At 72.2% G+C, this 42,389-nt stretch carries 31 protein-coding genes, 1 tRNA gene, 1 rRNA gene and 1 pseudogene; 13 read left to right on the forward strand and 21 right to left on the reverse strand.

From position 1 onward, the window contains the following. Positions 1–78: 78 nt before the first annotated feature. Positions 79–480, reverse strand: a pseudogene (locus AB0L74_RS31585) (MazG nucleotide pyrophosphohydrolase domain-containing protein); the annotation flags it as partial. 107 nt (positions 481–587) lie between these two features. Between AB0L74_RS31585 and AB0L74_RS31590 the strand changes: the two are divergent. Continuing rightward, positions 588–1,583, forward strand: coding sequence for a TAXI family TRAP transporter solute-binding subunit (locus AB0L74_RS31590; protein WP_365660016.1), 996 nt, complete (start codon positions 588–590; stop codon positions 1,581–1,583). A gap of 28 nt (positions 1,584–1,611) precedes the next feature. Here the strand turns inward: AB0L74_RS31590 and AB0L74_RS31595 are convergent, their stop codons facing one another. Both AB0L74_RS31595 and AB0L74_RS31600 read right to left on the reverse strand, forming a co-directional pair. Further along, complete coding sequence (locus tag AB0L74_RS31595; protein ID WP_365660019.1) at positions 1,612–3,018, reverse strand: HAMP domain-containing sensor histidine kinase; 1,407 nt, start codon at positions 3,016–3,018, stop codon at positions 1,612–1,614. A 9-nt stretch (positions 3,019–3,027) separates the two neighbouring features. Continuing rightward, complete coding sequence (locus AB0L74_RS31600) at positions 3,028–3,714, reverse strand: response regulator transcription factor (RefSeq protein WP_365660022.1); 687 nt, start codon at positions 3,712–3,714, stop codon at positions 3,028–3,030. A gap of 292 nt (positions 3,715–4,006) precedes the next feature. Between AB0L74_RS31600 and AB0L74_RS31605 the strand changes: the two genes are divergently transcribed. The 8 genes from AB0L74_RS31605 (at position 4,007) to AB0L74_RS31640 (ending at position 10,791) form a co-directional block, all read left to right on the forward strand. After that, entirely contained in the window at positions 4,007–4,783 is a 777-nt protein-coding gene (locus AB0L74_RS31605) for an amino acid ABC transporter ATP-binding protein (protein ID WP_365660025.1), read from the forward strand. 180 nt (positions 4,784–4,963) lie between these two features. After that, entirely contained in the window at positions 4,964–5,797 is an 834-nt protein-coding gene (locus tag AB0L74_RS31610; protein WP_365660028.1) for a glutamate ABC transporter substrate-binding protein, read from the forward strand. An 84-nt stretch (positions 5,798–5,881) separates the two neighbouring features. Next, on the forward strand, positions 5,882–6,547 hold the full coding sequence (locus AB0L74_RS31615; protein ID WP_365660031.1) for an amino acid ABC transporter permease: 666 nt from the start codon (positions 5,882–5,884) through the stop codon (positions 6,545–6,547). Then, positions 6,544–7,437, forward strand: a complete 894-nt coding sequence (locus tag AB0L74_RS31620) for an amino acid ABC transporter permease (protein ID WP_365660034.1) — start codon at positions 6,544–6,546, stop codon at positions 7,435–7,437. The genes AB0L74_RS31615 and AB0L74_RS31620 overlap by 4 nt, the downstream gene beginning before the upstream one ends. A 175-nt stretch (positions 7,438–7,612) precedes the next feature. After that, positions 7,613–9,289, forward strand: a complete 1,677-nt coding sequence (locus AB0L74_RS31625; RefSeq protein ID WP_365660037.1) for an FAD-dependent monooxygenase — start codon at positions 7,613–7,615, stop codon at positions 9,287–9,289. A 320-nt stretch (positions 9,290–9,609) separates the two neighbouring features. Continuing rightward, on the forward strand, positions 9,610–9,696 hold the full coding sequence (locus AB0L74_RS31630) for a putative leader peptide (protein ID WP_348772510.1): 87 nt from the start codon (positions 9,610–9,612) through the stop codon (positions 9,694–9,696). Positions 9,697–9,835: 139 nt separating this feature from the next. Then, on the forward strand, positions 9,836–10,363 hold the full coding sequence (locus AB0L74_RS31635; RefSeq protein WP_365660040.1) for a cysteine dioxygenase: 528 nt from the start codon (positions 9,836–9,838) through the stop codon (positions 10,361–10,363). Further along, entirely contained in the window at positions 10,360–10,791 is a 432-nt protein-coding gene (locus AB0L74_RS31640; protein ID WP_365660043.1) for a rhodanese-like domain-containing protein, read from the forward strand. The genes AB0L74_RS31635 and AB0L74_RS31640 overlap by 4 nt, the downstream gene beginning before the upstream one ends. A 117-nt stretch (positions 10,792–10,908) precedes the next feature. Here AB0L74_RS31640 and recX read toward each other — a convergent pair whose 3' ends face one another. From recX to AB0L74_RS31660, 4 genes are all read right to left on the reverse strand, one after another. Beyond that, positions 10,909–11,796, reverse strand: coding sequence for a recombination regulator RecX (recX, locus tag AB0L74_RS31645; protein WP_365660046.1), 888 nt, complete (start codon positions 11,794–11,796; stop codon positions 10,909–10,911). A 3-nt stretch (positions 11,797–11,799) separates the two neighbouring features. Then, a complete protein-coding gene (gene recA / locus AB0L74_RS31650) occupies positions 11,800–12,924 on the reverse strand; it encodes a recombinase RecA (protein ID WP_365660049.1) in 1,125 nt (374 codons plus the stop codon). A 313-nt stretch (positions 12,925–13,237) separates the two neighbouring features. Beyond that, the gene (locus tag AB0L74_RS31655; protein ID WP_365660093.1) at positions 13,238–14,413 is read right to left on the reverse strand and encodes an AI-2E family transporter; all 1,176 of its coding nucleotides are present in this window, start codon (positions 14,411–14,413) and stop codon (positions 13,238–13,240) included. Between the two features lie 129 nt (positions 14,414–14,542). After that, positions 14,543–14,737, reverse strand: a complete 195-nt coding sequence (locus AB0L74_RS31660; RefSeq protein WP_365660052.1) for a DUF3046 domain-containing protein — start codon at positions 14,735–14,737, stop codon at positions 14,543–14,545. Positions 14,738–14,817: 80 nt separating this feature from the next. Here AB0L74_RS31660 and AB0L74_RS31665 point away from each other — a divergent pair, with 80 nt between their 5' ends. The 3 genes from AB0L74_RS31665 (at position 14,818) to AB0L74_RS31675 (ending at position 22,155) form a co-directional block, all read left to right on the forward strand. Further along, positions 14,818–15,753: a hypothetical protein gene (locus AB0L74_RS31665; protein WP_365660055.1), complete on the forward strand. Its 936-nt coding sequence runs from the start codon at positions 14,818–14,820 to the stop codon at positions 15,751–15,753. A 404-nt stretch (positions 15,754–16,157) separates the two neighbouring features. Then, the gene (locus tag AB0L74_RS31670; protein WP_365660058.1) at positions 16,158–21,173 is read left to right on the forward strand and encodes an ATP-dependent helicase; all 5,016 of its coding nucleotides are present in this window, start codon (positions 16,158–16,160) and stop codon (positions 21,171–21,173) included. A gap of 151 nt (positions 21,174–21,324) precedes the next feature. Continuing rightward, a complete protein-coding gene (locus AB0L74_RS31675; RefSeq protein WP_365660061.1) occupies positions 21,325–22,155 on the forward strand; it encodes a DNA-formamidopyrimidine glycosylase family protein in 831 nt (276 codons plus the stop codon). A gap of 6 nt (positions 22,156–22,161) precedes the next feature. Here AB0L74_RS31675 and AB0L74_RS31680 read toward each other — a convergent pair whose 3' ends face one another. From AB0L74_RS31680 to AB0L74_RS31730, 11 genes are all read right to left on the reverse strand, one after another. Then, complete coding sequence (locus AB0L74_RS31680) at positions 22,162–22,647, reverse strand: SRPBCC domain-containing protein (protein WP_365660064.1); 486 nt, start codon at positions 22,645–22,647, stop codon at positions 22,162–22,164. Between the two features lie 186 nt (positions 22,648–22,833). After that, complete coding sequence (locus tag AB0L74_RS31685; RefSeq protein ID WP_365660067.1) at positions 22,834–23,109, reverse strand: hypothetical protein; 276 nt, start codon at positions 23,107–23,109, stop codon at positions 22,834–22,836. Between the two features lie 54 nt (positions 23,110–23,163). Beyond that, a complete protein-coding gene (locus AB0L74_RS31690) occupies positions 23,164–23,634 on the reverse strand; it encodes a DNA starvation/stationary phase protection protein (RefSeq protein ID WP_365660070.1) in 471 nt (156 codons plus the stop codon). Positions 23,635–23,936: 302 nt separating this feature from the next. Next, entirely contained in the window at positions 23,937–24,317 is a 381-nt protein-coding gene (locus AB0L74_RS31695; protein WP_029382732.1) for a helix-turn-helix transcriptional regulator, read from the reverse strand. Positions 24,318–24,426: 109 nt separating this feature from the next. After that, positions 24,427–24,972 carry a CinA family protein gene (locus AB0L74_RS31700; protein WP_365660073.1) on the reverse strand — a complete coding sequence of 182 codons (546 nt, stop codon included), beginning with the start codon at positions 24,970–24,972 and terminating at the stop codon, positions 24,427–24,429. Beyond that, on the reverse strand, positions 24,969–25,946 hold the full coding sequence (pgsA, locus tag AB0L74_RS31705; RefSeq protein ID WP_365660076.1) for a CDP-diacylglycerol--glycerol-3-phosphate 3-phosphatidyltransferase: 978 nt from the start codon (positions 25,944–25,946) through the stop codon (positions 24,969–24,971). The genes AB0L74_RS31700 and pgsA overlap by 4 nt, the downstream gene beginning before the upstream one ends. Next, positions 25,943–27,418, reverse strand: a complete 1,476-nt coding sequence (gene rimO / locus AB0L74_RS31710) for a 30S ribosomal protein S12 methylthiotransferase RimO (protein WP_365660079.1) — start codon at positions 27,416–27,418, stop codon at positions 25,943–25,945. Before rimO ends, pgsA begins: the two co-directional genes overlap by 4 nt. 92 nt (positions 27,419–27,510) lie before the next feature. Continuing rightward, positions 27,511–28,347, reverse strand: coding sequence for a helix-turn-helix domain-containing protein (locus tag AB0L74_RS31715; RefSeq protein ID WP_365660082.1), 837 nt, complete (start codon positions 28,345–28,347; stop codon positions 27,511–27,513). 263 nt (positions 28,348–28,610) lie between these two features. Further along, positions 28,611–31,394: a DNA translocase FtsK gene (locus AB0L74_RS31720; RefSeq protein WP_365660085.1), complete on the reverse strand. Its 2,784-nt coding sequence runs from the start codon at positions 31,392–31,394 to the stop codon at positions 28,611–28,613. Positions 31,395–31,672: 278 nt separating this feature from the next. Next, entirely contained in the window at positions 31,673–32,347 is a 675-nt protein-coding gene (locus AB0L74_RS31725) for a response regulator (protein WP_044384592.1), read from the reverse strand. 321 nt (positions 32,348–32,668) lie between these two features. Continuing rightward, positions 32,669–38,146 (reverse strand): HAMP domain-containing protein, encoded by a 5,478-nt coding sequence (locus AB0L74_RS31730; protein WP_365660088.1) that lies wholly within the window; start codon positions 38,144–38,146, stop codon positions 32,669–32,671. 391 nt (positions 38,147–38,537) lie between these two features. On the opposite strand from AB0L74_RS31730, the gene AB0L74_RS31735 reads away from it, so the two are divergent. Next, positions 38,538–41,288, forward strand: coding sequence for a SpoIIE family protein phosphatase (locus tag AB0L74_RS31735; protein WP_365660090.1), 2,751 nt, complete (start codon positions 38,538–38,540; stop codon positions 41,286–41,288). Between the two features lie 61 nt (positions 41,289–41,349). On the opposite strand, the gene AB0L74_RS31740 is transcribed toward AB0L74_RS31735, so the two are convergent. The 3 genes from AB0L74_RS31740 to rrf all read right to left on the reverse strand — a co-directional run. Next, positions 41,350–41,422 (reverse strand) — tRNA-Thr (locus AB0L74_RS31740). Positions 41,423–41,520: 98 nt separating this feature from the next. Then, entirely contained in the window at positions 41,521–42,183 is a 663-nt protein-coding gene (locus AB0L74_RS31745; protein ID WP_365660096.1) for a DegT/DnrJ/EryC1/StrS family aminotransferase, read from the reverse strand. Positions 42,184–42,297: 114 nt separating this feature from the next. Next, positions 42,298–42,389: ribosomal RNA gene (gene rrf, locus AB0L74_RS31750) — 5S ribosomal RNA — on the reverse strand; the annotation flags it as partial.

Genomic DNA, 42,389 nt, shown 5'->3' on the forward strand with positions numbered 1-42,389 from the left:
GGTGGTCGACGCCCAGCCGCAGGGCCGCCCGGAAGGAGTGGATCTTCTCGTCGACCAGGACCGTGGCGGCCGGCAGGCCCCGTCCGGCTCCCACCCCTGCCGCCGCAGCACGCCCGCCACATCCGGGGCCTGGTAGTGCCCGCCCTTGAGGACCTTGCCGTCGGACCGGCGGGCGACCTGGCCGTCGGGGCCGAGCTTGGTCATGTTGGAGCGGTGAATCTCGGCGATGACCGCGTCGAGGTCGATGCCGTGGACCAGGGCGGTGCCGTACGCCACGTACACGACGTCGGCCAGCTCGTGCGCGAGCCGGTCGAGCGGGCCGCGCACCGAGACCTCGGCCACCTCCGCGGCCTCCTCGGCGAGCAGCCGCCCCCGCTGGGCCGCCAGCTCGGGCGGGACCTCGCCCGGCGTGCTGCGGGCGTCGAGCCCGAAGGCGAGATGGAAGGCGCGGACGAGTTCGGCGGGCGAGGAGGAGCTCATACGCCGACTGTAACGGCCGCCGGTGACAGTCCCGGTGCCGGTCGCGTCCCGCCGGGCTGTGCGCCCCGCCCTGTTCAGCGGCGGTGCCGGCTGGCAGGATCTCGCCCATGTCCACGCTGTTCCGCCGTATCGGCAGGCGCCGGGCCCTGCGAGGGGCGGCCGCCGGTGCCGTCGCCCTCGGACTGCTGCTGTGGTGGCTGCTGCCGCTGGGCGAGGAGCCGCCGCGCGGGACGGTCGCGTTCAGCACCGGCACGCGCGCGGGGGTGTACCAGAAGTACGGCGAGCTGCTGCGGACCGCGCTCCACCAGGACATGCCGGACCTGAGGGTGCGGCTGCTGACCAGCGCGGGTTCCCAGGAGAACGTCGAGCGGGTGGCGACCGGGAAGGCCGACTTCACCATCGCCGCGGCCGACGCGGTGGAGACGTACAAGATCGACGGCCGGCCCGGCGCCGACGGGCTGCGCGGAGTCGCCCGCCTCTACGACGACTACGTGCAGCTCGTCGTCCCCGTCGACTCCGACATCCACTCCGTCGCCGACCTGCGGGGCAAGCGGGTGGCCATCGGCCTGCCCCACTCGGGCGTGCGGCTGATCGCCACCCGGCTGCTGCTGGCCGCGGGCATCGACCCCGAGAAGGACATCACGCCCCGCTCGGACGGCATCGACACCGGGCCAAGGCGGCTCGGGAAGGGGATCGACGCCTTCTTCTGGTCGGGCGGGCTGCCCACGGACGGTCTGCGGCGGATCGCCGAGAAGGCCGCGTTCCGGTTCATTCCCGTCGGGGAGGATCTCGTCGCCCGGCTGCACGAGGACGGCGGCGCGACCCGCTACTACCGCGCGACCACCCTGCCGGAGTCGGCCTATCCGACCGTCCAGAACGGCTCCAGCGTGCCGACGATGGCCGTGTCCAACCTGCTGATCACCCGCGAGGGCACGGACCCGCGGCTCACCGAGTGGCTGACCCGGAGCGTGATCGAGAGCCGGGACGGCATCGGCGCGCACGTCCACTCGGCCCAGCTGGTCGACCTGCGCACGGCGATCTACACCGACCCGCTGCCCCTGCACGAGGGCGCCCGCCGCTACTACCGGTCGGTCAAACCGTAGGGCCCGGGACCGGTGCCCCGGGTGCCGCTCAGGCCGCGGGCGCCGCCCTCGGCACCGTCACCGTCACCTTCAGCCCCCGCGGCGCGTGGTGCCCGAACGCGATGGAGCCGCCGCCCGCCTCCAGCAGGGCCCGGCAGATGGACAGGCCCAGCCCGGAGCCCTTGACGTTCTGGTGCCGGCCGCTGCGCCAGAAGCGGTCGCCGACGCGGGTGAGCTCCTCGTCGGTCAGGCCGGGACCGGTGTCGGTGACGACGACGGTGGCGGTGGTGCCGTTGGAGGCGACGGTGACCCGCACGGTCCCCTCCGGCGGCGTGAACTTGACCGCGTTGTCGACCACCGCGTCCAGCGCGCTGGACAGCGCCACCGGGTCGGCCCACCCCGTGGTCGCCGGGCACTGTCCGATCAGCCTGACGCCCTTGGCTTCGGCGGTGGGTGCCCAGGCCGCCACCCGTTCGGCGGCCAGGGCTCCGATGTCGGTGAGCTGAAGGTCCGGCTCGGCGTGCTCGGCCAGGGCCAGGCCGAGCAGGTCGTCCAGGACCCGGGCCAGGCGCTTGCCCTCGGCCTGGACGGAGGCGATCTCCTCGTTGCCCTCGGGCAGTTCCAGGGCGAGCAGCTCGATCCGCAGCAGCAGCGCCGCCAGCGGGTTGCGCAACTGGTGGGAGGCGTCGGCGACGAAGGCGCGCTGCCGCACCAGCACGTCCTCGAGATTGTCCGCCATCTCGTTGAACGACTTGGCCAGCCGCCTGAGTTCCGGCGGCCCCCCGGCGGGCGCCACCCGGGACTTCAGCCGTCCGGTGGCGATGTCGTGGGTGGTGGCGTCGAGGACCCGTACGGGTCTGAGGACCCAGCCGGTCAGCCGCAGCGCGGCGCCGACGGCCAGCAGCATCGCGGCGGCCTCGCCCGCGCCGATGACCAGCCAGCCGTGCAGGGTGCGCGACCGCATCGGCCCGGTGGGCGAGTCGGTGACCACGACCGCGACGACATCGCCGTCCCGGATGACCGGCGAGGCGACCACGAGCCGGCCGCGTTCCCAGGGCCACACCTGCTCCGGGTCGTGGCTGCGGCGGCTCAGCAGCGCCTCGTCGAAGGCGGAGCGCACCTCGCCCGTCTGGGGGAGGAACCAGGTCGTCGGCGCGTTGGCCATGGGAATGTGATTGCGGTAGAAGACACCGGCCCGGATGTCGTAGACCTCGTAGTAGCTGGTGAGTTCCCGCTGCAACGTCGCCAGCCGCTCGTCCGTGGAGACGGGGCGGGACCCGTAGGGCGCGTCGGTGACGAACTGGGCGAGTGCGGCGAAGCGGGCCGTGTCGTCGATGCGGTCGACGACCACCCGCTGCTGCTGGGCCGCGGCGACGCTGATGGCGAGCGGGACGCCGAGCGCGAGCAGCACGGCCGCCATCAGGACGATCAGCAGGGGGAGAAGACGCGCGCGCACCCGGCCTCGCTAGGAGCCGGGGGCGACGAGGCGGTAGCCGACGCCGCGTACGGTCTCGATGAGCGCCGGCATGCGCAGCTTGGCGCGCAGGGAGGCGACGTGCACCTCCAGTGTGCGGCCGGTCCCCTCCCAGCTGGTGCGCCACACCTCGCTGATGATCTGCTCCCGGCGGAAGACCACCCCGGGGCGCTGCGCCAGCAGGGCGAGCAGGTCGAACTCCTTGCGGGTGAGCTGGACGGCCGTGCCGTCCACGCTGACCCGGCGCGTCGGCAGTTCGATCCGGACCGAGCCGAGCCTGAGCGCGTTCTCGCCGCCCGGGGCGGCCTCCTCATGGACGGTGCGCCGGCTGACGGCGTGGATCCGGGCGAGGAGTTCCCCGGTGTCGTAGGGCTTGACCACGTAGTCGTCGGCCCCGAGGTTCAGGCCGTGGATGCGGGAGCGGACGTCGGAGCGGGCGGTGACCATGATCACCGGGATGCTGGTGCGCTTGCGGATCTTGCCGCACACCTCGTAACCGTCCTGGTCGGGCAGGCCGAGGTCGAGCAGGACGACGCCGAAGCCGTTGCCGTCGGGGACGAGCGCCTGGAGGGCCTCCTCGCCGTTGCGCGCGTGGGTGACCTCGAAACCGTGCCGGGCGAGCACGGCGGACAGGGCCGCGGCGACGTGGTTGTCGTCCTCGACGAGCAACAGCCTCATCCGGGCCCCCTTCGGTTCATCAGCCGTACGTCCGATGCGTGTAGATCAGCGTGTGCACGCGCGCGCGTGCGCCGTGTGCAGTCACGCTGATGGAGGCCGACGGCGTCAAGGGGGTTCCGGTTGTGGACCGCCCGAAGTTATCCGGACGATATGCACCCAGGTGACAAGTGCTACGACACGTGTCCGATTGCTATCGGATCGTGATGCTCAGATTCCCCTCAGATGTAATGACGCAGGTCGCGCGGGGTCACTACTGTCCTCCGGAAACCGAGGAGGACGGAGCCTGAAAGCGATGACCGAAGTATCGGTGGCCAAGGAAGGCGTGGCCGCGACCGACGAGCTGGTCGTCCTGAAGAGCGTCAACAAGCACTTCGGCGCGTTGCACGTACTCCAGGACATCGATCTGACGATCGCCCGCGGCGAGGTCGTCGTGGTCATCGGGCCCTCCGGGTCCGGCAAGTCCACGCTGTGCCGCACCATCAACCGCCTGGAGACGATCGACTCCGGCACGATCTCGATCGACGGCAAGCCACTGCCCCAGGAGGGCAAGGCGCTGGCCCGGCTGCGGGCCGATGTCGGCATGGTCTTCCAGTCCTTCAACCTCTTCGCGCACAAGACCGTGCTGGAGAACGTGACCCTGGGCCAGATCAAGGTCCGCAAGGCGGACAAGAAGCAGGCCGAGGAGAAGGCCCGTACCCTGCTGGACCGGGTCGGGGTGGCCGCCCAGGCGGACAAGTACCCCGCGCAGCTCTCCGGCGGCCAGCAGCAGCGCGTCGCCATCGCGCGGGCGCTCGCGATGGACCCGAAGGTCATGCTCTTCGACGAGCCGACCTCGGCCCTCGACCCGGAGATGATCAACGAGGTGCTGGAGGTCATGCAGCAGCTCGCCCGCGACGGCATGACCATGATCGTCGTCACGCACGAGATGGGCTTCGCCCGTTCGGCCGCCAATCGCGTGGTGTTCATGGCGGACGGCCGGATCGTCGAACAGGCTGCGCCGGAGCAGTTCTTCAGCAATCCGCGCAGCGACCGCGCCAAGGACTTCCTGTCGAAGATCCTGCACCACTGACGCCGCGCGGGCACCCGGCGACCGGCCCGGCCCGATCCCCCGGCCCTCTCGCAGCCGGCGGCTCAGGCCCCGTTTAGCCCCCGCGTCCCGGGGGCTCGACGGCCGCGTCACCCGTCCTCGACGACCCGCATCCGATCTCCGTCCGAGCACAGCTCTGATCACAGCCAAAGGATGTTCACCATGAAGCTCCGCAAGGTCTCCGCCGCCTCGGCCGCCGTGCTGGCCCTCGCCCTGACCGCCACCGCGTGCGGCGGCGACAGCGACGACAACGGCTCCTCCGGCGGCGGCAAGAAGATCACCATCGGTATCAAGTTCGACCAGCCGGGCCTCGGCCAGAAGACCCCGCAGGGCTACGACGGCTTCGACGTCGACGTCGCCACATACGTCGCCAAGAAGCTCGGCTACAGCGAGGACCAGATCGAGTGGCGGGAGTCGAAGAGCGCCGACCGCGAGACCATGCTCCAGCGCGGCGACGTCGACTTCATCGTGGCGACCTACTCGATCACCCCGCAGCGCCAGGAGAAGGTCGACTTCGCCGGCCCGTACCTGCTCGCCCACCAGGACGTGCTGATCCGCGCCGACGACGACTCGATCAAGTCGCCGGAGGACCTCAACAACAAGAAGCTGTGCTCGGTCACCGGCTCCACCTCGGCGCAGAACGTCAAGGAGAAGCTGGCGCCCAAGGCCCAGCTCCAGAACTACACGACGTACTCGGCCTGCCTGGGCGGCCTCCAGAACGGCGCCATCGACGCGCTCACCACGGACGACTCGATCCTCGCCGGATACGCCGCGCAGTCCCAGTTCAAGGGCAAGTTCAAGCTCGGCGGCTTCAAGATGACCAACGAGAACTACGGCATCGGCGTCAAGAAGGGCAGCGACCTCAAGGACAAGATCAACAAGGCCCTTGAGGACATGGTCGCCGACAAGTCCTGGGACAAGGCCGTCCAGGACAACTTCGGGCCGGCGAACTACAAGAACGAGCCCGCGCCGAAGATCGGCGACGTCAAGAGCTGAGGCAGCGCCTGACAGGGTGCGCCGCCCTCGGCGAGGGGCGGCGCACCGGGGCGGGCATCCCTACACGCGAAAGCGCGGGAGATCGTGTTCGACTTTCTTGAAGGTTACGACCTGCTGGGAGCCTTCTGGACGACGGTGCAGCTGACTGTGCTCTCCGCCGTCGGCTCCCTGATCTGGGGCACCCTGCTGGCCGCCATGCGCGTCGGCCCGGTGCCGCTGATGCGCGGTTTCGGGACCGCCTACGTGAACATCGTGCGGAATATTCCGCTCACCGTGATCATCCTGTTCACCTCACTGGGACTGAACCAGACCCTGGGTGTCCAGCTCGGCTCGGACGACTTCGATACGATCAACTTCCGCCTCGCCGTACTCGGTCTGATCCTCTACACCTCGGCCTTCGTCTGCGAGGCGCTGCGCTCCGGCATCAACACCGTGCCCGTCGGGCAGGCGGAGGCGGCCCGTGCCATCGGCCTCAACTTCAACCAGGTGCTCGGCCTGGTGGTGCTGCCGCAGGCGTTCCGCTCCTCCGTCGTCCCGCTGGCGAACGTCCTGATCGCCCTGACGAAGAACACCACGGTGGCCGCCGCCATCGGCGTGGCCGAGGCGGCCCTGCTGATGAAGGAGATGATCGAGAACGAGGCGGCACTGCTGCTGATCGCCGCGATCTTCGCCTTCGGTTTCGTGTGTCTGACGCTGCCGACCGGCCTGATCCTCGGCTGGGTGGGCAAGAAGGTGGCGGTGAAGCGATGAGCTCCGTTCTCTACGACGCCCAGGGCCCGCGCGCCAAGCGGCGCAACGTCCTGCTCACGGTCGTCTTCCTGGTCGCCCTCGCGGCCCTGCTCTGGTGGGTGTACCGCGCCCTCGACGAGAAGGGCCAGCTCGAGTGGACGAAATGGCAGATGTTCTTCACGGGCACCGAAGCCTGGTCCACGTACATCTGGCCCGGGCTGAAGAACACCCTCACGGCCGCGTTCCTGTCCGTGCTCATCGCGCTGCCGCTCGGTGCCGTCCTGGGCATCGCCCGCCTGTCGGACCACGTCTGGATCCGCGTGCCGGCCGCGCTCGTGGTGGAGTTCTTCCGGGCCATCCCCGTGCTGGTCCTGATGATCTTCGGCCTGGCCCTCTTCGCCGAGTACACCGACGTCAGCACGGACGACCGCCCGCTCTACGCCGTCATCACCGGCCTGGTCCTCTACAACGCCTCCGTTCTCGCGGAGATCGTCCGGGCCGGCATCCTGGCCCTGCCCAAGGGGCAGTCCGAGGCGGCCATGGCGATCGGCCTGCGCAAGGGCCAGGTGATGCGGGTCATCCTGCTGCCGCAGGCCGTCACCGCGATGCTTCCGGCCATCGTCAGCCAGCTCGTCGTGATCGTGAAGGACACCGCCCTCGGCGGCGCCATCCTCACCTTCCCGGAGATGCTCTCCGCGGCCAGCACGATGAGCGCCTACTACGGTGCCAACACCATCGCCAGCTTCACGGTGGTGGCGGTGATCTTCATCGCGATCAACTTCGCCCTCACCTCCTTCGCGAGCTGGCTGGAGCGGCGGCTGCGACGCGCCAAGAAGTCGACCGGCGCGGTGCTCACGGCCGACGACAACCAGCCGAACGCCGGAGCGACCGCAGGCGGCGGCACGCTCTGACGCCTGGTCATGCCGCGGGTCCGTCAACGGAGGCAGTGGCCGCTCGCCACTGCCTCCGTCGCTTGACGCAAGCTGCGGCAATAGGTTGCATACGTTCTGTGACCGTGCACCCCGCTCCGCCTTTTTGTTCACCTGCGTCCCTCACGACACCACCACGGGCAGGGGGCGCCGCACCGTGGACCCGGTGATCATCGCCGGAGCGGGGCCCGTCGGGCTCACGCTCGCCCTGGCGCTGGCGCGTCAGGAAGTGCCGTGCGTCGTCCTGGACGAGGGGCCGGGCAAGGACGAGCCACGCCCCGCGCGCACCGTCGTCCTGCACGAGGACACCGCCGCCCTCCTGGAGCGGCTGACCGGACTGCCGCTCGCCGAGGCCGGGGTCCGCTGGGCCGGGTGGCGGTCGATGCGGCGCAAGCAGGTGACGCGCGAGATCCGTTTCGGCGGCGCGGAGGACGAACGCCAGGACGGATGGGAGCAGCGGGAGGGCGCCGCGGTTCCCGCCCCGCTGCACCTCCCGCAGCATGTGCTGACCGGTGCCCTGCGCACGGCGCTCGCCCGGGAAACGCTCGTCAAGGTGGCCGTGGACAGCCGCCTGGACACCATCGAGCAGGAGACGTCCGGCGTCACGGCCCACGCGCGCGGACCCAAGGGCGCCTGGTGGCGCGGCAGTTACCTGGTCGGCTGCGACGGCCCCCGCTCCACCGTGCGCAAGCTCCAGGACATCCGCTTCCCCGGCCGTACGGCCGTGGAGCGGCACGCCGTGGCCGCGCTGCGCACGGAACTGCCCTGGCCCGGCGAGGCGTTGCTGCACCGGACGCCGCCGTGGCGGACGTCCGGGCCGTCGGCCGGGGAGATCACCGCCCGCCCCCTGCCGGACGGGGTATGGCGCCTGGACTGGCTGCTGCCGCCGGGCAAGGACCTGGTCACCCCGGAGCTGCTGGTCACCCGGATCCGCGAGACGCTGACCGGCTGGACCGGCGAGTCCGCGCCGTCGTACGAGCTCCTCGACACCGGTGTGCACATCGTCCACCACCGGCTGGCCCGCCGCTGGCGCGTCGGCCGGGTCTTCCTCGCCGGGGACGCGGCGCATCTGCTGGGCGCGCTCGGCACCCAGGGCCTCGACGAGGGGCTGCGGGACGCCGACAACCTCGCCTGGAAGCTGGCCCTGGCCTGGCACCACGGCCCGCACGATGCCCTCCTCGACAGCTACCAGTCGGAACGGCGCACGGCGATCGCCGCCCGGCTGCGCGCCACCGATCAGGTACTGCCGCTGCTGCGCGGCGGCGGGGGCCTGCGCGCCTGCCTGCCCGGCTCCGCCCGCGGCCACGACGCGCTGCTGGCGGACGGCCACCTGGGGCGCGGCGCGCTGGGAGCACCGGCGGTGTACGCCGGATCGCCGCTGACGCCCCCTCGGCTCGACGGGGAGGTGCCCGTCGGCACACCGCCCGGCGCGCCGGTCACCGATGTGCGGGTCACGGCGGAGGACGGCACCTTCGTACGGCTCCGGGACCGGCTCGGGCGGGGGGCGCTGCTGGTGGTGCTGATCGCGCCGGGCACGGGGGTGTGGGAGCGCAAGCACTGGGTGACCGCCGGCGTCATGCCCCGGCTGGCGGCGGCGGTGACCGCGCTGCCGTGCCGTGCCGAGCTGCTGGTGGCCGAGAGCTACCCGGGCGCCGCCGCCCACACGGTGCTGCTGGTACGGCCCGACGGCCACCTGGTCACGGCGCTCGGCGGTGTCCGGCCGGCCGACCTGTACACGGCGGCCGAGGCGGCGGTGGGCGGCGGCGCGGCGAAGACGACAGCGGGGGCCGGGGCGGCGGCCGGGCCGGGGGCGCAGGCCGAGCCGGGGGCGTAGGCCGGGTGGGGCGGCGCCGTCACGGCGGTGCGGTCCTGGCCGGACGGGCGCCCGGGGTGCTGCCGGGTCGTCCCGGGGCGCCGTCACGGAACGGGACCGTGCTCCCCCCGGCCGCGGGCGTGTCCGGCAACGGCGCAGACGTAGCGGACAGAGACACGGAATCCGGAGACGAAGAGTCCGGAGGCGGAAGAGTCCGGAGGCGGAGAAGAACCTCGGCGCCGGTGACCGGGACGCACGCCCGGACGGCACCCGCCGTCGCCGTCCCTCCGCGCGGTGACGGCGTATTGACCGGCTCGCGGTGGCGTGGTGTACTCCCGATCATGACCGACACCTGCGTGCGCCTGTGGCGGAGGGTCCATATGGACCTCCTCCGCTACGCGGGCTGCGTGTGTCGCCCCTCCTGTTGAATTCGCCTCCCCCCTCTTCACGCACCGCTGCCACGTTTCAGCGCATCCCGGGCATTCCGGACCTCTGGTCCTGCCCCTGCCCGCGCTTGCCTGCCGCCGCGTGCGCGTCTCCCGCGAATCCTCTTCAGGACGGTGACCTGTGTCTGCCCCTGCTTCCGCCTCCTCTGTCGTCGCACCTCCCACCGAGGCCGGCCTCCTCGACTTCGCCCGGCGCACCGCCGCCGACCCCGGACTGATCGCCTCCCTCCCGCTCGACCCGCACGGCCGCACCTGGGTACGGCTCGAAGGGCCCGGCGGCAGCGAGGCCTGGCTGATCGGCTGGCCGCCCGGCTCGGGCACCGGCTGGCACGACCACGCCGACTCCGTGGGCGCCTTCGTCACCGCCTCCGGCACCCTCACGGAGCACTCGCTCGCCGCCCGGCTGCCCACCGAGGGCTGGACGTCCCTGGAGCTCACCGCCGGTGTGGACCGGGAGCGCCGGCTGGCGGCCGGGCAGGGGCGGGCCTTCGGGCGGCACCACGTCCACGAGGTGCTCAACGAGTCGCCCGTCCGGCACGCGGTGTCCGTCCACGCCTACTACCCGCCGCTGCCCCGGATCCGCCGCTACAGCCGCACCGGGCAGGTGCTGCGCCTGGAGCAGGTCGAACGCCCGGAGGACTGGCAGTGAGCGGCGGTACGCCGGACCGCCCGGCGACCGGGGCGAGCGGGCGGCCCACCGGGATCGACGCGCTGCTGGAGCGGGTGCGCCAGGGCTACGAACGGATCGGGCCCCGGGAGGCGTACGAGGCCGCCGGGGCCGGTGAGGCGCTGCTGGTCGACATCCGGTACGCGGCCCTGCGCGAGCGGGACGGTCGGATCCCCGGAGCCCTCGTCGTCGAACGCAATGAACTGGAGTGGCGCCTCGATCCACTGGGCAGCCACCGCCTCCCGGAGGCCACGGGTCACGACCTGCGCGTCATCGTCGTGTGCGACGAGGGCTACGCCTCCAGTCTGGCGGCGGAATCCCTGCACCGCCTGGGGCTGCGCCGGGCCACGGATCTGGCCGGTGGGTTCCAGGCGTGGCGGGCGGCGGGGCTGCCGGTGACTCCGCCGTAGGGGCGCGGTGCCGGGTGCGCGGTCGGTGCCGGGTCCCCGCAGCGAGCCGCGCCAGTGGCTTGGCGGCACCCGTGAGTGGCTTCGCCGCTCAGCGTCGATGGGCTTCGCCGCACCGCGTCAGAATGCGCCGTCGTCGAGGAAGTCGGTGTCCTCGCCCTCCTCCTCCAGTGCCTGCCGGACGACCTTGAGGGCCAGGCCCTCGGGGTAGCCCTTGCGGGCCAGCATGCCGGCGAGACGGCGGAGCCGTCTGTCACGGTCGAGGCCACGGGTGGAACGCAGTTTCCGCGCGACGAGTTCGCGTGCGGTGGCCTCCTCCTGCTCGGGGTCGAGCTGGGAGACGGCCGCGTCGACGAGCGTGGGGTCGACGCCCTTGGTCCGCAGTTCCCGGGCGAGGGCACGCCGGGCCAGGCCGCGACCGTGGTGCCGGGACTCCACCCAGGCGTCCGCGAAGGCGCCGTCGTCGATCAGTCCGACCTCCTCGAACCGGGACAGCACCTCCTCGGCGGCGTCGTCGGGGATCCGCCGCTTGCGCAGGGCGTCGGCGAGCTGCTTCCGCGTGCGCGGGGTCCCGGTGAGCAGGCGCAGGCAGATCGCCCGTGCCTGCTCGACCGGGTCCCCCGGGGGCTCCCCCTGCTCGGCCCTCGACGCGGAAGAGGTGCCTCCGTCCTCGGCGAACGGCTCCCCGCGGCCACGCCGGCCACGGCCCCGAGAGCCACCGCTCGCGCCACAGGCCCGGCCCCGGCGCGTTCCCCCCGCGCCGGGCGAACCGTCGCCGTCCGCGGCACCGCCGTCCGTCTCGCCCCCGTGCCACCAGTCGTCCGTGGCGGCGTCCGCCCGGAACGGGGCTTCCTCCGCCCCGTACGCACGGTCGCCGGCCGGGGCCCGATGCCCGCCGTACCCGCCGCCGGCCGCCCCGGCGGAGCTCCCGCCCGCTCTCCCCTGCTCACGCTCACGCGCGGCGGCGTCCGGGCGGGCGTACTCGGCCCAGTCGGTTCGTCGTGTCACGGGTCAGCTCTTGGCTGCCGCGGCCTTGGACTTGGTGGCCTTGGCGGTCGCCGGTGCGGGCACCGTGGCGGCATCGGCCGCCGCGGCGGAGACCGTGGCGTCCGCGCCCGGCTCGGCGGCCGGCTCCTCCGGGCGCACGCCGACGCCCAGCTTCTCCTTGATCTTCTTCTCGATCTCGTTGGCCAGGTCGGGGTTGTCCTTCAGGAAGTTGCGCGCGTTCTCCTTGCCCTGGCCGAGCTGGTCGCCCTCGTACGTGTACCAGGCGCCGGCCTTGCGGACGAAGCCGTGCTCCACGCCCATGTCGATCAGGCCGCCCTCGCGGCTGATGCCCTGGCCGTAGAGGATGTCGAACTCGGCCTGCTTGAAGGGCGGCGCGACCTTGTTCTTGACGACCTTGCACCGGGTGCGGTTGCCGACCGCCTCGGTGCCGTCCTTCAGGGTCTCGATGCGGCGGATGTCGATACGCACCGAGGCGTAGAACTTCAGCGCGCGGCCACCGGTCGTGGTCTCCGGCGAGCCGAACATCACGCCGATCTTCTCGCGGAGCTGGTTGATGAAGATCGCGGTGGTCTTCGACTGGTTGAGCGCGCTGGTGATCTTCCGCAGGGCCTGGCTCATCAGACGGGCCTGCAAGCCGACATGGCTGTCGCCCATCTCGCCCTCGATCTCCGCGCGCGGGACGAGCGCGGCGACCGAGTCGATGACGATGAGGTCGAGGGCACCGGAGCGGACCAGCATGTCCACGATCTCCAGGGCCTGCTCACCGTTGTCCGGCTGGGACAGGATCAGGTTGTCGATGTCGACACCGAGCTTGCGCGCGTACTCGGGGTCGAGGGCGTGCTCCGCGTCCACGAAGGCGACCTGGCCGCCGGCCTTCTGGGCGTTCGCCACCGCGTGCAGGGTCAGGGTCGTCTTACCCGAGGACTCCGGCCCGTAGATCTCCACCACACGGCCGCGCGGCAGGCCGCCGACACCGAGGGCCACATCGAGCGCGGTCGACCCGGTCGGGATGACCTCGATGGGCTCCTTGGACCGCTCGCCCATGCGCATGACCGCGCCCTTGCCGAATTGCCGTTCAATCTGTGCGAGCGCGGCGTCGAGAGCCTTCTCGCGGTCGGTTCCTGCCATGGGTTCCACCCGATTTGCTTGAGTCGATCGCTTCACGTCAAAGACGCTAACGCCTGCCACTGACAACGCGCCCCGACGCGGGTCCGGCCTGTGGATAACTCGGGCGCTTTCCCGTCCAAAAACGGACGAAACACCTATCGCGCACGCTTGCCGGAGCTCCCATAAGAATGGATGTTCGATTTTTGTGTCAAGCGCACCACGCGGCGCCTTCGAGCCTACGACCGCCCTTGCGGCAACACCCCGCTCCCGAGGCGCTGCGGCTTCACGGCAGGACTCCCCGGCGCGGAACCGGAGGGCGGGAGGCGGACACGCCTCAGGAAGAGCCCTCCCCCGGCCCCCGCCCGCCCGGCCCCTGCCTCTCCGGCCCCTCGGCGCCTGACCGCCGCTCCCACAGCTCCCGCGCACGCCCGAGCAGCCCCGGACCGGACCGGGGACCCCGGTGCCCTTGGACGCGGGGATCGTCGGTGACGTCGTACCGCTTCACGTAGGCCCCGAGGAACGCTTGCAGGGTGGCGACGGCGGGGATGGCTATCAGCGCGCCGACGGCACCGAGGAGGGCGGTGCCCGCGATGACCGAGCCGAAGGCGACCGCGGGATGGATGTCGACGGTCTTCGACGTCAGCTTGGGTTGCAGCACGTAGTTCTCGAACTGCTGATACACCACCACGAAGATCAGCACCCACAGCGCGTACCAGGGGGCGACCGTGAAGGCGATCAGCATGGGCAGCGCGCCCGCGAGATAGGTGCCGATGGTGGGGATGAACTGCGACACCAGCCCCACCCACACGGCCAGCACGGGCGCGTAGGGCACTCCCAGGACCTCGAGCAGAATGTAGTGGGCGATGCCGGAGATCAGCGCCATCAGACCGCGCGAGTACAGATAGCCGCCGGTCTTGTCCACCGCGATCTCCCACGCGCGCAGCACCTCGGCCTGCCGGGCGGGCGGCAGGACGGAGCAGAGCGCGCGGCGCAGCCGGGGGCCGTCCGCGGCGAAGTAGAACGAGAACAGCGTGACCGTCAGCAGCTGGAAGAGGCCGCCGAGGACCTGCGCGGACACGTCCAGGACACCGGTGGCGCTGTTCTGCACGTAGTTGCGCAGCCAGTCGGAGCGCAGCACGCCCTCCTGGATGTCCACCCGTCTCAGGTCGGTGTGGAAGTGGGTGTTGATCCAGTTGATGACGGAGTCGAGGTAGTCCGGGAAGCCCTCGACCATTTTCACGATCTGGCCCGCGAGCATGGATCCGAGCAGGGTCACGAATCCCGCCGCGACGACCATCACCGCGAGGAAGACGAGACCGGTGGCCAGCCCGCGGCGCATCCCGCGCGCGGCCATCCAGCTCACCGCGGGTTCGACGGCCAGGGCCAGGAAGAAGGCGATCAGAATGTTGATCAGCAGGCCGATGAGCTGGTGAAAGGCCCAGTTGCCGAGCTGGAACACGGCATAGAGCGCGAAGGCCAGCACCATGGCGCGCGGCAGCCACCGCGGCATCCGTGCGCCGGGCTCTGCGGGCCGGGCGGGCGGCGTGGGCGGGGTCGCGCTCTCATCAGTGGGTGCCACGGATCAAGTCTGGCCCACGCCGCCGGCAACGGACCTCCGTTGCGCGATCTTCGTAACCGATCAGCGCTTGTCTTGTGGCACGTTCATGACGGCGCACACCACGCGCCACACATCCTTGGCGTCCCAGCCGGCGTCCAGGGCCTGCCGCACCGTGCGCCCGCCGAGCTCCGTCATCACGTGGTCGCGCGCGAAGGTGTCGGCGTAGCCGGGACCGAAATGGTCCGCCATCCGCTGCCAGAAGACCGTCAACCGCATGACTCAAGTATCCCGCCCCTGAGAGTGGGCCTGATCCCGGCCCGCCCGCCGAGGCCGCTTCGCGCCCTACGGTCTGGGGCATGGCCGAACCCGGACCTTCCGCACTCCCCCCGGCGCGCTCCCCGCTCGCCCGCGCCGAACGTTTCGTCTGGCTCACCGCGCGCGTGCTGGAGCGGCGTCTCTTCGCCTACCACTTCCGGGACGGCGCAGCCGGTCCGGTGGAGACGGCGCTGGACGCCTACCGCAACGAGGACGGCGGATACGGCCACGCGCTGGAGCCCGACCTGCGGGGCCCGGGCAGCCAGCCCCTGCACACCGCGCACGCCCTGCGGGTCCTGGACGCCCTCGGGCGATGCGGCGGACCCCGGGTGGAGCGCGTCTGCCGGTATCTGACCGCCGTCTCCACTCCGGACGGGGCGCTTCCGGCCGTCCATCCCAGCCAGCGCGGCTATCCGGCGGCCCCCTTCGTCCCCATCGTGGACGACCCGCCGGGCGATCTCCTGGCCACCGGCCCGGTGGTCGGCGTGCTGCACCGCAACGAGGTGTGGCACGCCTGGCTCTTCCGGGCCACCGACTTCTGCTGGCAGCGGATCGAGTCGCTGCGGACGACCCACCCCTACGAGGCGGAAGCGGCCGTGGCCTTCCTGGACTCCGCGCCCGACCGCTCGCGCGCGCAGGCCGCCGCCGACCGCCTGGGCCGTCTGGTCCGCGCACAGCGTCTCGCCGCCCTGGAGCCGGACCGACTCGACCGGTACCCGGTGTCCCCCGGCTACGCCCCGGGCGAGCATCACTTCCCCCACGACTACGCCCGCACTCCCCGCTCCCTGGCGCGCGCGTGGTTCACGGACGGCGAGATGGCACGCTCCCTGGACTTCCTCGCCGCGGCCCAGCAGGAGGACGGCGGCTGGCCCGTCCGCTGGCGCCGGTGGGCCCCGGCCCCGGCCCTGGAAGCACGCCCCCTGGTCACACTGGACGCCTTGCGCACCCTCATGGCGTACGGCCGCCCGGTCGACTGACCGGCCGTCCCCGCGGCCGCCGGCGGCGAGGAGGGACGGGTCGGGGGGCCGCCCGCAGCGGTTTGGCGCGTCAGCACCGGCCCCTTCATGACCGACCGATTCCGCGCCGTTCCGAGGACGGGCCCCCCGACCCGTCCCGCGCCACCCCGAACCCCGCGCGCTACGCGCACCCCCCCGGAGCCGCACAGGCGCCGCAGGCATGACAACTCAGGACCCCGCACAGGCTGCCGCAGGCATGACGGCGCACGCCCACCGGCCCGCACAAGCGCCGCAGGCACCACGGCGCCCCCGCACCCCCACCGGCCCGCACTCGCACCCCCAAGGCACCCCGCGCCCCCACTTCCCTCCTCCCGGCATCCGCCCAGCTCAGGCCGATTGTCAGTCCCCGGGTGCACGATGGACGCATGGTCAGCTCCGCACACCGGGCCCTGGACGGCTTCTCCCCCGCGACCCGCGGCTGGTTCTCGGGCGCCTTCTCCGCGCCCACCGCCGCCCAGGCCGGCGCGTGGCAGGCCATCCGGGAGGGCTCGGACGTGCTGGTGGTGGCCCCCACCGGCTCCGGCAAGACCCTCGCCGCCTTCCTCGCCGCCCTGGACGAGCTGGCCTCCACGCCCCCTCCCGCCGACCCTAGGAAGCGCTGCCGCGTCCTGTACGTGTCCCCCCTGAAGGCCCTCGCCGTCGACGTGGAGCGCAACCTCCGCAGTCCCCTCACCGGCATCCGCCACGAGGCCGTGCGCCTGGGCCTGCCCGAGCCCGAGGTCAGGGTCGGCATCCGCTCCGGCGACACCCCGGCCGCCGAGCGCCGTGCCCTGTCCACCCGGCCTCCGGACATCCTGATCACGACCCCGGAGTCCCTGTTCCTGATGCTGACGTCGGCCACGCGCGAGGCGCTGACCGGCGTGGAGACGGTCATCCTCGACGAGGTGCACGCCGTGGCCGGCACCAAGCGCGGCGCCCATCTGGCCCTCTCCCTGGAGCGCCTCGACGAGCTGCTTCCCCGTCCGGCCCGCCGCATCGGTCTCTCGGCGACGGTCCGCCCGGTCGACGAGGTGGCCCGCTTTCTCTCCCCCCGCCGCAAGGTGGAGGTCGTCCAGCCGGAGTCCGGCAAGGAGTTCGACCTCTCCGTCGTCGTCCCGGTCGAGGACCTGGGCGAGCTGGGCGGGTCGCCCGCCGCCGACGACGGCGGGGGTGCGGAACGCCCCTCGATCTGGCCGCATGTGGAAGAGCGGATCGCGGACCTCGTCCAGTCCCACCGCTCCACGATCGTGTTCGCGAACTCCCGCCGCCTAGCGGAGCGCCTCTGCAACAGGCTCAACGAGATCGCCTACGAGCGCGCGACCGGCGAATCTCTTGGCGAGCACCACGCCCCCGCCGAGCTGATGGGCGGTTCCGGAGCCGCGCAGGGCGCGCCGGCGGTCATCGCCCGCGCCCATCACGGCTCGGTCTCCAAGGAGCAGCGCGCCCTCGTCGAGGAGGACCTGAAGGCGGGCCGCCTGCCCGCCGTGGTCGCCACCTCCAGCCTGGAGCTGGGCATCGACATGGGCGCGGTCGACCTCGTCGTGCAGGTCGAGTCCCCGCCCTCGGTCGCCTCCGGCCTGCAACGCGTCGGCCGCGCCGGTCACCAGGTCGGCGCGGTCTCCACGGGTGTGGTCTTCCCGAAGTACCGCGGTGACCTCGTCCAGGCGGCCGTGGTCACCGAGCGGATGCGCTCCGGCGCCATCGAGTCCCTGAGGATCCCCGCCAACCCCCTGGACGTCCTGGCGCAGCAGCTCGTCGCGATGACGGCGCTGGACACCTGGCAGGTAGACGACCTGCTCGCCACGGTGCGCCGCGCCGCCCCCTTCGCCTCGCTCCCCGAGTCGGCGTTCACCGCCGTGCTGGACATGCTCGCCGGCCGCTACCCGTCCGACGCCTTCGCCGAGCTGCGCCCGCGCGTGGTGTGGGACCGTGTCGCGGGCACGGTCACCGGCCGCCCGGGCGCGCAGCGCCTGGCCGTCACCTCCGGCGGCACGATCCCCGACCGGGGGCTCTTCGGCGTCTTCCTCGCCGGAGCCGACCCGAAGAAGGGCGGCGGCCGGGTAGGCGAGCTCGACGAGGAGATGGTGTACGAGTCCCGCGTGGGGGACGTCTTCACCCTGGGCACCAGTTCCTGGCGCATCGAGGACATCACGCGTGACCGCGTCCTCGTCTCCCCGGCCCCCGGTGTCCCCGGGCGGCTGCCGTTCTGGAAAGGCGACCAGCTGGGCCGCCCGCTGGAGCTGGGCCGCGCCCTGGGCGCCTTCCTGCGCGAGGTCGGATCCCTGCCCAAGGAGGACGCCCGCCCGCGCCTGCTCACCGCGGGCCTCGACGCGTGGGCGGCGGACAACGTGCTGTCCTACCTGGACGAGCAGCGCGAGGCGTGCGGCCACGTCCCGGACGACCGGACGATCGTCGTGGAGCGGTTCCGGGACGAACTGGGCGACTGGCGGGTCGTGGTGCACTCCCCGTTCGGCGCCCAGGTCCACGCTCCCTGGGCCCTGGCCCTCGGCGCCCGTCTGTCCGAGCGGTACGGGATGGACGCGCAGGTCATGCACGCCGACGACGGCATCGTGCTGCGTCTGCCGGACGCCGATCTCCTGGGCCTGGACCTGCTGGACCAGGAGCCGGCGCGGGCCGGCACGGAGTACGACGCGGACCGGGCGCCCGTGGGCGCTGCCGACGTCGTCTTCGACCGGGGCGAGGTCGACCGGATCGTCACCGACCAGGTGGGCGGCTCGGCCCTGTTCGCGTCCCGCTTCCGGGAGTGCGCCGCCCGCGCGCTGCTGCTGCCGCGCCGCGACCCCGGCAAGCGCACCCCGCTGTGGCAGCAGCGCCAGCGCGCCGCCCAGCTGCTCGAAGTGGCCAGTGAGTACGGGTCGTTCCCGATCGTGCTGGAGGCGGTCCGCGAGTGCCTCCAGGACGTCTTCGACGTCCCCGGCCTGGTGGAACTGATGGGCGACCTGGAGTCCCGCAAGGTCCGCCTGGTGGAGGTCACCACACCGGAGCCGTCCCCGTTCGCCCGCTCCCTCCTCTTCGGATACGTCGCCCAGTTCCTCTACGAGGGCGACTCGCCGCTCGCCGAGCGGCGCGCCGCCGCCCTCTCCCTGGACTCGCGGCTGCTGGCCGAGCTGCTGGGCCAGGCGGAGCTGCGCGAGCTGCTCGACGCCGAGGTGCTGACCGAGCTCGAACGCGAGATGCAGTGGCTCACCGAGGACCGACGCGTGAAGGACGTGGAAGGCGTCGCGGACGTCCTGCGGGTGCTCGGCCCGCTCACCGACGCCGAACTGGCCGAGCGGGGCGCCGATCCTGGCTGGGCCGAGGAGCTGGCCGCCGCCCGCCGGGCGATCCGGGTCCGTATCGCCGGAGCGGATCACTGGGCCGCCGTCGAGGACGCGGGCCGGCTGCGGGACGCGCTGGGCACGGCGCTGCCGGTCGGCGTCCCGGAGGCCTTCACCGAGCCGGTCAAGGATCCGCTCGGCGACCTCCTCGCCCGGTACGCCCGCACCCACGGCCCGTTCACGTCGGTCACGGCGGCGTCCCGTTTCGGCCTGGGCGTGGCCGTCACCGAGGGCGCCCTGCAACGGCTGGCGGCCGCGGGCCGGATCGTCCAGGGCGAGTTCCATCCGGCCGGCATCGGCCAGGAGTGGTGCGACGCGGCCGTGCTGCGCCGGCTGCGCCGCCGCTCCCTGGCCGCGCTGCGGCACGAACTGGAGCCGGTGCCCCCGGCCGCGCTCGCCCAGTTCCTGCCCCAGTGGCAGCACATCGGCAAGGGCCACGCGCTGCGCGGCGTCGACGGCCTGGTGCGCGCCATCGAGCAGTTGCAGGGGGCCGCCGTGCCCGCTTCCGCCCTGGAGAAGCTGGTCCTCCCGTCCCGGGTGGCGCACTACGCCCCCGCGATGCTGGACGAGCTGACCGCCGCCGGTGAGGTGGTGTGGGCCGGAGCGGGCTCACTCCCCGGCAAGGACGGCTGGGTCTCCCTCTACCTGGCGGACGCGGCCCCGCTGCTCCTGCCGCCCCCGCACCCGCTGGAGCTCACCGCGCTCCACCAGTCGGTGCTCGACGCCCTCTCCGGCGGCTACGGCCTGTTCTTCCGCCAGATAGCCGATCAGGTCCGCGCCACCACCCACCCCGACGTCACCGACCCCCAGCTGGCCGACGCCCTGTGGGACCTGGCCTGGTCGGGACGGCTGACGAACGACACCCTCGCCCCCCTGCGCTCCCTGCTGGGCTCGGGCCGCACCGCGGGCTCGACGGCCCACCGTGCCCGGCGCACGGTGCCGCGGGGACGTTACGGCTCCCTGACGGCCGCCGCCCGCACCGCCTCCCGCAGCGGCCCTCCGACCGTCGCAGGCCGCTGGTCCCTGCTCCCCGACCGGGAGGCCGACACCACGGTGCGCGCCCACGCCCTCGCCCGAACCCTCCTGGACCGGCACGGCGTGGTGACCCGGGGCGCCGTCGCGGCCGAGGGTGTCGAGGGCGGCTTCTCGGCGACGTACCGCGTCCTGTCGGTGTTCGAGGAGAGCGGCCAGGCCCGGCGCGGCTATGTCGTCGAAGGGCTCGGCGCCGCTCAATTCGCCATGGAGGGCGCCGTCGACCGGCTGCGCGCCGTGGCCAGCGCCCGGGAACGCGGCGAGACCCTGCCCGCCCCCGGCTTCGCCGACGGCCGCCCGGAGGGCCACGGCCCGGCCGACGGCTCCCCCGGCGGGGACTTCCCCGACACCCCGGACTGGCTCACCCCGGCCACCCCGGGCACCCCGGGCCGGTTCGCCCCCGGCACCGGCTCCACACCGGACTGGCTCGTCCCCGAGCCCCCCGGCACGCCGGTTACGCCCGGCGGGTCCGGCACCCCCGGCCGTCTCGCCCCGGGCGACTACGTCTCCCCACACGACTACGACGCCCCGGGCGCGGGCGGCCCCCGCGGCGGCCCCTCGCGCGACGCCACGGGCGCCCCGTGGAGCGCCCGCACCCATCGTCGCCCCGGCCACCGGCCCGGCGGCCGGCCCTCCCCCGCCTCCCGAGCGGTGGTCCTGGCCGCCGCCGACCCGGCCAACGCCTACGGCGCCGCCCTCGCCTGGCCGGAGCCCCCGGCCGGCGCGAGCCACAAGCCCGGCCGCAAGGCCGGATCGCTGGTGGTGCTCGTCGACGGCGAGCTGACGCTGTACATGGAGCGCGGCGGCAAGACGCTGCTGGCGTGGCCCTCCGCCCCGGACGGCGAGGCGGGCGACGATCCCCGCCTGCACGCGGCCGTGGAGGCGCTCGCGGCGGCCGCCCGCGAGGGTTCCCTCGGCACGGTCACGGTCGAGCGCGTCAACGGTGCCGCCGCGCTGACCTCTCCGTTCGGCGCTCTCCTGGAGGCAGCGGGTTTCATCGCCACCCCGCGCGGCCTGCGCCTGCGCGCCTGACGCGGCGCGGTGGCGGAAACCGCCGCCCGGGCACGCCGGCCGCTCCGTACCCGCGGCCCCGCCCGGACGGCCGGCGGCCCGACCCGCCAAGAGCTGGCGATCGTGCGCACGCGCGGTCCGCCGCGCACCGCCGCCGTGTCACCCTGGACGCATGCCCGAAGGAGACACGGTCTGGCAGACCGCGCGGCGGTTGCACGGCGCCCTCGCGGGCAAGGTGCTGACCCGCGGCGACCTCCGGGTGCCCCGGTACGCCACCGTCGACCTCACCGGCCGCCGGGTGCTGGACGTCGTCCCGCGCGGCAAGCACCTGCTCACCCGGATCGAGGGCGGCCTGACGCTGCACTCGCACCTCCGGATGGACGGCTCCTGGAAGGTGTTCGCCCCCGGCCAGCGCTGGAGCGGCGGCCCCGCCCACCAGATCCGCGCGGTGCTCGGCAGCGCCGACCGTACGGCCGTCGGCTACCGCCTGCCCGTCCTGGAGCTCCTGCGCACAGCCGACGAGCACCGCGTCGTCGGCCACCTCGGCCCGGACCTCCTGGGCCCGGACTGGGACCCCGGCCGGGCGCTGGCGAACGTCCTCGCCGAACCGGCGCGCCCGCTGGGCGAGGCTCTGCTCGACCAGCGCAACCTCGCCGGCATCGGCAATGTCTACAAGTGCGAGCTGTGCTTCCTGCTCGGCGTCACCCCCTGGCTGCCCGTCGGCGAACTGCCCGCCGAGCGCGCCGAGAGGCTCCCGGCACTCGCCAAGAGGCTGCTGGAAGCCAACCGCGACCGCCCGGTCCGCGGCACGACGGGCCGGCGCGGCCAGGACCTGTTCGTCTACGGCCGCGCCCCGCGTCCGTGCCTGCGCTGCGGCACCTCCGTCCGCGTCGCCGATCAGGGCGACGGCTCCCGCGAGCGCCCCACCTACTGGTGCCCCACCTGCCAGCGGGGCCCCACCCCGGCGCTGGGTGCGCCGCGCGGCCGGGCCGCGGCCGGCTGAGCGGAATCAGCCGGTGAGCAGGGCGTCGATCTGGCCGACCGCCTGCCGCAGGCCCTCGACCATGCCCATGTCCACCAGCTGTTCCATCTGCTCCCGGGAGTCGAAGACCGAGCGCAGCTCCATCCGCGTTCCCCCGTCGCGGGCGGTGAGCCGCACCCGTGCCGTGGTGACCGGCATGTCGTCCTGCGGCTTGCCTTCCTGATCGGCGAAACCGTCGACGAACTCCAGGAACGCCGGCGGATCGACGGATGTGATCCGCCACCATCCGCGGTACTGCTCGCCCTCGGGGCCGGTCATGAAGTAGGCGACCCCGCCGCCCGCCGTCAGGTCGTGCTCCTCCACGGTCGCCGGATAGCCCGGCGGGCCCCACCACCGCTCCAGCTGACGCGGATCGGCCCACAGCTGCCACAGCCGTTCGACCGGGGCGGCGAAGTCGGCGACCAGGGTGAGGGCCAGGTGGTCGGCATCCTTGTCCACGCTGGTGACGCTCATCGTTCCTGTCCTTCCATCGAGACGTCCACCGAGACTTCCATCGAGGTGCCCCCTGGACCGGCCTCCCGGGCGAGCAGCCGGGATGTCCCCCGGCCGCCCGTCCGCGCCCTGCCGTCCCGCCTGCCTCGAGGGCCTGCCGCGCCGGTCCACGGCCCCGGGCCCGGCGCGAAAGAGGCCGAGGGGGCCTTACGGACCAGGGCCCCTCCCCGCCGGGTCCCGTGACGTATCCGGCAGGGCCGTGACGGCCCGCCACGCCCGCCGCCACCGCCCCGCGTCCACGGCGCCCGCCGCCCGCTCCCTGTGCGCGCAGTGCACCGGCAGCACGCTCAGCCCCCACCCCCCGGCGGCGACCGCCCCTTCCAGCACCCCGGCTCCGGGCGCCACGGCCAGCCTCAGCACGGCCCACCACCACAGCGCGCCCAGCCCCAGTACGACACCCCGGCGCACGGTCCGCCCTGCCACGGCCCACCACCTCCAGCCCGACGCCGGCCGCCCGCTTCCCGGCGGGAAACGGCATCAGCCGTTCTCGGCCTGGAACATCCAGTGGTGCTTCTCCAGATCCGCCGTGATCCGGATGAAGATGTCCTGGCTGACGGGGTCCGGCTCCCCGGTGGCGGCGATCCGCTCCCGCATCCGCACGATCACCGCACCCAGCGCGTCCACGAGGGTCCGGACCGCCGCCGCGTCGTCGACCCAGCCCTCCGGGGTGACCCCGATGCCGCTGCCGACGGCGACCGTCGCGGCGCGGCCGTCCGGCGGCACGCCCAGTGCCGCGGCGCGCTCGGCCACCGTGTCGGAGTGCGTCCGCGCCGTGCCGACGACCTCGTCCAGTTGCAGATGTACGGAACGGAAGCGCGGCCCGACCACGTTCCAGTGGATCTGCTTGGCGACCAGGCCCAGATCCACCAAGTCCACGAGGGCGCCCTGAAGCGCCTCGGACACGGCCTTCAGGCTGGCGTCGGACAGCGGGCTCTTCACGACGTACATCGGCACCTCCGCAGGCTCGCCCCCGCCACATCCCTCCACGATGACCGCAGCACCGCGCCCCGGCAAACGCACCGAGAGCATCCGCTCACCCGCGGTCATCCGCGTGTCCCGGCCCCGTCCCGCCCGGCCGCCCGGCCCCGCCCGTCGGCCGCCTGCGACAGCCGCCCATACGAAAGCCCCGGCCGCGCCCCTCCGGATCTCCCGGAGCGGCCCCGGCCGGGGCCTCGTACTTCGTTCTCGGCCTGCCTGGCCTATGCCGACCGCACCTCGCGAACGTGGCGCCGGCCGGCACCGCCCCGCGTTCAGGCGGCGACGACGTCCACCGCCTCGGCGGGCGCCTTGATGGTCACCCGTTCCGGTGGCACACCGGTCACCGACACGGAGCCCAGCATCGGACGAACCGGCGCGGGAACGGACTCGCTGGGGGTGGCAGCAGCAGACTGGGCCAGCTCGGCGAGGGCGAGTTCATCGCTCACTTCCCGCATGAGCTCGGACATCCGTACGTCCAGCGCGTCGCAGATGGCGGCGAGCAGTTCGGAGGAAGCCTCCTTCTGCCCCCGCTCCACCTCGGAGAGATAGCCGAGTGAGACTCGGGCGGACGAGGAGACTTCGCGCAGAGTACGGCCCTGGCGCTGGCGCTGCCGACGCAGCACGTCACCCAGCAGGCGACGGAGCAGAATCATCGGTGGCTCCCTCCTCGGACCGCGTAGCCGCATCCTTCTCGCCCCACCGTACCGCCTCGCGCCGCGGCCGTGCGGGGAGCGATGTCGTGTTCACTCAGGGCTGCAAACATCAAAACCCCCCGTTCCGTTCCGTATCCTGTGCCCGCTCATTCCCGGTCTGTTCGCCCGTGAGCTCCTTCAGCAGGAGTCCGAGCACGCTCCGTACACTCTCCATACGAATTTCCGCGCGGTCGCCGTTCAACCGCAGCGCCTCCACTTTTCCGCCCGAGGCGGAATCCCCAGCGATTCTCCAGCGCCCGTCCACCGCCACGAACACCGTCCCGACGGGCTGTCCGTCCTGCGGGTCGGGACCGGCGACGCCGGTGGTGGCGATGCCCCAGTCGGCACCGAGAGCTTCCCGTACGCCGACCGCCATTCGGGCCGCGACCTCGGGGTCCACCGCTCCGCGCGCGGCCAGCAGGGCCGCGTCCACACCCAGCAGCCGGTGCTTCAGCTCGGTGGCGTAGGCGGTGACCGATCCCCGGAAGACCTTGGACGCCCCGGGGACGGACGTGATCTCCGCCGCCACGAGGCCACCGGTCAGCGACTCGGCTACCGCGAGGGTCTCACCCCTCACCGTGAGGAGTCGCACCACCTCGGCGGCCGTGGAACTCAACCTTCCGTCTCCTTCAACGCCGCCCCGCGCTCGGCGATTCCCCGCCTGCGCAGCACGATGGCCTGTCTGACATAGTCCAGCCCCGTCACCACGGTCAGGACGACCGCCGCCGCCATCACCCAGAACCTGAGGGTCGCCAGCGGCCCCGTCAGCGCCAGCACGTACATCCCGACCGCCACCCCCTGGGTGAGCGTCTTGAGCTTGCCGCCGCGGCTGGCCGGGATGACGCCGTAGCGGATGACGAGGAACCGCAGCAGGGTGATGCCGAGCTCCCGGCCCAGGATGACGGCCGTCACCCACCACGGCAGGTCGCCCAGGGCCGACAGACAGATCAGCGCCGCTCCCATGATCGCCTTGTCGGCGATGGGATCGGCGATCTTCCCGAAGTCCGTGACCAGGTTGTAGGCGCGGGCCAGGTGCCCGTCGAAGAGGTCGGTGATCATGGCGATGGCGAACGCCGCCCAGGCGACCGAACGCCACGCCGGGTCGTACCCGCCGTCGGCGAGCATCAGTGCGACGAACGCCGGTACGAGGATCAGCCGGAGCATCGTCAGCAGGTTGGCGACGTTCCACACACTGGCCTGATTGACGGCGGCGGCCGCCAGCTTCCCGCCCCGCGCCGGCTTCGCGCCGCCCGGCGACCCCGCGTCCGCGGACGCGGCGCTCCCGTCGGGAACCGTGCCGTGCGCCGCCCTGAGGCCCTCGTCGCCCTGGGCGTCCGGCGTGTCACCGCTCCCCGCGCCCGGTGCGCCACCGGCCTCGGACCCGGACGCCGCGCCGGCCTCCGGCACGCCGGGACCGGCCGGAGGCACACCGCCTCCGGAGGCCCGGCCGCCGGCCTCCCGGGCCGCGACGCCGCCCGGGACCGCACGCCCGGCCACCGGCCCCGCCTGAGCGGTGCCGGGCAGCGCACGCGAGCCGGTCCCCGGCCCGCCGGAGGAGCCTCCTGCCGCGGACGCCGGGATTCCGGTCATCTGCCCGCCTCCTCACTCCACGCGAGCGAGCCCCGCAGCGGCTCGGCCACGAGGTCGACACCTTCCGTACCGACCACCTTCGCGTCGACCATAAGACCGGCGCTCAAACCCTCGCCGCTCGTGAGCAGCACCTGGCCGTCCGTCTCGGGCGCCTGGTGCGCCGCACGCCCGTACACGCCGTCCTCGTCGTCCACGGACTCCACGAGCACCCGCACGGTCTCGCCCACGCGCTCCTCGGCCCGCTGCGAGACGAGCTCCTCGGCCAGGCGGGACACCCGCGCCAGCCGCTCGGCGACAACCTCCTCGTCGAGCTTGTTGTCGTACGTCGCCGCCTCCGTGCCCTCCTCGTCGGAGTAGCCGAAGACGCCGATGGCGTCCAGCCGGGCGTGGTTCAGGAACCGCTCCAGCTCGGCGAGGTCGGCCTCGGACTCGCCGGGGAAGCCGACGATGAAGTTGGAGCGCACGCCGGCCTCGGGGGCCTTGCCCCGGATGGTGTCGAGCAGCTCCAGGAAGCGGTCGGTGTCGCCGAAGCGGCGCATCGCCCGCAGCACGCCGGGCGCGGAGTGCTGGAAGGACAGGTCGAAGTACGGGGCGACCTTCGGAGTCGAGGTCAGGACGTCGATCAGTCCCGGGCGCATCTCGGCCGGCTGGAGGTAGCTCACGCGCACCCGCTCGATGCCGTCGACCTCCGCCAGCTCCGGCAGCAGCGCCTCCAGCAGGCGGATGTCGCCGAGGTCCTTGCCGTAGGAGGTGTTGTTCTCGGAGACCAGCATGATCTCCTTCACCCCCTGTTCGGCCAGCCACCGCGTCTCGTTCAGCACGTCGCTGGGGCGGCGGGAGATGAAGGAGCCGCGGAAGGAGGGGATGGCGCAGAACGAGCAGCGCCGGTCGCAGCCGGAGGCCAGCTTCACCGAGGCGACGGGGGACCCGTCCAGGCGGCGGCGCAGCGGCGCGCGCGGGCCCGAGGCCGGGGCGAGCCCGTCCGGCAGGTCTTCGGGGGTGCCGTGGCCGGGCAGGGCCACCTCCTCGGAGACGGCCTGCCGCTCGACGGGGCTGATCGGCAGCAGCTTGCGCCGGTCGCGCGGGGTGTGCGCGGCGTGGCTCCCGCCGCTCAGGATGGTCTGGAGGCGGTCGGAGATGTCGGTGTAGTCGTCGAAGCCGAGCACGCCGTCGGCCTCGGGCAGCGCCTCGGCGAGCTCCTTGCCGTACCGCTCGGCCATGCAGCCCACGGCCACGACGGCCTGCGTTCTGCCATGGCCCTTGAGGTCGTTGGCCTCCAGCAGGGCGTCCACGGAGTCCTTCTTGGCGGCCTCCACGAAGCCGCACGTGTTCACGACCGCGACGTCCGCGTCCGCGGCGTCCTCCACGAGCTGCCAGCCGTCCGCCTCCAAACGGCCTGCGAGCTCCTCGGAATCGACCTCGTTGCGGGCGCAGCCAAGGGTGACCAGTGCGACGGTACGGCGTTCAGGCATGGGCTCAAGACTACTTCGTCCCGCTGACAGCCCACGTCGACGGGGTTGGCCGATCTTGGCCAACCCCGTACCCACTCGACCCTTCGGGCCGCTTATCCGACCTCGGGGTCACCCTTGGTGTACGTCAGCCGCTCCACGGCGCCGGGCCGGAAATCGTCCTGGATCTCCTTGCCGTTGACATGCAGCTGGATGGCGCCGGCGTCCCCGAGGACGAGGTCGATCCGAGAGCTGTCCTGGAAGGTCTTGGAGTCGCCCTGCTCGAGGAGGCCGTCGAAGAGCAGCTGCCCGTTGTGATCCTTGGCGGAGATCCAGCTACGGCCGTCGGGGGCGCTCACCTGTACCGTCACCTTGTCCTGGGGCGCGGCGGCGATGGCGCTGTCGGTCGGGTCCGGCTTGGGGTCGGCGGGCTTCTTCGTCCCGGGGACGGCCGGAACGGAGGTCCCGGTCGTGGGCGTGGCGCCCTCGGCCATCGACGCCCTGCCGCCGCCGTCGCCGCCCTTGACCATCGTGAACCCGACGAAGCCGATCACGACGACGATCGCGGCGACCATGGCCGCGGTCCAGTTCGGCCCGCGCCGCTCCGGGCGGATACGTTCCGCCTCGAACAGCGGCGCGGCCGGGGTCGGCGCCGGCCGCCCCCCGTGTTCGGCGTCGTACTGGGCGATCAGCGGCTCCGGATCGAGGCGGACGGCCCTGGCCAGGGTCCGGATGTGGCCGCGGGCGTAGACGTCACCGCCGCAGGGCGTGAAGTCGTCCGCCTCGATGGCGCGCACGATGGCGATACGGACCCGGGTGGCGGTACTGATGTCGTCGACGGTCATCCCGGCGGCGATACGCGCCTGGTGCAGGGCGCGGCCGATGGAGGGGCGGGCTTCCTCGGAAACGTCTTCGAACGGACGCTCGTCTTCAGGGGGGTTGCCGATGGACACGGGGGCGCCTTTCGAGCGTATAGCCGCCTGTGCTGGACGTTCAGTCTAGGGGGGGTGCAAACGGGTGGGGCAACCGGGCGGCGGGACTTTGTACGCCATCGGAATGGCCCGGCACCCCGACGGTGGACTACCTGTGCGTCGCTTCCCTCAACTTGACGTACACCGCGGGGAAACGGTTGCCCGACGTTCCCCTCCGGCGGGTCGCGATCGAACACCCGATGGCCGTACGCCGCCACGTGAGGCGGCCTACGGCCCCGGTTTCCCTACCCTTCAGACTCCCCCCGGAGCAGGGCGAGCACGCCATCCAGCTCGTCGGGTTTCACCAGAACGTCACGCGCCTTCGAACCCTCGCTCGGCCCGACGATGTTCCGCGACTCCATCAGGTCCATCAGACGCCCGGCCTTGGCGAAGCCGACCCGCAGCTTGCGCTGGAGCATGGACGTCGACCCGAACTGCGTGGAGACCACCAGCTCCGCCGCCTGGCACAGCAGGTCGAGGTCGTCGCCGATGTCCTCGTCGATCTCCTTCTTCTGCTTGCCGCCGACCACCACGTCGTCCCGGAAGACGGGCGTCATCTGCTCCTTGCAGTGCCGGACGACGGCCGCGACCTCCTCCTCGGTCACGAACGCGCCCTGCATGCGCACCGGCTTGTTCGCGCCCATCGGCAGGAACAGCCCGTCGCCCTTGCCGATCAGCTTCTCCGCGCCCGGCTGGTCGAGGATGACCCGCGAGTCCGCCAGCGAGGACGTGGCGAAGGCGAGACGGGAGGGCACGTTGGCCTTGATCAGGCCGGTGACGACGTCGACCGACGGCCGCTGCGTGGCGAGCACCAGATGGATGCCGGCCGCACGCGCGAGCTGCGTGATCCGCACGATGGCGTCCTCGACGTCCCGCGGCGCGACCATCATCAGATCCGCCAGCTCGTCCACGATGACCAGCAGGTACGGGTACGGCTGGAGCTCCCGCTCGCTGCCCTCCGGCGGCTTGGCCTTCCCCTCGCGCACCGCGCGGTTGAAGTCGTCGATGTGCCGGTAGCCGTAGGCCGCCAGGTCGTCGTAGCGCAGGTCCATCTCGCGTACGACCCACTGGAGCGCCTCGGCGGCCCGCTTGGGGTTGGTGATGATCGGCGTGATCAGGTGCGGAATGCCCTCGTACGCGGTCAGCTCCACGCGCTTGGGGTCGACGAGGATCATCCGGACGTCCTCCGGGGTCGCCCGCATCATGACCGACGTGATCAGGCAGTTGATGCAGGACGACTTTCCGGAGCCGGTGGCGCCCGCGACCAGCATGTGCGGCATCTTCGCCAGCGAGTGCATGACGTAGCCGCCCTCGACGTCCTTGCCGAAGGCGACCAGCATCGGGTCGTCGTCCTCGGCGGACTCCGCGAGCCGCAGCACGTCGCCGAGGTTGACCATCTCCCGGTCCGTGTTCGGGATCTCGATGCCGACCGCCGACTTGCCGGGGATCGGGCTGATGATCCGCACGTCCGGGCTGGCCACCGCGTAGGCGATGTTCTTGGTCAGCGCGGTGATCCGCTCGACCTTCACGGCGGGCCCGAGCTCGACCTCGTAGCGGGTGACCGTCGGCCCGCGCGTGAAGCCGGTGACCCGGGCGTCCACCTTGAACTCCGTGAAGACGGTGGTCAGCGCCTCGACGATGGCGTCGTTGGCGGCGCTGCGGGCCTTGCCGGGCCCTCCGCGCGTGAGCAGGTCCAGGGACGGCAGGGCGTAGGTGATGTCGCCGGACAGCTGGAGCTGCTCGGCGCGCGGCGGCAGGTCGCGCGGCTTCGCGGGCGGGGTCTTGGTGAGGTCGGGGACCGCGCTCTTCGGCTGCTCCCGGCCGGGCCGTGCCTCCTCCCGCCCGGGCCGTGCCTCCTCCCGTCCGGGCCGCGCGGCCTCCCGCTCGGGCCGCGCGGCCGGTACGGGCGTCGGATCCGGCATGGCCTGCTCGCGGTCGCCCACGCGCACGCCCTGGGTGAGGTCGGCGACCACCGGCGACGGCGGCATCCCGTGCAGGACGGCCCCGTCGAGGTCGGCGGCGGCCGCCGCGGCGATGTCCACGGCGTCCATCGGCCGGTTCATGTCGGGCTGGGGCACGGCGGACCGCCGGGGGCGGCCGCGGCGCCGGGTGAGGGCCTCCCGCTCGGCGGCCGCGGGGTCGTACGCCTGCGGGGCCGGGCCGCGCCTGCGCGGTGCGGCGGGCAGCGCCTCGCGCCACTGCTCCTCGTAGCGCTCGTCGTCGGTGAGCTCCCCGGCCTCGGGGTCGCGGACGAGCCCGAGCCGCACGCCGAGCAGCCGCAGCCGCTGCGGGATGGCGTTGACCGGGGTGGCCGTGACGACCAGCAGCCCGAAGACCGTCAGCAGCACGAGCAGCGGCACGGCCAGGACGTCGGTCATGGTGTACGACAGCGGGGTCGCCGCGGCCCAGCCGATGAGGCCGCCGGCGTCCCGTATGGCCTGCATGCCGGCGCTGCGGACGGGCGAGCCGCAGGCGATGTGGACCTGGCCGAGCACGCCGATGACGAGCGCGGACAGGCCGATCACGATGCGGCCGTTGGCCTCGGGCTTCTCCGGGTGCCGGATGAAGCGCACGGCGATGACGGCGACCAGGATCGGCACGAGCAGGTCGAGCCGCCCGAACGCGCCGGTCACCAGGATCTCGACGAGGTCGCCCACCGGCCCCTTCAGGTCGGCCCAGGTGCCCGCGGCGACGATCAGCGCGATGGCGAGGAGCAGCAGCGCGACGCCGTCCTTGCGGTGCGCCGGGTCGAGGTTCTTCGCGCCCTGCCCTACGCCGCGGAACACGGCGCCGACGGCGTGCGCCAGACCCAGCCAGAGGGCGCGCACGAGGCGGTACACGCCGCTGGTGGGGCTCGGCGCGGAAGCGGGCGCGGGCCTCTTCGCCGCGGCCTTCCCGGCCGGTGCCTTCCGAGCGGGCGCCTTCTTGGGGGGCGCCTTCCTCGCCCCGGCCTTCTTCACGGGAGCCTTCGCGGGAGCCGCCGACTTCTTCGCGGGCGGCTTCTTGGCTGCGGAAGGACGTGAGGCCATGAGTGTGAGGTTACCGGGGGAGGCGACAGGGGACACGTGTGCCTACGGCTTCACCCGTTCGTGTCGCCATGGCGATGGCGTCAGACTGACGTGCGGGGCGGGCGCGGAACTCACGCGTCCGGCAGGCACCCTGACGTACGCTCACGAACAGCGCCGCGGACCACGGAACCCCAGGCGGCGACGCCCCCGGGCATCACACCGCACGGCACGCCACGGCACCGACGGCGCGGGTTCCCGCCAGCCGCCGGGCTCGCCCTGGGCCGCCGCCCGTCGTGGCGTCAGTTCACCGCGGGCTGACCGCCGGAGGTGCCCGGCTCCAGCGCGTCCAGCGCCCGCCGCAACCCGGTCAGCTTGCGCTCCAGGTGGGCCGCCGTGGCCACCGCGGCCGCGTCCGTCGATTCGTCGCTGAGCTGCTTGGACAGCGCCTCCGCCTGCTCCTCGACCGCCGCCAGCCGCGCCGACAGCTCCGCGAGCAGCCCCGCCGACTCCTTGGCCTCACCGCCCGCGGCCTTGCCGCCGCCCTCCAACTGGAGCCGCAGCAGCGCCGCCTGCTCCCGCAGCTGGCAGTTCTTCATGTACAGCTCGACGAAGACGGAGACCTTCGCGCGCAGCACCCAGGGGTCGAACGGCTTGGAGATGTAATCCACGGCACCCGCCGCGTACCCGCGGAAGGTGTGGTGGGGGCCGTGGTTGATCGCGGTGAGGAAGATGATCGGGATGTCCCGGGTCCGCTCCCGCCTCTTGATGTGCGCGGCGGTCTCGAAACCGTCCATTCCCGGCATCTGGACGTCCAGCAGAATGACCGCGAAGTCGTCCGTGAGCAGTGCTTTGAGCGCTTCCTCCCCGGACGATGCCCGCACCAGCGTCTGATCGAGCGCCGAGAGGATCGCCTCCAGCGCCAGCAGATTCTCCGGCCGGTCATCGACCAGGAGGATCTTGGCCTTCTGCACCATGGCCCGCCCTCCTCGCCCCGGCGTGGGGCCTCCCCGGTCCACAGGACTTGGAGAGGCACCCGCGGGCGCCGCCCCAGAGGACGACTCCCTTGCGCCGCCCGTCCTTGTGCCGGTCATCGTAGCCGCACCCCGCTTGTCACCACACCCTGTCACCGCGATGTCACTGTGCACGTAGCAGAAACGCGGTGGGAGACCAGAAGGTTCCCCGAATCCAGCACTTCTACACGGCTTCGCCCACACTCGCTCAGCAGGTACGCGTCACTGGCGCGGAGCCCACCGTATTCGCGCACACCACCTTCGCACGCCCCCGGGGCGCTCCCCTCACTCCCCCCGCATCCACTGCTCCATCACCGACAGCAGGTGATCGGGGTCGACCGGCTTGGTCACATAGTCGGAAGCGCCCGACTCGATCGCCTTCTCGCGGTCGCCCTTCATCGCCTTGGCGGTCAGCGCGATGATCGGCAACCCGGCGAACTGAGGCATCCGCCGGATCGCGGTGGTCGTGGCGTATCCGTCCATCTCGGGCATCATGATGTCCATCAGGACGACCGCCACGTCCTCGTGCTGCTCCAGCACCTCGATGCCCTCACGGCCGTTCTCGGCGTACAGGACGGACAGGCCGTGCTGCTCCAGGACGCTGGTGAGGGCGAAAACGTTTCGGATGTCGTCGTCGACGATCAGCACCTTCTCGCCGCCGAACCGGATGCTCCGATGCGGCCGCGGCGCCGCCTCGTGCTCGGTGGCCGGCCACTGCTCCGGCTGCCCGAGACGCTGCTCCAGCTCCGGCAGGCCCCTGCGGCGGCGCCGGAACAGCGCGGCTCCCTCGTGCGTCTGCTGGTACGGCCTGGCCTCCGCCGGCGTCTCGGTCCGCGCCTCCGCCGCCTCGGGCAGGTCGCCGGACGCGCCCGCGGACGCCGCCGGCTCACCCGCCTCCAGCGCGGGCACCTGCTGATGACCGTGCGAGGGCAGCTCGCTCGGATGCAGCGGCAGGTACAGCGTGAACGTCGAGCCGCGGCCCGGCTCGCTCTGCGCGTGGATCTCACCGCCCAGCAGCTGGGCGATCTCCCGCGAGATCGACAGCCCCAGACCCGTACCGCCGTACTTCCGGCTGGTGGTGCCGTCGGCCTGCTTGAACGCCTCGAAGATCACCCGCATCTTGCTGGCCGCGATCCCGATACCGGTGTCGGTCACCGAGAACGCGATCAGCGCCGCCTCCGGATCGGTCAGCGACCCGGCCTCCAGCAGCTGCTCCCGGATGGCCTGCGGGACGTCGTCGCGGGCCGGCCTGATGACGAGCTCGACCGATCCCGAGTCGGTGAACTTCACCGCGTTGGACAGCAGGTTGCGCAGCACCTGGAGCAGCCGCTGCTCGTCGGTGTGCAAGGTGGCGGGCAGCTCCGGCGAGACCCGCACCGACAGGTCCAGCCCCTTCTCCGCGGTCAGCGGCCGGAAGGTCGCCTCCACGTAGTCGACGAGCTGGACGAGCGCGATACGCGTCGGGGAGACGTCCATCTTGCCCGCCTCCACCTTCGACAGATCGAGGATGTCGTTGATGAGCTGCAACAGGTCGGAGCCCGCCCCGTGGATGGTCTCGGCGAACTCCACCTGCTTCGGGGACAGGTTCCCCTCCGCGTTGTCCGCCAGCAGCTTGGCCAGGATCAGCAGGGAGTTGAGCGGCGTACGCAGCTCGTGCGACATGTTGGCGAGGAACTCGCTCTTGTAGCGCATGGAGACCGCGAGCTGCTCGGCCCGCTCCTCCAGCACCTGCCGCGCCTCCTCGATCTCGGTGTTCTTCACCTCGATGTCGCGGTTCTGCCGGGCCAGCAGCTCGGCCTTCTCCTCCAGTTCGGCGTTGGACGCCTGGAGGGCCTTCTGCCGCTGCTCCAACTCCGCCGACCGCTCGCGCAGTTGCTCGGTCAGCTCCTGCGACTGCTTCAGCAGCTGCTCCGTCTTGGTGTTGACGGAGATCGTGTTGACGCTGGTCGCGATCATCTCGGCGATCTGGTTGAGGAAGTCCTTCTGGATCTGCGTGAACGGCGTGAAGGAGGCCAGCTCGATGACGCCGAGCACCTTCCCCTCGAAGACGACCGGCAGCACGATCACCTGCGCGGGCGGCGCCTCACCGAGCCCGGAGGAGATCTTCAGATAACCGTTGGGCGCGTTCTCGACCAGGATCGTGCGCTTCTCGTGGGCGGCCGTCCCGACCAGGCCCTCCCCCGGCCGGAACGACGTCGGCATGGAGCCCATCGAGTACCCGTAGGAACCCAGCATCCGCAGCTCGTACTCGTCGTCGGCGGCACCCGGGTCCTGCCCGTCCAGCAGCGGCATCGCCAGGAAGAAGGCGCCGTGCTGCGCGGACACCACCGGGGTCAGCTCGCTCATGATCAGCGAGGCCACGTCCTCCAGGTCCCGGCGGCCCTGCATCAGCGCCGAGATACGGGCGAGGTTGCCCTTGAGCCAGTCCTGCTCCTTGTTGGCGATCGTGGTGTCCCGCAGGTTGGCGATCATCTTGTTGATGTAGTCCTGGAGCTCCTGGATCTCGCCCGCGGCATCCACGTCGATCTTCAGGTTCAGGTCGCCGCGGGTGACCGCGGTCGCCACGCGCGCGATGGCACGCACCTGCCGGGTCAGGTTCCCGGCCATCTCGTTCACGGACTCCGTCAGGTCCCGCCAGGTGCCGTCGACGTCCCGCACCCGCGCCTGGCCGCCGAGCTGGCCCTCGGTGCCCACCTCGCGGGCCACGCGCGTGACCTCCTCGGCGAAGGACGACAGCTGGTCCACCATCGTGTTGATGGTCGTCTTCAGCTCCAGGATCTCGCCCCGCGCGTCGATGTCGATCTTCTTGGTCAGATCGCCCTTGGCGATGGCGGTGGTGACCATCGCGATGTTGCGCACCTGACCGGTCAGGTTGGACGCCATCTGGTTCACCGACTCGGTGAGGTCCTTCCACGTGCCGGCCACCCCCGGGACATGCGCCTGCCCGCCGAGGATGCCGTCCGTGCCCACCTCGCGGGCCACCTTGGTGACCTGGTCCGCGAACGAACTGAGCGTCTTGACCATGGTGTTGAAGGTGTCCGCGAGCTGCGCGACCTCACCGCGCGCCTCGATCGTGACCGTCCGCGTCAGATCGCCGTTGGCGACCGCGGCGGCCACCTGGGAGATGTTCCGCACCTGCACGGTGAGGTTCTTCGCCATCAGGTTGACGTTGTCGCTGAGGTCCTTCCAGATGCCCGTGACACCGGGCACGTGCGCCTGCCCGCCGAGGATGCCCTCGGTGCCCACCTCGCGGGCCACCCGCGTCACCTGTTCGGCGAACGACGACAGCTGGTCCACCATCGTGTTGACGGTGGTGACCAGCTCCAGGATCTCGCCCTTGGCGTCGACGGTGATCTTCTTCGACAGGTCGCCCTTGGCGACCGCGGTCGTCACCTCGGCGATGTTGCGCACCTGGAGCGTCAGGTTGTTCGCCATGCCGTTGACGGACTGGGTGAGGTCCTTCCAGGTACCGGAGACACCCTGCACCTCGGCCTGGCCGCCCAGGATGCCCTCCGTACCCACCTCCCGGGCCACCCGCGTGACCTCCTGGGCGAAGGAGGACAGCTGGTCCACCATCGTGTTCAGGGTGTTCTTCAGCTCCAGGATCTCCCCGCGCGCGTCCACGGTGATCTTCTGGGAGAGGTCACCGCGGGCCACCGCGGTCGCGACCTGCGCGATGTTGCGGACCTGCGCGGTGAGGTTGCCGGCCATGCCGTTCACCGAGTCGGTCAGGTCGCGCCACACCCCCGCGACCCCGGGCACCTGCGCCTGACCGCCCAGCCGGCCCTCCGTACCCACCTCGCGGGCCACCCGGGTCACCTGCTCGGCGAAGGCGGAGAGCTGGTCGACCATCGTGTTGATGGTGTTCTTCAGCTCCAGGATCTCCCCGCGCGCGTCGACGTCGATCTTCTGCGACAGGTCACCGCGGGCCACCGCCGTCGTCACCTGCGCGATCTGCCGCACCTGGGAGGTGAGGTTCCCCGCCATGAAGTTGACGGAGTCCGTCAGCTCCTTCCACGTACCCGACACGCCGTCGACCCGGGCCTGCCCGCCCAGCCGGCCCTCCGTGCCCACGTCCCGGGCCATCCGCGTCACCTGATCGGCGAAGCTGGAGAGCTGGTCCACCATCGTGTTCACGGTGTTCTTCAGCTGGAGCATCTCGCCGGACACGTCCACGGTGACCTTCTGCGACAGATCGCCGTTGGCCACCGCCGTGGTCACCTGGGCGATGTTGCGCACCTGCCCGGTGAGGTTCCGGAACGCCGTGTTGACGGAGTCGGTGAGGTCCTTCCAGGTCCCCGCCGCGCCGGGCACCTGCGCCTGGCCGCCCAGCTCGCCCTCGACACCGACCTCCCGCGCCACCCGCGTGACCTCGGCACCGAAGGCGGAGAGCTGGTCCACCATCGTATTGACGGTGTTCTTCAGCTCCAGCATCTCCCCGGCGACGTCCACGGTGACCTTCTGCGACAGATCACCGTTGGCCACCGCCGTCGTCACGGCCGCGATGTCCCGCACCTGAGTGGTCAGGTTCCGGAACACCGTGTTGACCGAGTCCGTCAGGTCCTTCCAGATGCCGGCCGCGCCCGGCACGTTCGCCTGGCCGCCCAGCCGCCCCTCGGCGCCGACCTCGTTGGCCACCCGCGTGACCTCGTCCGCGAAGATCCGCAGCGTCTCGGTCATCTGGTTGATCGTCTCGGCGAGCTGCGCGACCTCGCCGCGCGACGGGACGGTCACCTTCCGCGACAGATCACCGTTGGCGACCGCCGTCGTCACCTCGGCGATCCCCCTCACCTGTGCGGTGAGATTTCCCGCCATGGTGTTGACGGAGTCGGTCAGCTCCTTCCACACACCGGCGACGCCCGGCACCTGGGCCTGCCCGCCCAGCGCGCCCTCGGTGCCCACCTCGCGCGCGACGCGCGTCACCTCGGAGGAGAACGCGGAGAGCTGGTCCACCATCGTGTTGACGGTGTTCTTCAGCTCCAGCATCTCCCCGGCCACGTGAACCGTGACCTTCCGGGACAGGTCACCCTTGGCGACCGCCGTCGTCACCAGCGCGATGTCCCGCACCTGGGCCGTAAGCCGGTGCGCCATGGTGTTGACGGAGTCCGTCAGGTCCTTCCACGAACCCGACATCCCCCGCACCCGCGCCTGCCCGCCCAGCTTGCCCTGGGTGCCCACCTCACTGGCCACCCGCGTGACCTCGTCGGTGAACGTCGACAACTGGTCGACCAGGTTGTTCACGGTCCGCGCGACCTTCAGGAACTCCCCGCGCAGCGGGTGCCCGGACACCCCTTCCGCCGCCTGCGTCCGCAACTCCATCCGCGGCGACAGATCACCCTCCGCCACCGCCGACAGCACCCGGCTCACCTCGGAGACCGGCCACACCAGATCGTCCACCAGCGCGTTCGAATGGTCGATGGCGGCCGCCCAGGACCCCTCGCAGGCGCCCGTCTCCAGCCGCTCGGTGAGCTTGCCCTCACGCCCCACCATGCGCCGCACCCGCGCGAGCTCGCCGGTCAGGTGCAGATTGCGGTCGGCGACCTCGTTGAACACGGCGGCGATCTCCGACATCACGCCGTCACCGGTCACCGTGAGCCGCTTGCGGAAGTTCCCGTCCCGCATGGCCACCAGAGCCGCGAGCAGCCGGTTCAGGCCGGCCGTGTCCACCACGGTGGTCCCGTCGCGCGCTGTGCGCCGGTTACCCAGGGACGGTCCGCCTTTCGCGCGCGTCTTCGTGCCCCGCGCCGCTGCGCCAGACTCCACTGTGTCCCTCCCGCAGGGGTCGACCTTTACTGCTGTGCTCTGGTACAACCACTCGGCGTACCGGTTGTCACTCCGTGTTTCCCGTACCGCCGCGCATTCCTACCCGGCCGCCGGGCCGTTTCCCAGGGCTGCTGCCCACGGACGCGCGAGCCACTCGGCCCGCCCCGACCTTCACGGGGAGCCTGCCCAGTGTTTCACCCCGGCCGAACCAGGCCATAACAGTTCGGCAGCTTCGCACATCGTCCGCACACCCTCCGGGCGGAATCACAGCAGACCGGCATCCGCATGGACGGCGAAGGTAAGTAACCTTGCATGCGGCTGTCCAGCCGCACGGTCCGTCCGGCCTGGGCGGTGGCACGAGAACGAGCGGGCATCGGAGGGGCGGCCGCAGATGACCACCGGAGTGATCCCCGGGGGACAGCCCCCGGACCCCCAGCCGACGGGGATGCCGCGGCAGCGGCCCGAACCGGACGGCCACGAAGCCCTGCACGTCGAGGAAGGGTCCAGTAATTCCGTGATCACCGCGCGCGCGGCCGCCAGCTTCGAGCCCGTCGGACGATCGGTCGCCAGCGCCCGTTCCTTCGTCCGCGACACCCTCCAGGGCTGGGGCTTCGCCGACATCGTCGACGACGCCGTCGTTCTCACCAGCGAACTGGTCACCAACGCCGTGGTGCACGCCGGAACCTCCGCCGACGTCGTCTGCCTGCGCACCGGTGAGGGCGTACGGATCGAGGTGGCCGACCGCTACCCCGAGCGCGAGGTCCCCTTGCAGGAGGCCGCCGTCAGCATGAGCAGCCCCGACCGCGAGGGCGGACGGGGCCTCCAGCTCTGCGCGGCCCTCGCCGGCCGCTGGGGCGTGGAGTACACCCCCACCCACAAGAACGTCTGGTTCCAACTCGACCTGCCCGAGCGGCCGGTCGGCACCCGGGCCGCCGGCCCCTGTCTCCCCGCCGACCTCCTCCCGCTCGCCGACGGCCGGGTCCGCGTCGCCGTCGTCCAGATCGACCGCACCGGAGCCATCACGGCCTGGAGCGAGGACGCCGAGGAGCTGTTCGGCTACGCGGCCGAGCAGGTCACCGGCAAGCCCCTCGCCGACCTCGCGGCCTGGCCGCACACCCCGGGCACCGCCACCGGCATCGCGGAAGCCCTGCAACTCTCCCGCTGGGAGGGCACCTACGGCATCCGCGGCGCCAACGGCCGGGTGACCCCGGTGTACGCCTCCCACCTCCGCGTCCGCGACACGGGCGGCGAGCCCTCCACGGTCTGCCTCCTCGTACGGGACCACGAGCGGGCCGTCCTCCAGACCCCGTCGCGGGTCCCGGCCTCCGACTCGAACACCGCCTCCGACACGCCGAGCACGGACCCGTTCGAGGTGTTCATCGGCTCGCCCGCGCCGGACGACCTGGACGGCCTCCTCCAGCGCACGGTGGAACGCGCCCGCGACATGCTCGACGGCGACGCCGCCTTCCTCCTGCTGGCCACCGACGACGAGACGGAGCTGGAGGTCCGCGCCTCCACCGGCCTGCCCTCGGCCCGCCAGCGCTTCGCCCGCGTCCCCGTCGAGGCGGGCCCCGGCCGCTACGGCTCGGCCCGCATGCCCGCCGTCCACGACGACCTGACGGCCGTCCCCGGTGCCGTACCCCTGCTCAACGGCACCGGCATGCGCTCGGTCGTCACCGTCCCCCTGAAGGTGGAGGGCCGCCTCACCGGCTCTCTCGGCGTCGCCGCCGAGGCCCCCGGCCGCTACTCCAACGAAGAGGCGCTGCGCCTGCAATTCGCCGCCGACCGCATCGCGCTCGCCGTCGAGTCCGCCCGCCTCGGCGAACTGGAACGCCTGCGCCGCGGCTCCCTCAGCTTCCTCGTCGAGGCGTCCGACCTGCTGGCCGGCACCCTCGACCGCGACCAGACGCTGGCCCTGATGGCCCAGATGACGGTCCCGACCCTGGCTACCTGGTGCGCCGTCTACACCATCGCCGACCAGGCTTCGGAGCCGTACCTCTCCTACGTCCTGCACGAGGACGAGGACCTCATCGACGGCATCAAGTCCCTGCTGTCCAAGGTGCCCCCGCCCGACCCGGTCCCCACCCCGGGCGCCCGCGTCTGGACCGCGCCCGGCGAGGTGGCCCACCAGGCGGCGCTGCGCACGTCGATGCGGAGCCTGGGCCTGGGCGCGGGCCCGACGCATCAGGTGACGCCCGGGATCGGCCCCACCCTCGCCACCGCCGCCGCGCTGGGAGGCGAGACGGTCGTCCTGCCGCTGGTCGCCCGCAACCGCGTCATCGGCATGCTCACCCTCGGCAAGCCGACCGACGAACACTTCCGCCAGGAGATCCTGGAGTTGGCCGAGGACCTGTCCCGCCGGGCCGCCCTGGCCCTGGACAACGCGCGCCTGTATTCGGAGCGCACGGCCATCAGCCAGTCCCTCCAGCGCAGCCTCCTGCCGCCCGGCCTGCCGCAGATCGACGGCGTCGAGGTGGAGGTCATCTACCGCGCGGCCGGCGAGGGCAACGAGGTCGGCGGTGACTTCTACGACCTCTTCCCCATCCGCGACGGCGCGTACGGCTTCGCCATCGGCGACGTCTGCGGTACGGGCCCGAACGCGGCGGCCGTCACCGGCCTCGCCCGGCACGCGCTGCGCCTGCTCGCCCGCGAGGGCCTGAGCGGCCCGGCGGTCCTGGAACGTCTGAACTCCGCGATCCTCGACGAGGGCGCCCGCAGCCGCTTCCTGACCCTCCTGTACGGCGAGCTGCGCCCGCGGGAGGACGGCAGCGCGGAACTGAAGGTGGTCTGCGCCGGCCATCCCCTCCCGCTGCGCCTGCGCCAGGACGGCACGGTGGAGCCCGCCGCCGAACCGCAGCCGCTTCTCGGCGTCATCGAGGACCTGGAGCTGTACGAGCAGACGGTCACCCTCGATCCGGGCGATGTCCTGCTCTGCGTCACGGACGGCGTCACCGAACGCCGGGAGGGTTCCCGCATGCTGGGCGACGACGGCCTCGCCGATGTCCTCACGACCTGCACGGGCCTGACGGCGGGCGCGGTGGCGGCCCGCATCATGCGCGCCGTGGAACGCTTCGCTTCCGACGCCCCGTCGGACGACATGGCCATCCTCGCGATGCGTGTGCCGGAGCCTCACCAGGACTAGCCCGGCGGCCCGCCAGGGCATGCGAAAGGCCCCGCCCGATGGGCGGGGCCTTTCTTTCCTGAGCCCCCAAACGGAATCGAACCGTTGACCTTCTCCTTACCATGGAGACGCTCTGCCGACTGAGCTATAGGGGCCTGTCGCCTTTTCGGGAGTTTCCCTCGCGGCAACGAAATAGATCATACCCCCAACCGGCCCGTGCTCCCAACCGCGTCCGCCGGGCACCGCCCTCCGTTCAGAACGCGGGCTGCAACAGCCCGCCGAGCGCGTTGCACGCGGCCACGATCCGCTGCATGTCCCGCCTCGTCAACGAGGCGTCCACCGGCAGGGCGAGAGTTTCGCCGGCGGCCCGTTCGGTCTCGGGCAGCGACACGCACCGCCGGAATTCGGGCAGCCGGTGCACAGGCGTCTTCACCGGCACCCAACAGTCAACTCCCCTTGAGCGTACGGCCCGGGCGAACGCGTCCCGGTCCGGCCGCCCGTTCCCCGGTACCCGCACCACGTACTGCTGGTAGGTGTGCCCGTCGCCCCCTTCGGGCGTGCGCACGCCCCGCAACCTGGCGTCGAGATACCCGGCCCGCTGCCTGCGCTGCGCTATCTCGTCGCGCGGCGCCTCCGGCTCCCCGTGCTGTAGCACCAGCAGCCCGTGCCGCTGCCCGATCTCATGCAGCCGCGCCATGTCAGCCGACCGGCCGAACCGATGTACGGCCACGAGGGCGGCCGTCCGCGGCCCCACCACCGCTTCCACAGCGGCCGGTTCCACGCAGTACGTCACCGGATCTATGTCCGCGAACACCGGCACCGCACCGGTCTGGGCAACGGCCTGGGCGACTTCCACGTTCCCGAAGGCCGGCACGACGACCTCGTCACCGGCTCCGACACCGGCCGCCCTGAGCATTGCAGCAGTACCCATGGACGTGATGCTGGGTGCGCCATGTGAACGCCCGATGACAGACAACAAAAAAGGGCTGGACCCGGAACGGAAGTTCCGGGTCCAGCCCTTTGAATGATTGTTCGGCGGCGTCCTACTCTCCCACAGGGTCCCCCCTGCAGTACCATCGGCGCTGTAGAGCTTAGCTTCCGGGTTCGGAATGTAACCGGGCG

Origin of the sequence: Streptomyces sp. NPDC052020 (assembly GCF_040680575.1) — a bacterium.
GTDB lineage: Bacteria > Actinomycetota > Actinomycetes > Streptomycetales > Streptomycetaceae > Streptomyces.

Coding starts and splice junctions, on each gene's coding strand:
- AB0L74_RS31590 (WP_365660016.1), top strand. CDS start 588: ATGTCCACGCTGTTCCGCCGTATCGGCAGGCGCCGGGCCCTGCGAGGG.
- AB0L74_RS31600 (WP_365660022.1), bottom strand. CDS start 3,714: ATGAGGCTGTTGCTCGTCGAGGACGACAACCACGTCGCCGCGGCCCTG.
- AB0L74_RS31605 (WP_365660025.1), top strand. CDS start 4,007: ATGACCGAAGTATCGGTGGCCAAGGAAGGCGTGGCCGCGACCGACGAG.
- AB0L74_RS31610 (WP_365660028.1), top strand. CDS start 4,964: ATGAAGCTCCGCAAGGTCTCCGCCGCCTCGGCCGCCGTGCTGGCCCTC.
- AB0L74_RS31620 (WP_365660034.1), top strand. CDS start 6,544: ATGAGCTCCGTTCTCTACGACGCCCAGGGCCCGCGCGCCAAGCGGCGC.
- AB0L74_RS31630 (WP_348772510.1), top strand. CDS start 9,610: ATGACCGACACCTGCGTGCGCCTGTGGCGGAGGGTCCATATGGACCTC.
- recA (WP_365660049.1), bottom strand. CDS start 12,924: ATGGCAGGAACCGACCGCGAGAAGGCTCTCGACGCCGCGCTCGCACAG.
- AB0L74_RS31655 (WP_365660093.1), bottom strand. CDS start 14,413: ATGCCGCGGTGGCTGCCGCGCGCCATGGTGCTGGCCTTCGCGCTCTAT.
- AB0L74_RS31660 (WP_365660052.1), bottom strand. CDS start 14,737: ATGCGGTTGACGGTCTTCTGGCAGCGGATGGCGGACCATTTCGGTCCC.
- AB0L74_RS31665 (WP_365660055.1), top strand. CDS start 14,818: ATGGCCGAACCCGGACCTTCCGCACTCCCCCCGGCGCGCTCCCCGCTC.
- AB0L74_RS31670 (WP_365660058.1), top strand. CDS start 16,158: ATGGTCAGCTCCGCACACCGGGCCCTGGACGGCTTCTCCCCCGCGACC.
- AB0L74_RS31675 (WP_365660061.1), top strand. CDS start 21,325: ATGCCCGAAGGAGACACGGTCTGGCAGACCGCGCGGCGGTTGCACGGC.
- AB0L74_RS31680 (WP_365660064.1), bottom strand. CDS start 22,647: ATGAGCGTCACCAGCGTGGACAAGGATGCCGACCACCTGGCCCTCACC.
- AB0L74_RS31690 (WP_365660070.1), bottom strand. CDS start 23,634: ATGTACGTCGTGAAGAGCCCGCTGTCCGACGCCAGCCTGAAGGCCGTG.
- AB0L74_RS31695 (WP_029382732.1), bottom strand. CDS start 24,317: ATGATTCTGCTCCGTCGCCTGCTGGGTGACGTGCTGCGTCGGCAGCGC.
- pgsA (WP_365660076.1), bottom strand. CDS start 25,946: ATGACCGGAATCCCGGCGTCCGCGGCAGGAGGCTCCTCCGGCGGGCCG.
- rimO (WP_365660079.1), bottom strand. CDS start 27,418: ATGCCTGAACGCCGTACCGTCGCACTGGTCACCCTTGGCTGCGCCCGC.
- AB0L74_RS31720 (WP_365660085.1), bottom strand. CDS start 31,394: ATGGCCTCACGTCCTTCCGCAGCCAAGAAGCCGCCCGCGAAGAAGTCG.
- AB0L74_RS31725 (WP_044384592.1), bottom strand. CDS start 32,347: ATGGTGCAGAAGGCCAAGATCCTCCTGGTCGATGACCGGCCGGAGAAT.
- AB0L74_RS31735 (WP_365660090.1), top strand. CDS start 38,538: ATGACCACCGGAGTGATCCCCGGGGGACAGCCCCCGGACCCCCAGCCG.
- AB0L74_RS31745 (WP_365660096.1), bottom strand. CDS start 42,183: ATGCTCAGGGCGGCCGGTGTCGGAGCCGGTGACGAGGTCGTCGTGCCG.